At 72.5% G+C, this 57,161-nt stretch carries 48 protein-coding genes, 1 pseudogene and 1 CRISPR repeat array (1 of these 50 only partly in view); of the genes and pseudogenes, 38 read left to right on the plus strand and 11 right to left on the minus strand.

Annotated features, from left to right (window positions below; all coding sequences use genetic code 11):
* Positions 1-2: 2 nt before the first annotated feature.
* Positions 3-1,371: direct repeats of the CRISPR family, unit length 28 nt; unit sequence GAGCAACCCCCGCGGGTGCGGGGCCGAC.
* Positions 1,372-2,088: 717 nt separating this feature from the next.
* From LX83_RS38700 to LX83_RS17510, 6 genes are all read left to right on the plus strand, one after another.
* On the plus strand, positions 2,089-2,295 hold the full coding sequence (locus tag LX83_RS38700; RefSeq protein WP_407649598.1) for a type I-E CRISPR-associated endoribonuclease Cas2: 207 nt from the start codon (positions 2,089-2,091) through the stop codon (positions 2,293-2,295).
* 832 nt (positions 2,296-3,127) lie between these two features.
* The gene (locus LX83_RS17490; protein WP_253772608.1) at positions 3,128-4,474 is read left to right on the plus strand and encodes an RraA family protein; all 1,347 of its coding nucleotides are present in this window, start codon (positions 3,128-3,130) and stop codon (positions 4,472-4,474) included.
* A complete protein-coding gene (locus LX83_RS17495) occupies positions 4,474-5,895 on the plus strand; it encodes a TRAP transporter large permease subunit (RefSeq protein ID WP_253772610.1) in 1,422 nt (473 codons plus the stop codon). Before LX83_RS17490 ends, LX83_RS17495 begins: the two co-directional genes overlap by 1 nt.
* A gap of 35 nt (positions 5,896-5,930) precedes the next feature.
* Complete coding sequence (locus LX83_RS17500; protein ID WP_253772613.1) at positions 5,931-6,197, plus strand: hypothetical protein; 267 nt, start codon at positions 5,931-5,933, stop codon at positions 6,195-6,197.
* Complete coding sequence (locus LX83_RS17505) at positions 6,190-7,179, plus strand: cyclase family protein (RefSeq protein ID WP_253772616.1); 990 nt, start codon at positions 6,190-6,192, stop codon at positions 7,177-7,179. The genes LX83_RS17500 and LX83_RS17505 overlap by 8 nt, the downstream gene beginning before the upstream one ends.
* Positions 7,180-7,254: 75 nt before the next feature.
* Positions 7,255-8,013 (plus strand): IclR family transcriptional regulator, encoded by a 759-nt coding sequence (locus tag LX83_RS17510; protein ID WP_253772619.1) that lies wholly within the window; start codon positions 7,255-7,257, stop codon positions 8,011-8,013.
* Between the two features lie 45 nt (positions 8,014-8,058).
* Here the strand turns inward: LX83_RS17510 and LX83_RS17515 are convergent, their stop codons facing one another.
* Positions 8,059-12,432, minus strand: a complete 4,374-nt coding sequence (locus tag LX83_RS17515; RefSeq protein ID WP_407649599.1) for a GH92 family glycosyl hydrolase — start codon at positions 12,430-12,432, stop codon at positions 8,059-8,061.
* Between the two features lie 228 nt (positions 12,433-12,660).
* Here LX83_RS17515 and LX83_RS17520 point away from each other — a divergent pair, with 228 nt between their 5' ends.
* Complete coding sequence (locus tag LX83_RS17520; protein WP_308203997.1) at positions 12,661-13,641, plus strand: LLM class F420-dependent oxidoreductase; 981 nt, start codon at positions 12,661-12,663, stop codon at positions 13,639-13,641.
* A 187-nt stretch (positions 13,642-13,828) separates the two neighbouring features.
* Here the strand turns inward: LX83_RS17520 and LX83_RS17525 are convergent, their stop codons facing one another.
* Positions 13,829-14,101 (minus strand): GlsB/YeaQ/YmgE family stress response membrane protein, encoded by a 273-nt coding sequence (locus tag LX83_RS17525; protein WP_253772623.1) that lies wholly within the window; start codon positions 14,099-14,101, stop codon positions 13,829-13,831.
* Positions 14,102-14,324: 223 nt separating this feature from the next.
* Positions 14,325-14,960, minus strand: coding sequence for a YigZ family protein (locus LX83_RS17530; protein WP_253772626.1), 636 nt, complete (start codon positions 14,958-14,960; stop codon positions 14,325-14,327).
* 151 nt (positions 14,961-15,111) lie between these two features.
* Between LX83_RS17530 and LX83_RS17535 the strand changes: the two genes are divergently transcribed.
* Positions 15,112-16,200: an S-(hydroxymethyl)mycothiol dehydrogenase gene (locus LX83_RS17535; RefSeq protein WP_253772629.1), complete on the plus strand. Its 1,089-nt coding sequence runs from the start codon at positions 15,112-15,114 to the stop codon at positions 16,198-16,200.
* Between the two features lie 85 nt (positions 16,201-16,285).
* On the opposite strand, the gene LX83_RS17540 is transcribed toward LX83_RS17535, so the two are convergent.
* Entirely contained in the window at positions 16,286-17,113 is an 828-nt protein-coding gene (locus tag LX83_RS17540; protein ID WP_253772632.1) for an MBL fold metallo-hydrolase, read from the minus strand.
* A 116-nt stretch (positions 17,114-17,229) separates the two neighbouring features.
* Between LX83_RS17540 and LX83_RS17545 the strand changes: the two genes are divergently transcribed.
* From LX83_RS17545 to LX83_RS17580, 8 genes are all read left to right on the plus strand, one after another.
* The gene (locus LX83_RS17545; protein ID WP_253772634.1) at positions 17,230-17,745 is read left to right on the plus strand and encodes a GNAT family N-acetyltransferase; all 516 of its coding nucleotides are present in this window, start codon (positions 17,230-17,232) and stop codon (positions 17,743-17,745) included.
* 81 nt (positions 17,746-17,826) lie between these two features.
* Positions 17,827-19,854 (plus strand): threonine--tRNA ligase, encoded by a 2,028-nt coding sequence (thrS, locus tag LX83_RS17550; RefSeq protein WP_253772636.1) that lies wholly within the window; start codon positions 17,827-17,829, stop codon positions 19,852-19,854.
* 22 nt (positions 19,855-19,876) lie between these two features.
* On the plus strand, positions 19,877-20,431 hold the full coding sequence (locus LX83_RS17555; protein ID WP_253772638.1) for an HIT family protein: 555 nt from the start codon (positions 19,877-19,879) through the stop codon (positions 20,429-20,431).
* A 630-nt stretch (positions 20,432-21,061) separates the two neighbouring features.
* Positions 21,062-21,931 (plus strand): DUF5753 domain-containing protein, encoded by an 870-nt coding sequence (locus LX83_RS17560; RefSeq protein WP_253772640.1) that lies wholly within the window; start codon positions 21,062-21,064, stop codon positions 21,929-21,931.
* Between the two features lie 87 nt (positions 21,932-22,018).
* A complete protein-coding gene (pgsA, locus tag LX83_RS17565) occupies positions 22,019-22,630 on the plus strand; it encodes a phosphatidylinositol phosphate synthase (RefSeq protein WP_253772642.1) in 612 nt (203 codons plus the stop codon).
* On the plus strand, positions 22,627-23,697 hold the full coding sequence (locus tag LX83_RS17570) for a phosphatidylinositol mannoside acyltransferase (RefSeq protein ID WP_253772644.1): 1,071 nt from the start codon (positions 22,627-22,629) through the stop codon (positions 23,695-23,697). Before pgsA ends, LX83_RS17570 begins: the two co-directional genes overlap by 4 nt.
* Complete coding sequence (locus LX83_RS17575; RefSeq protein WP_253772646.1) at positions 23,694-24,836, plus strand: glycosyltransferase family 4 protein; 1,143 nt, start codon at positions 23,694-23,696, stop codon at positions 24,834-24,836. The genes LX83_RS17570 and LX83_RS17575 overlap by 4 nt, the downstream gene beginning before the upstream one ends.
* 37 nt (positions 24,837-24,873) lie before the next feature.
* On the plus strand, positions 24,874-25,872 hold the full coding sequence (locus LX83_RS17580) for an NUDIX hydrolase (protein ID WP_253772648.1): 999 nt from the start codon (positions 24,874-24,876) through the stop codon (positions 25,870-25,872).
* Positions 25,873-25,951: 79 nt separating this feature from the next.
* On the opposite strand, the gene LX83_RS17585 is transcribed toward LX83_RS17580, so the two are convergent.
* A complete protein-coding gene (locus tag LX83_RS17585; protein WP_253772650.1) occupies positions 25,952-28,078 on the minus strand; it encodes an elongation factor G-like protein EF-G2 in 2,127 nt (708 codons plus the stop codon).
* Positions 28,079-28,612: 534 nt separating this feature from the next.
* Between LX83_RS17585 and pdxS the strand changes: the two genes are divergently transcribed.
* Entirely contained in the window at positions 28,613-29,491 is an 879-nt protein-coding gene (pdxS, locus tag LX83_RS17590; RefSeq protein WP_308204000.1) for a pyridoxal 5'-phosphate synthase lyase subunit PdxS, read from the plus strand.
* Positions 29,492-29,565: 74 nt separating this feature from the next.
* Here pdxS and LX83_RS17595 read toward each other — a convergent pair whose 3' ends face one another.
* From LX83_RS17595 to LX83_RS17605, 3 genes are read right to left on the minus strand one after another with little or no spacing between them, the layout of a single operon-like run.
* A complete protein-coding gene (locus LX83_RS17595) occupies positions 29,566-29,970 on the minus strand; it encodes a type II toxin-antitoxin system VapC family toxin (protein ID WP_253772652.1) in 405 nt (134 codons plus the stop codon).
* A complete protein-coding gene (locus tag LX83_RS17600; RefSeq protein ID WP_253772654.1) occupies positions 29,967-30,215 on the minus strand; it encodes a FitA-like ribbon-helix-helix domain-containing protein in 249 nt (82 codons plus the stop codon). Before LX83_RS17600 ends, LX83_RS17595 begins: the two co-directional genes overlap by 4 nt.
* Positions 30,216-30,252: 37 nt before the next feature.
* Positions 30,253-30,849: a helix-turn-helix domain-containing protein gene (locus LX83_RS17605; RefSeq protein WP_253772656.1), complete on the minus strand. Its 597-nt coding sequence runs from the start codon at positions 30,847-30,849 to the stop codon at positions 30,253-30,255.
* Positions 30,850-30,980: 131 nt separating this feature from the next.
* Here LX83_RS17605 and LX83_RS17610 point away from each other — a divergent pair, with 131 nt between their 5' ends.
* The 16 genes and pseudogenes from LX83_RS17610 to LX83_RS17685 all read left to right on the plus strand — a co-directional run bounded on the left by LX83_RS17610 (position 30,981) and on the right by LX83_RS17685 (position 46,777).
* Positions 30,981-31,715, plus strand: coding sequence for an AzlC family ABC transporter permease (locus tag LX83_RS17610; protein ID WP_253772658.1), 735 nt, complete (start codon positions 30,981-30,983; stop codon positions 31,713-31,715).
* Positions 31,712-32,020 carry an AzlD domain-containing protein gene (locus LX83_RS17615; protein ID WP_253772660.1) on the plus strand — a complete coding sequence of 103 codons (309 nt, stop codon included), beginning with the start codon at positions 31,712-31,714 and terminating at the stop codon, positions 32,018-32,020. The genes LX83_RS17610 and LX83_RS17615 overlap by 4 nt, the downstream gene beginning before the upstream one ends.
* 412 nt (positions 32,021-32,432) lie before the next feature.
* Positions 32,433-33,782 (plus strand): amino acid permease, encoded by a 1,350-nt coding sequence (locus LX83_RS17620; protein WP_253772810.1) that lies wholly within the window; start codon positions 32,433-32,435, stop codon positions 33,780-33,782.
* 135 nt (positions 33,783-33,917) lie between these two features.
* Positions 33,918-34,538 carry a pyridoxal 5'-phosphate synthase glutaminase subunit PdxT gene (gene pdxT, locus LX83_RS17625; protein WP_407649600.1) on the plus strand — a complete coding sequence of 207 codons (621 nt, stop codon included), beginning with the start codon at positions 33,918-33,920 and terminating at the stop codon, positions 34,536-34,538.
* 59 nt (positions 34,539-34,597) lie between these two features.
* Positions 34,598-35,347, plus strand: a complete 750-nt coding sequence (locus tag LX83_RS17630; RefSeq protein ID WP_253772662.1) for a YebC/PmpR family DNA-binding transcriptional regulator — start codon at positions 34,598-34,600, stop codon at positions 35,345-35,347.
* Positions 35,348-35,448: 101 nt separating this feature from the next.
* Positions 35,449-35,961: a DUF4262 domain-containing protein gene (locus LX83_RS17635; protein WP_253772664.1), complete on the plus strand. Its 513-nt coding sequence runs from the start codon at positions 35,449-35,451 to the stop codon at positions 35,959-35,961.
* Entirely contained in the window at positions 35,958-36,509 is a 552-nt protein-coding gene (locus tag LX83_RS17640; protein WP_253772666.1) for a GNAT family N-acetyltransferase, read from the plus strand. Before LX83_RS17635 ends, LX83_RS17640 begins: the two co-directional genes overlap by 4 nt.
* Before the next feature lie 4 nt (positions 36,510-36,513).
* Positions 36,514-37,356 (plus strand): class I SAM-dependent methyltransferase, encoded by an 843-nt coding sequence (locus LX83_RS17645; RefSeq protein WP_253772668.1) that lies wholly within the window; start codon positions 36,514-36,516, stop codon positions 37,354-37,356.
* Between the two features lie 107 nt (positions 37,357-37,463).
* Positions 37,464-38,036 (plus strand): annotated as a pseudogene (gene ruvC, locus LX83_RS17650) (crossover junction endodeoxyribonuclease RuvC); the annotation flags it as partial.
* 194 nt (positions 38,037-38,230) lie between these two features.
* Positions 38,231-38,827, plus strand: a complete 597-nt coding sequence (gene ruvA, locus LX83_RS17655; protein WP_253772670.1) for a Holliday junction branch migration protein RuvA — start codon at positions 38,231-38,233, stop codon at positions 38,825-38,827.
* Between the two features lie 87 nt (positions 38,828-38,914).
* On the plus strand, positions 38,915-39,979 hold the full coding sequence (ruvB, locus tag LX83_RS17660; protein ID WP_407649605.1) for a Holliday junction branch migration DNA helicase RuvB: 1,065 nt from the start codon (positions 38,915-38,917) through the stop codon (positions 39,977-39,979).
* 135 nt (positions 39,980-40,114) lie between these two features.
* Positions 40,115-40,522 (plus strand): preprotein translocase subunit YajC, encoded by a 408-nt coding sequence (yajC, locus tag LX83_RS17665; protein ID WP_253772672.1) that lies wholly within the window; start codon positions 40,115-40,117, stop codon positions 40,520-40,522.
* A gap of 224 nt (positions 40,523-40,746) precedes the next feature.
* On the plus strand, positions 40,747-42,534 hold the full coding sequence (gene secD, locus LX83_RS17670) for a protein translocase subunit SecD (protein ID WP_253772674.1): 1,788 nt from the start codon (positions 40,747-40,749) through the stop codon (positions 42,532-42,534).
* Between the two features lies 1 nt (position 42,535).
* Positions 42,536-43,792 carry a protein translocase subunit SecF gene (gene secF, locus LX83_RS17675; protein WP_407649601.1) on the plus strand — a complete coding sequence of 419 codons (1,257 nt, stop codon included), beginning with the start codon at positions 42,536-42,538 and terminating at the stop codon, positions 43,790-43,792.
* Positions 43,789-44,343 (plus strand): adenine phosphoribosyltransferase, encoded by a 555-nt coding sequence (locus LX83_RS17680; RefSeq protein WP_253772676.1) that lies wholly within the window; start codon positions 43,789-43,791, stop codon positions 44,341-44,343. The genes secF and LX83_RS17680 overlap by 4 nt, the downstream gene beginning before the upstream one ends.
* Positions 44,344-44,476: 133 nt before the next feature.
* On the plus strand, positions 44,477-46,777 hold the full coding sequence (locus tag LX83_RS17685; protein ID WP_253772678.1) for a RelA/SpoT family protein: 2,301 nt from the start codon (positions 44,477-44,479) through the stop codon (positions 46,775-46,777).
* Between the two features lie 150 nt (positions 46,778-46,927).
* Here the strand turns inward: LX83_RS17685 and LX83_RS17690 are convergent, their stop codons facing one another.
* Positions 46,928-48,997 carry a prolyl oligopeptidase family serine peptidase gene (locus LX83_RS17690; protein WP_253772680.1) on the minus strand — a complete coding sequence of 690 codons (2,070 nt, stop codon included), beginning with the start codon at positions 48,995-48,997 and terminating at the stop codon, positions 46,928-46,930.
* A gap of 239 nt (positions 48,998-49,236) precedes the next feature.
* Here LX83_RS17690 and LX83_RS17695 point away from each other — a divergent pair, with 239 nt between their 5' ends.
* Positions 49,237-50,490: an MFS transporter gene (locus LX83_RS17695; protein ID WP_407649606.1), complete on the plus strand. Its 1,254-nt coding sequence runs from the start codon at positions 49,237-49,239 to the stop codon at positions 50,488-50,490.
* Positions 50,491-50,588: 98 nt separating this feature from the next.
* Here LX83_RS17695 and LX83_RS17700 read toward each other — a convergent pair whose 3' ends face one another.
* Positions 50,589-51,335, minus strand: a complete 747-nt coding sequence (locus LX83_RS17700) for a peptidylprolyl isomerase (protein ID WP_253772684.1) — start codon at positions 51,333-51,335, stop codon at positions 50,589-50,591.
* 289 nt (positions 51,336-51,624) lie between these two features.
* On the opposite strand from LX83_RS17700, the gene LX83_RS17705 reads away from it, so the two are divergent.
* The 3 genes from LX83_RS17705 to LX83_RS17715 are packed head-to-tail and all read left to right on the plus strand — an operon-like array spanning position 51,625 to position 54,318.
* Positions 51,625-52,350 carry an MBL fold metallo-hydrolase gene (locus tag LX83_RS17705; protein WP_253772818.1) on the plus strand — a complete coding sequence of 242 codons (726 nt, stop codon included), beginning with the start codon at positions 51,625-51,627 and terminating at the stop codon, positions 52,348-52,350.
* Between the two features lie 10 nt (positions 52,351-52,360).
* On the plus strand, positions 52,361-53,671 hold the full coding sequence (gene hisS, locus LX83_RS17710) for a histidine--tRNA ligase (protein WP_253772686.1): 1,311 nt from the start codon (positions 52,361-52,363) through the stop codon (positions 53,669-53,671).
* Positions 53,668-54,318 (plus strand): hypothetical protein, encoded by a 651-nt coding sequence (locus tag LX83_RS17715; RefSeq protein WP_253772688.1) that lies wholly within the window; start codon positions 53,668-53,670, stop codon positions 54,316-54,318. Before hisS ends, LX83_RS17715 begins: the two co-directional genes overlap by 4 nt.
* 98 nt (positions 54,319-54,416) lie before the next feature.
* On the opposite strand, the gene LX83_RS17720 is transcribed toward LX83_RS17715, so the two are convergent.
* Positions 54,417-56,369 carry a YibE/F family protein gene (locus tag LX83_RS17720; RefSeq protein WP_253772690.1) on the minus strand — a complete coding sequence of 651 codons (1,953 nt, stop codon included), beginning with the start codon at positions 56,367-56,369 and terminating at the stop codon, positions 54,417-54,419.
* Between the two features lie 168 nt (positions 56,370-56,537).
* Here LX83_RS17720 and LX83_RS17725 point away from each other — a divergent pair, with 168 nt between their 5' ends.
* Positions 56,538-57,161, plus strand: the 5' portion of a protein-coding gene (locus LX83_RS17725; protein WP_253772692.1) for an Rv2578c family radical SAM protein. The gene runs 432 nt beyond the window's last position; the window shows 624 of its 1,056 coding nt (coding positions 1-624); it begins with the start codon at positions 56,538-56,540; its stop codon lies beyond the right edge, outside the window.

Here is a 57,161-nt window from a genome sequence, read left to right on the forward strand (position 1 = left end):
GAGAGCAACCCCCGCGGGTGCGGGGCCGACGGGTGAAAGAGCCGAGCTGCATGGTGTTCTCCGGAGCAACCCCCGCGGGTGCGGGGCCGACGCCTCGCTGAAGATGGTGGCCAGCTCGGCCTGCGAGCAACCCCCGCGGGTGCGGGGCCGACATGTCATCGGGCCGGGTCAGCACCAGGATCATGAGCAACCCCCGCGGGTGCGGGGCCGACGTCGTTGTCGAACGGCGACGGGAACAGCCTGGCGAGCAACCCCCGCGGGTGCGGGGCCGACAGCCTCGCGGCAGCGAACCGCGATCCACGCCGGGAGCAACCCCCGCGGGTGCGGGGCCGACGTCGCCAGGCCGGCCGCCTCGGCGCGCAGCTCGGAGCAACCCCCGCGGGTGCGGGGCCGACTGCGACGAGTGCGCCAACGGCGCCTGTCGAGTCGAGCAACCCCCGCGGGTGCGGGGCCGACGACGTGCACTTGCTCGTCGGGATGCGCAACCAGGAGCAACCCCCGCGGGTGCGGGGCCGACCCATCCGCGCATTTCCGGCCTGGCGGTATGGCGGAGCAACCCCCGCGGGTGCGGGGCCGACTCTCGGTGGCATCCCCCGTGTTTCGCAGCTCAAGAGCAACCCCCGCGGGTGCAGGGCCGACGACGCGGCCACGCTGGGCGCGGTGCTCGCCGCGGAGCAACCCCCGCGGGTGCGGGGCCGACGAGGTCGGCGGGAGGCTCGGGGCGTACCGATGGGAGCAACCCCCGCGGGTGCGGGGCCGACGTCGACGGCAAGGAGGAGGGCGGCTCCTCCCCGGAGCAACCCCCGCGGGTGCGGGGCCGACGTCGCCCCAGTCACCGCCTGCAAGGTGTTCAGGGAGCAACCCCCGCGGGTGCGGGGCCGACAGGCCAGGCAGCGCCTTCCTCAGCCTCTTCAGGGAGCAACCCCCGCGGGTGCGGGGCCGACCTGCTGTACGGGGGCCGGCACTGCGCGCAGGCGGAGCAACCCCCGCGGGTGCGGGGCCGACCGCACCCTGGACGGAACCGTGATCGAACTCGAAGAGCAACCCCCGCGGGTGCGGGGCCGACGGGTCGGGGAGGCCGGAAGCTGGCCTGTAGCGCGAGCAACCCCCGCGGGTGCGGGGCCGACCGGCCTCACCGCCGAGGAGATCCAGGAGGTCCTGAGCAACCCCCGCGGGTGCGGGGCCGACGTCATCAGCACCGTGTCCGTGCTGATATGCCGCGAGCAACCCCCGCGGGTGCGGGGCCGACCGTACGGGTCGCCGCCACGGATCTTCTCGATGAGAGCAACCCCCGCGGGTGCGGGGCCGACAACAGGCGCCCTTCCCACTTCACGGCTGACGGCGAGCAACCCCCGCGGGTGCGGGGCCGACACTTCCTGACCTGGCGGTTTACCTGGCTTGGTGGCCTGTTTTGTCCATGTGTTTCGGAGGGCGGCAGCGGGAGTGGGGGTTCCTGCGCGGGGCTGAGGGGTAAGGGTCGGTCGGCACTGGGGCAGTCCCAGTAGAGCCGTTCACCCTGCGAGGGCTGCAGTCAGGTGGGGTTTCTGGGAGTGCGGACGTGGTCACGAAGGTCTTCCTGCTGTGTCTCGTCTGGCTGAGCTGTCGGTGCCTCTTTATATGCCGTCGGCACGGATCTAGTGGTCAAGGGGTAAGGGGATGTGTGCGGTTCGGTGAGGGTGAGGACGCACAGGTTACGCGGTGATTGGGTGTGTTGTGGGGGAAGTCGAAGGAGAAAGCTGGTGGTGTCACGAATCTGTTGATGGCGCACCTGGAGGGAAAGGTGATCGGGTGCGTTGTCAGGCTGCAGCGCCACGTGAGGGGTGTGCGGAATCGATGACTGCGGGAAGCCGACCGGGACCTCGACCAACTGTGGGACGGAGAGATCGGCGCGGTTGCGGGTGGGCTCAACTGGTCCAGCGAGTCCTTCGGCGATGCGGCTGTGCCACTGGTTGATCCGGGATGGGGAGTAGCACTTTGCGGTGGTTGGTTGAGGGTTCGAGGCTTAGGGGGAGAGTTGGGCAGTCGTGATCAGCGTGGTCGTGTTGACTGCTGAGTTGGAGGGTTTTGTGGGGGCTTGTGATCGGGTGGATGGTGGGGGCCAACGCTGGTGTGTTCTCGGGCAACCCGAGTCGACGCGTCCGTGATCGGTTGTGGGATCTGCTGGCCAGCCGGTATCCGGTTGCCTTCAAACAGGCTGGTACTTTCCGTGTGTTTTCCGCCGCGAAAGTCCAGCTCAACAGTCAGTCACGCACCTGCGGGGATAGTCCGGGGCTGACTCTCTCGGGGAGCCTGTGAGTGCTCCGGGCTGACGAGGGATGTCCAGAGTCGCCAGCCTGGGAGCAGGGTGGTGGGAGCAGATTGGGAGCGGCGCTTGGGTTTCAACTGCGCTGAACTGCATCCAGGAGCGTTCAATGGAATTGCCCTGACCTGCGGTTTCTTTGTTGTTGCAGGTCAGGGCAATTGGCGAAATTAGCTTGACACGGTAGAGGTCACTGGTTCAATCCCAGTATCGCCCACCAGTTATGCATACTGGTCAGACGGCCTGTTGACGATCATCGTCAGCAGGCCGTTGGTCATTTCTGGGGTGCCCGGATGGAGCGGTTGGTCGTGTGGCACCCCTGCTCGGCGGGCCGGGTTCTGCGAGCTGTTGTTCGTGGCGTTCGCCGCGGCTTGCTCATTCGCGTGGTGGCTCAGCCAACGATTCTCCGATCATGACGTGTGTCACAGGGGAATGGTTGTTGAGTAGTCGTCGGACTGGTGTTCCGGCCCCTCGGACTGCGTGGTGTCAGGAACGTGGTCTTCGAGCTGCCGCGTTTTTGTGAATGTGGTGTAGATCATGGAAATGCGAGCCCGACGGATTCCGTGTCCGGTCACGTCGGGCGTCTCTGGTCACCGGGGCATCTGTGCGTCGCCGGGTGGGTGCGGTCGCGATCCGGCTCGCGGCTGCCCGCAGTGCTAGTTGCTCGCGGGGCGGTGGACCGGTGCCAACGCGCTGGGTGAGGGTGGGCGCGCTCTGGGAACGTGGTGGTTCGGGCGAGTTCGCTATTGACTGGTGTCTCATCGCGTGACAATACTGCCCGTACTGCGGGAGTAGTTACCACTGTATGGAAATCTGCAAGGAGGCAGCATGCGGGCGTCGGTGTTGGGGCTCGGCGAGGCCGGGACGCTCTACGCGGCCGGGCTGGTCGGGCTGGGCTGGACCGTCACGGGCTACGACCCGGCCGACCGCGCCACCCCGCCCGGAGTGACCCGCGCGACCACACCGGAGGCCGCGGTCCGCGACGCCCAGGTCGTGCTGAGCCTGGTCGGCGGCAGGGCCGCCGAGGGCGCCGCCGCCTCGGTCGCCTCGTTCCTGGACCCGGGAGCGGTGTACGTCGACATGAACGCCGCCGCACCCGAGGTGAAGCCCAGGATCGCCGAGCTGGTCGGCGCGGACCGGTGCGCGGACGTCGCCGTGATCGGGTCGGTGCCGGCGCACGGCGCGGCCACCGCGGTGATCATCAGCGGGGGCGGCTCGGCCCGGGCCGCCGACGTCTTCCGGGAGTTGGCGGCGCCGGTCGAGGACATCGGCGGGGAACCCGGTGACGCGTCCAGGCGCAAGCTGCTGCGCAGCACGTTCATGAAGGGCCTCGGCGCGCTGATCGTCGAGTCGTCGACGGCCGGGCGCGCGGCCGGGGCCGAGCAGTGGGTGCGCGCCCAGATCGCCCGGGAACTCGCCGGCGGCGAGGCGGCGCTGGACCGGCTGCACAACGGCACGCTCAAGCACGCCGCACGGCGCGCCGACGAGGCCGCCGCGGCCGCGGCGCTGTTGGACTCGCTCGGGGTGTCCCCGGTGATGACCAGGGCGACCGCGGAAGCGCACCGTCGGCGCGCGGATGCCGCGCTGGCGCCGGCCGAGGACCTGCTGGCCGAGTTCGCGGGGTTGGCCGTGGCCAACCTCGGGGACGCGCGCGACCGGATGGGCATGCTCGACGGCGCGGTGCGCGCCCTGTGGCGGGGAGCGCGGGTGGCGGGGTGGGCCCGCACCGTCTGGGTGCGCAACGGCGACAACCTGGCCCTGCACCGGGCGATCGCCGCCGCCCGGCCGGGCGACGTGCTCGTCGTCAACGGCGGTGGTGACACCAGCCGGGCGCTGATGGGTGAGCTGATGGCCGAACGGGCCAAGCGCCGCGGCGTCCTCGGCATCGTGGTCGACGGGGCCGTGCGGGACGTGGCCGAACTGGAGCGGATGGGCTTTCCCGCCTGGGCGCGCGGGGTGTGCGCCGCCGGGCCCTACAAGAACGGCCCCGGCAAGGTGGACGTCCCGGTCGCGGTCGGCGGTGTCGTCGTCCAGCCCGGTGACCTCGTCGTCGGCGACGACGACGGCGTCATCGTGATCCCGGCGGCCGAGGCGGTCGCCAGCCTGCTCGGTGGCCGCGCCGTGGCGGCCGACGAGGCGCGCCGCCGCGCCGCGATCCTCGCCGGGACCGCGTGATGACCGGGGTGTGGGCGCTGCTCGCGTTCGTGGCGGTGATCATCGTCTGGAACGCGGTGTTCAAGCGCAACATCGGCGAGGCGATGATCCTCGGGTTCGTGGCGGTGTGCGCGTTCGCGGTGGTCGGCGGCACCGAGCACGGCGGATCGGCGTGGTCGGCCATTGGCGATGCCGTGGCCGACGCCCTGCAGGAGGAGGTCACCTTCGCCGGGCTGGCCTTCGTGTTCATGTCCTACCTGCTGTCCAGGACCCCGGTGCTGGACAGGCTGATCGACCTGCTCAACTCGGTGCTCGGACGGCTGCGGGGCGGCCCGGTCTACACGGCCACCGTCGCCGGCGGCATCTTCGGCGCGATCGCGCACGTGGGCGCGGCGGTCACCGCGGCGGTCGGCGCCGTGACGGTGCCGTGGATGAAGCGGTCCGGGGTCAGGCCGGAGCTGGCCGCCACCGTCGTCGCCGGCGGCGCCGGCATGGGCGTGAGCTTCCCGTTCTCCGCGACCATGTTCATCCTCGTCGGCGGGCTCGCCGCCCAGGGGATCATGCAGCCCGACGAGATCGTCGCACCGCTGGCGTTGGCCGGCCTGTGGTGCCTGGGCTACCGGATCGTGCTGGCCTGGTTCCTCGTCCGGCGCAACGGCATCGAACCCGTCGCCGAGCAGGACCGGCTGCCACTGCGGCGCAGCCTGCGGTCGGGCTGGACCTCGCTGCTGCTGTTCCTGCCGATCCTGGTTCCGCTGCTGCTCACGCGCGGTCCGCTCGCCGACGCCCTGGGCGGCTACGCCGGTGTCGGGGAGGAGCTGAAGAAGCCGGTCCGGCTGGCCGACGGCACCGCGCTCGCCGCGCAGCCCTACGCCATGTCGGACGTGATCAGCCTGATCACCTGGATTCCGGTGCTGATGATCGCGCTCGTGCTGTTCCTCGGCCGCCGGCACCTGCCGCGCACCGCGTCGGGCTGGTGGTCCACCCTCGGCAAGGCCGCGCCCTCCTTCGGGGTCATCGGCATCACCATCGTCGCCGCCTTCTCCGCCTCCAACGTCCTGGCCGACCTCGGCCTGGCCAGCCAGCTGGAGGCCGTGCTCGCCAGTCTCGAGGCGTCCAGCTGGATCATGGCCGTCGCGATCGGCGTCATCATCGTGGCGATCGCGATCCCGCTCACCGCCAGCGCGACCATGGCCGCGGTCGGGCCGGTCGCGGTCGCCGCCCTGGTCGGGGCCGGGATCCCGGCGCCCGTCGCCGCGGCGGCGGTGCTGATCTTCGCCTCCACCGAGGGGGCGTCGCCGCCCTCGGGCGCGCCGATCTACGTGGCCGCCGGCATCGCCCAGGTCGATCCGGTCAAGACGTTCCTGCCCCTGCTGAAGTACTACTGCCTGCCCATCCTCGCGCTCGGCGTGCTCATCGCCGTCGGCGTGCTCCCCGTCTGACCCCGGTACGCCTCCCGGTACGAGAGAAGCAGCACATGAGTTCAACGCTGAACCGCCCCACGCCCGCCCGGGCCAGGACCGCCCGGATCACCACCTTCCTGTTCGCCCTCACCGTGGTGTTCTTCCTGCTGGCCGGGCTGGTGATCGTCGTCGGACAGATCGCCGCCCTCGTGGCCGGTGACGCCACCGCCGCGCGGCACTGGGCCGGCACCGTCGCCCCGTTCGCGTTCGGCGGTGCCTCCGCCGCCGGCCTGCTGTCCTTCGTCCTCTCCTACCGCCGGCAGGAGCCCGACCATGACTGAGACCGACAACGCCGCCCGCCCGGACGTGCCCTCCTACGCGGCGCTGCTCGAGCACGTCCCGCCCGGCTCCAGCTGGGGGGTCTTCGACCGGGACGCCGAGCGCGGCACGGCCAACTTCGCCGGACCCGCCCAGGTGCTCGACGGCGTCGCCGCGGTCACCCGTGGCGCGGTGTTCAGCCTCGACCACGCCCTGGACGCGTTCGACCCACCGATGGCGCGGGCCCGCTCCGCACCGCGCCACGAACTCCTCGCCGCCCACGACCAGGTCCGCGACGACGTGCTGCACCACTTCTACCCGCAGGCCAGCTCGCAGCTCGACGGGTTGCGGCACCGCCGCGCCTCCGGGCACGGCTTCTACAACGGGGTGCCCGACGACCTCATCCGCGCCGGCCATCCCGCGCTGGGGGTGCAGCGCTGGGCCGAGCAGCCGATCGTCGGCCGCGGCCTGCTCATCGACGTCGAAGGGCTGCTCGCCGCGGCGGGCACCCCGCTGGACCACCGGCAGGGGCCGGCACTGGACGTCGACGTGCTGGACCGGGCCCTGCACGCGCAGGGCGAGCGGGTGCGGCCCGGTGACCTGGTGCTCGTGCACACCGGCTGGGCGCGCTGGTTCCTCGACGCCGATCCCGCGGTGCGCGGTGAGGTGCGCGACGCCCGGCGGGCCACGGGTTTCCGGCAGACCCGCGACCTGCCGGCCTGGCTGTGGGACCACCGGGTGGCGCTCTTCGCCACCGACACCTTCGCCGTGGAGGTGCTGCCCGTGGCCACCGACACCTTCCTGGCCAGCGCGCCCGAGGACGCCGGCATGATGCACCAGGAGCTGATCGCGAAACTCGGCGTGCCCCTCGGTGAGCTGTGGAACCTCACCGACCTCGTCGCGGACAGCCGAACCCACCACCGCTGGGACGCCCTCGTCGTCGTCAAACCCCTCCACCTGGTCGGCGGGGTCGGCTCACCACCCAACGCCACGGCGCTCCGCTGACACCTGGCGGACAACTTCACCACTGTGTGGAAAGATGGGTCGGTCCGTCACCCGCACAACAGGGAGCCGTGGCACATGGCGGAGTCGGCGAAGCCCGCGACCAGCATGCGCTCACTCGAACGAGCCATCGACATCCTCGAGGTCTTCGACGCCAGCCAGCACGCCCTGCGGCTGACCGAGATCGCCCGCCGCGCCGGCCTGCCGATCGCCACCACCCAACGCATCCTCGGTGTCCTCGAAGCCAGGGGCCGCGTCGAGCGCGACGCCAACGGCTACCGGCCGGGCGTCGGGCTGATCTTCGGCGCGCACGCCTACCTGGCCACCAGTCCGCTGCTCAACGCCGCCCGCCCGGTGCTGCAGGACCTCGCCGCCGCCACCGGCCTCACCGCCTCGCTGTTCAAGCGCATCGGCTGGTTCCGCGTCGTCCTCGCCCGCGTCGACGGCGCCACCCCGCTGCGCTACGAACTGCCCATCGGCGAACGCCTTCCGCTGCACCTCGGCGCCGGCAAGGCGCTCGCCGCCCAGATGACCGACGACGAACTCGCCGGGTTCCTCGACCAGCTCGACAGCCACACCCGGGCCGACGGCAGCACGGTCGACCGTGACCAGTTCCTCGCCGAACTCAGCACGATCCGGGAACTCGGCTACTCCCAGGCCCGGGGCGAACGCGAACCCGGCATGGCGTCCGTGGCCGCCCCGGTGCCGGACCCCGCCGGGGCGTCGGCCGCGGTGCAGGTCACCGGCACCTACACCGACGTTCCCGAAGACCGCGTGCCCCAGCTCGGGGTGGAACTCCAGCGCGCGGCCCTGGCCATCGCCCGCCGCACCCCGTGATCCGCGGGCGGTCGCGCGCCGCGGCACCGCTACCCGCGCGACCGGTCACAGGCCCTGGCACTGGCCGGTCACCGGTCCCCGGGTGGTGTTGGCCAGGCCGTTGTTGACCGGGGCCGGCTTGTTGTCCACACAGGACAGCGGGCCGGTGATGCCGGTGGCCGAGACCAGCGGGGCGCGGGTGGTGGCGTTGCCGGTCAGCTCCACCGGCCCGTGGATCTGGCTGTGCTCGATGCTCACCTCACCGGTGGTGCCGACCAGCCGGACCGGGCCGGTCACCCGGGCGCCGGTGAGCACCACGCGGTCCGCGCCGGCCGCGTTGACCGGGCCGGTGATCGAGCCGCCCCGCACGTACAGCGACGCGTCCCGCGCCACCGTGACCGGGCCGGTGATCGCGGCACCGTCCACACAGGTCACCCCGTCGGTCGCGGCCAGTCCGCCGGAGCGCGCGTCGGTGATGGTGGTGTCGCAGGCCGGCTCGGGACTGGCCAGCAACTCCACCTCCGCCAGGGTGGTGGTGGACTGGCCGGTGTTGCCGGTGATGTCCAACCGGTACCAGGAGTAGCGGCCGGGCTGGCTGATCCGGAACGCCCTGGTCTGCTGGCGCCAGCTGAACTTCTGGTCGGCGCGCTGGTCCAGCGTGGTCCAGGTGGTGCCGTCGTAGGAGCCGCGCAGCACCCAGCCGGTGGGGTCGCCGTCGGTCTTGCCGGAGGTGAGCGTGTAGAAGCTGACCGGGTCGGGGTTGGCCGCGTTCAGGTGGTAGCGCACCCACGGTGTCCGGCCGGCCAGGCTGACCTGGGTCTGCGAGGAGTTGTCGAACAGGCCGGCGACGTTGCCGCCGTCGCTGGCACCGGCCTCGCCCCGGCCGGGGCCGGTCAGGTCGGCCATCGGCCGGGCCACGGCGTCGCCGGTGGTGATCGACGGCGGCACGTCGTCCCGGCCGGTGCCCCACGCCGACGGGGTCGGGCCCATGTCGAAGTCGAGCACACCGCCCCGGGCCAGCAACTCGTGCGGCAGCGAGGTCTGCTGGTAGGGCTGGCCGTTGACCTTCAGCCCCCGCACGTAGACGTTGCGCTGGCTGTTGGCGGGCGCGTTGATCACCAGGTCGCGGCCGTTCTCCAGGTGCACGGTGGCCTTGGTGAACAGCGGCGAGCCGATCGCGTAGCTGGCGCTGCCCATGCGCAGCGGGTAGAAGCCCAGCGCGCTGAAGACGTACCACGCGGACAGCTCGCCGTTGTCCTCGTCGCCGCCGTAGCCCTGGCCGATCTCACTGCCCAGGTAGTGGCGGGACAGGATCTCGCGGACCTTCTCCTGCGCCTTCCACGGCTGGCCCGCGTGGTCGTACATGTAGATGATGTGGTGCGCCGGCTGGTTGCTGTGGCCGTACTGTCCCATCCGGACATCCCTGGCCTCGGTCATCTCGTGGATGATCCCGTTGTAGGAGCCGGGGAACCGGGCGGTCTCCGGGGTGCTGAAGAACTCGTCCAGTTTGGCGGCGAGCTTGTCCCGGCCGCCGTAGAGGTTGGCCAGCCCCTGCCCGTCCTGCGGCACGGTGAAGGCCATGTTCCACCCGTTGGTCTCGGTGTAGTCGTGGCCCCACACCCGGGGGTCGTAGTCCTGAGGGGACAGTCGCCAGCCGCCGTCCGGGTTGCGGCCCTGGAAGAAACCGACGTTGGGGTCGAACATGTGCACGTAGTTGAGCGCCCGGTTGCCGAAGTACTCGGCGTTGTCCAGGTACTCCTGGCGGCGCGGGTCGTCCGGCGCGCTGCGCTCGTACAGCGCCCTGGACATGGTGGCGATGCCGAAGTCGTTGATGTAGCCCTCCAGCGCCCACGACATGCCCTCGCCGGTGGCCGTCGAGGTGTAGCCGAGGAAGATCGAGGTGTCCAGGCCCTTGCGGCCCACGCCGATGCTGGGCGGGGTCACCGTGGCGTTCTTGACCGCCGCGTCGTAGGCGGCGCGCACGTCGAAGTTGGTGACCCCCTTGGCGTAGGCGTCGGCGAAGGACACGTCCGAACTGGTGCCGGTCATCAGGTTGGCGTAGCCGGGCGAGGACCACCGGGAGATCCAGCCGCCGTCCCGGTACTGCTGGACGAACCCGTCGATCAGCTCACCGGCCCTGCTCGGCGTCAGCAGCGTGTAGGCCGGCCAGGTGGTGCGGTAGGTGTCCCAGAACCCGTTGTTCACGTAGATCTTGCCGGGCACCACCTTGGCGCCGGTCTGGGTGGGGCTGTCCTTGCCCACCGGTGCTGACACCGGGCTGGCGTAGGAGTGGACCGGACTGGTGGCGGTGCCGGTGTTCTCGAAGCCGGAGTTGGGGTAGAGGAACAGCCGGTACAGGTTGGAGTACAGGGTGACCAGCTGGTCCTCGGTGGCGCCCTCGACCTCGATCACGCCCAGGGTCCGGTCCCACTGCTGGCGGGCCCGGTCGCGCACGCTGTCGAACGTGTCGGTCGGGCCGATCTCCAGTTCCAGGTTCTTCCTGGCCTGGGCCACGCTCAGCAGCGAGGTGGCGATGCGCATGGTGACGACCTTGTCCGCGCCCGGGGTGGCGAAGCTGAGGTAGCCGGCGACGTCGTCGCGCCCGCCGCCGGTGAGCCGGCCGCTGGCGGTCACCGGGCGGTCCACGGTGGCGTAGACGAACAGCCTGGTCGCGCCGGTCGACCCCGCGCTCTTCACGTCGGAGTAGCCGGTGACCACGCCGGCCGCCGGGTCCAGGGTGAGGCCGCCGTCGTTGGTGACGTTGTCGAAGACCACAGTGGACTGATCACCGGTGAAGGTGAACCGGAACACCGCGGCGTGGTCGGTCGGGGTGATCTCGGTGCGCATGCCGTTGTCGAACCGCACGCCGTAGTAGTGCGGCTGGGCGATCTCGTTGTCGTGGCTGAACGGCAGCGCCCGCGCGGCCCGGTCCAGCACGGGCGCGCCGGCCACCGGCATCACCTGGAAGGTCTGCCGGTCGCCCATCCACGGACTGGGCTCGTGACTGGCGGTGAACGCCTGCAGGGTCGGCCGGTTCGCCGCGTTGTTGGCCTTGTGGTACTCGTAGAGCCATCTGGTCGAGCCCGCGTCGGTCATCGGCGACCAGAAGTTGAACCCGTGCGGCACGGCCGTGGCCGGGAAGTTGTTGCCCCGGGAGAAGCTGCCGCTGGAGTGGGTGCCCCTGGTGGTGAGGGCGTACTCGGCGAAGCTGGCGCGGGTGGTCGTGGCCGGGGTGTCGGTGATGCTGATGTCGTCCACCCAGCCGTTGAAGCTGGTCGGTCCGGTGGGGTTGTCGTAGGCGAGCAGGACGCGGGTGATCCGCTTGCCCGCGGCGACCGTGCCGATGGCCGCGCTCAGGTGGTTCCACTGGTTGGTGTACAGCGCCTTGGACGCGCCCTGGCCCCTCGGGGACAACTCGAAGCCGTGCTGGTCGCGCACGCCCAGCTCGCTCAGGTAGCTGCCGTCGGCGAAGGCGAGGTCGACCGAGACGTGGGTGCTCGGGTAGTTCAGGTCGTCGCCGGCCGAGGTGCTGACGAAGTCCGGGAAGACCACATAGGACAGTTGGGTGCGCGGGGTGACCGTGATGTCGACGTCGAAGATCTTGTTGTACGAGTAGCCGCGGCCGGCCGCGGTGTGCGTGCCCTGGTAGCGCAGGGCGCGCAGCCCGGTGAACCCGGCGTGGGCCTTGGCGCTGTAGCCGCCGCCCGGCCCCCGGCTCGGGTGGGTGCGCATGTTGGGCGGGATGGGGTCGGGGTCGGCCTTGGCCAGCTGCACCTCGGCGAGCTGGGTGAGCGGGCCGCCGTTGTTGGCGGTGATCTCCAGCTGGTAGTGGCGGTAGGCCGTGGTGTTGGCGGTCTGGTAGGCCCGGGTCTGGAAGCGCTCGTCGAACCGCTGCCCGGACTGGCGGTCCAGGACCGTCCACTGTTGACCGTCGACCGAGCCGCTCAGCGTCCAGTCCCTGGGGTCGCGTTCGGCGGAGTCGTTGGCCGAGGACAGCGCGTAGCGGGCGACGGCGACCGGGTCGGTCAGGTCGAAGCGCACCCAGCCGGTGCTGGCCCGGACCAGCCACTTGGTGGTGACGCTGCCGTCGACCAGGTTCTCCTTGACCTCACCGGCCTCGGCGTTCTCGCCGTTGGCGGTCACCGTCGCCACGGTGTCGGTCACGTTGCCCGGCAGGCTGATCGAGTCCTCCCCGCTGACCCCGTGCGCGCGGGGCTGGCCGGTGGCGTCGGTGTCGACGGTGTCCAGCCAGTCCGGCTGGGGATCGCCGGCTTCGAAGGAGGAGGAGAAGGAGGTCGCCTCGGCCACGGCCGCTCCTGGTTCGGCGAGCACGGGGGTCCAGCCGGTCACCGCCAGTATGGCCGCCAGCGCACCCGCCAGCGGCAACCGAACCCGCCGGCCGCCCGGAAACCCCGGCCGCCGTCTCCGCAGTCGTGTCATCGTCCGCGCCCCCCACCACGTGTTGGGATACGAAGGGTCGCGGCGGTGTGACCGTGCGTGACCCGGGCTCAGCGAATCGGCACGGCCACCCGGGTGTCAAGACGCCGGCCGGATCCTGTCCCGAAACCTGTCCGCGCTCGGCCGTTTCGGGCACCGCGCCAGCGGTCGTCCCGCCGTGTCAACGGCGTCGCGCTGACCGAGCGGAGCCGGGCGGGCCGTGTCAGCGTAGTGACCATGGTGCGCTTTGGATACACGTTGATGACCGAGCAGGCGAGCCCCCGCGACCTCGTCCGCTACGCCGCCGGCGCCGAACGCAGCGGCTTCGACTTCGAGGTCATCAGCGACCACTACTCGCCGTGGCTGGACACCCAGGGCCACGCCCCCTACGCCTGGAGCGTGCTCGGCGCGGTGACCCAGGTGACCGAGCGGGTCGAGTTGATGACGTACGTGACGTGCCCGCTGATGCGGTACCACCCCGCCGTGGTCGCCCAGAAGGCGGCCACCGTGCAACTGCTCTGCGACGGCCGGTTCACCCTGGGCCTGGGCGCGGGGGAGAACCTCAACGAGCACGTGGTGGGGCGCGGCTGGCCCTCGGTCAACGTGCGGCACGAGATGTTCGTGGAGGCGCTGAAGATCATCTCGGCGCTGTTCGCCGGCGGCTACGTCAACTTCTCCGGCCAGCACTATCGGGTGGACTCGGCCAAGCTGTGGGACCTGCCCGACCAGCGCGTGCCCCTGGCCACCGCCGTGTCCGGCCACCAGGGCATCGAGCACTTCGCCGGCCTGGCCGACGGCATGATCGCCACCGAGCCCAGGGCCGAGCTGTGCCGGGCGTGGGACGACGCCGCCGGCAACGGCCGGTCCCGCAAGATCGGGCAGATCCCGATCTGCTGGGACCCGGACCGGGACGCGGCCGTGCGCCGGGCGCACGACCAGTTCCGCTGGTTCGCGGGCGGGTGGAAGGTGAACGCGGAGCTGCCCGGCCCCACCGGGTTCGCCGCGGCGACGCAGTTCGTCACCGAGTCGGACGTGGCCGAGCACATCCCGTGCGGCCCGGACGTGGACCGGATCGTCGCGGCGGTGGCCCCCTACTGGCAGGCCGGCTTCACCGACGTGGCCCTGGTGCAGGTGGGCGGCGACCACCAGGACGACTTCCTGGACTTCGCCAAGGGACAACTGCTGCCGGCGCTGCGCGAGGCCGCCGGATGAGCCCCGGGCGCGCACCGCTGTGGCGGCCGAGCCGCGGGTGTGCACCGCTGTGGCGGCCGAGCCGCGGGCGTGCACCGCTGCGGCGGCCGAGCCGCCTGGGCACAGCGGTGGGGCGGACGAGCCGGGGTCACTCGTCCGCCCCACCGGGCTTGCGGTTGTTGGGTTGTCGGTGTGCGAGCGTCCTCGGTCAGTGGAGCTGACGCCGGCCGTAGGTGCCCGACGCGATGCTCACGCCGATCGCCGCCAGGACGACCTGGAAGATCAGCTCGATCCAGTCGAACCCGCTCGTCTCGGCGACCCCGACAGCTCTGGCGATCAGCGTCCCGATCAGCGCGGCGATGATACCGATCACGATGGTGAGCCAGATCGGAATCCGCTGCTTGCCCGGGACGACCAGTCGGCCAAGCGCCCCGATGATCAGACCGACGATGATCGCGGTGATGAGGCCTGTGACGGTCATGATGTTCTCCCGTGTGAGTCGAGAACGTGTTCGAGTCTCATCTGCCCGTTCCAGCGCCGGCTGAAACACGATTTTGTCGATGAGTTGCCCAGGACACGTGCCCGCCCGGGCGGAATCCGACGGGTGCGCCCCAGGCGGAGAGCGGTTTCGCCGGCCGGTCAGCCGCGGTGCCGCCGCGTCACCCGACCTCGCCCGCACCCGGCCGCTGGCGTGGGGATCCGGGCTACTCGGCGGCGACCTCGACGAGCACGCGCGCGCCGGGCACGGCACGGCCGCGACCGCCGGTCCGCTCGGCCAGCCAGGTGGCGAAGCCCGCCTCGTCGGCCACCGGCACCAGCACGGTGAACCGGACCGCGGCGGCGTAGTCCACCTCGGCGATCCGGTGGCCGGCCTCGCGCAGCGCGTGCTCCAGCCGGCCGGCCCCGGCGTGGTCGGTGGTCACGGCCATCTCGGTGAACGCCCGCCGGCGCAGCGTGCCCACCCGGTCGATGGTCTCGCTGACCGCCCGGCCGTAGGCGCGCACCAGCCCGCCCGCGCCGAGCTTGACCCCGCCGAAGTAGCGGGTCACCACGACCACGGTGTCGGTCAGCCCGCGCCGGCGCAGCACCTCCAGCATGGGCACGCCCGCGGTGCCGGCCGGCTCGCCGTCGTCGCTGGACCGTTGCAGCTGGGCGTGCTCGCCGATGCGGAACGCGGTGCAGTTGTGCGTGGCGTTCCAGTGCTCGCGCCGCACCCCCGCGATGAACGCCTCGGCCTGCCGCTCGTCGGTCGCCCTGGCCACCGAGCACAGGAACCGGGACCGGTTGATCTCGATCTCGTGCGTCCCCGTGCCCCGGATCACCAGTTGACCCTCGTGCATGCCACTTCCCGTTCGCTGTGTGCCGATACCGCGGCTGCGGTGCCTTGCCCGCCCCCGCGCTGCCCGGCCCGGTGATCTTGATGGCCTGACGCCCGCCCGTGCTCCACGATAGGCGGCAGGCCCTGAACAGCGTGGGAGCGAGGAGAAGCACATGGCAGAGCAGCGGGTTCGCGGTGTCGTCGCCCGGGCCAAGGGCGCCCCCGTGGAGGTCACCACCGTGGTGGTGCCCGACCCCGGCCCTGGCGAGGCGGTGGTGCGGGTGCTGGCCTGCGGGGTCTGCCACACCGACCTGCACTACCGGGAGGGTGGCATCAACGACGAGTTCCCGTTCCTGCTCGGCCACGAGGCCGCCGGTGTTGTCGAGCAGGTCGGCGACGGGGTCGGCGAGGTCGAGCCGGGCGACTTCGTGGTGCTCAACTGGCGGGCGGTGTGCGGGGTGTGCCGGGCCTGCCGGCGCGGCCGGCCCTGGTACTGCTTTGACACGCACAACGCGGCCCAGCCCATGACGCTGACCGACGGCACCCCGCTGACCGCGGCGCTGGGCATCGGCGCGTTCGTGGAGAAGACCCTGGTCCACGCCGGCCAGTGCACCAAGGTGGACCCGGCGGCGCGGCCGGCCGCGGTGGGCCTGCTCGGCTGCGGGGTGATGGCCGGCCTGGGCGCGGCGCTGAACACCGGGAACGTCCGGCGGGGCGACTCGGTGGCGGTGATCGGCTGCGGCGGCGTTGGCAACGCCGCGGTGGCCGGCGCCCGGCTGGCCGGCGCGGCCACGATCATCGCGGTGGACATCGACGGCCGCAAGCTCGACTGGGCCCAGGGCTTCGGCGCCACCCACCTGGTCAACGCCAGCGAGGGCGACCCGGTGGCCGCGATCAAGAACCTGACCGGCGGGTTCGGCGCGGACGTGGTGATCGACGCGGTGGGCCGGCCGGAGACCTGGCAGCAGGCGTTCGAGGCGCGCGACCTGGCCGGCACCCTGGTGCTGGTCGGCGTGCCCACCCCGGAGATGCGGCTGGACGTGCCGCTGCTGCCGTTCTTCAGCCACGGCGGCGCGCTCAAGTCGAGCTGGTACGGCGACTGCCTGCCCAGCCGGGACTTCCCCATGCTGGTGGACCTCTACCTGCAGGGCCGGCTGGACCTGGACCGGTTCGTGTCCGAGGAGATCGCCCTGGACGAGGTGGAGAACGCGTTCGCCAAGATGCACGCGGGCGAGGTGCTGCGCTCGGTCGTGGTGTTCTGAGCGGTTCCCCGGCTCCCGGTGGTCGGTCCTGATCACCGGGAACCGGCGGGTGGAAAGCGCTTCCCGGTCGGGCCTGCCGGCCGGCTCACCCCAGGTGGTCGTTGGCGCCGCTGACCCAGGCGATGTAGCGCTCGGCGGACCGCCGCACCGCGTTCTTGGCATCCGTGACCACCGGACCGCCCACCAGGCTGTACAGGTGGTGGAACTGGTAGGGCTCCAGCCGGTCCACGATCCTGCGCACCAGCCCGGCGGAGAGCGGGATCGCGTTGGGGTAGCTGCGCATGAACGTCACCCACCCGTGGTCGGCCACCGGCATGATGGTGTCCCCGGTGAGCAGGGTGCCCCGGCCACCCGCCCCGGCGGCGACGTGGGCGACCGCGGCGCCGGGGAAGTGCCCGCCCGCCTCGACCAGGGTGACGCCGGGCAGGACCTGTTCGGTGCCGCGCCACTCCCGGATGACCGGGTCCTCCCGCCGCACCCACCGCCGGTCGGCGGCGTGCACCAGCACGGGAACCCGCCCGAACCGGTGGCTCCAGCTGACCTGCGAGCCGTACATGTGCGGGTGGCTGGCCACGACCACCGCGACGCCCCCGAGTTCGCCGATCGCGGCGACCAGCGACTCGTCGAGGTGGTTGGGCGGGTCCCACAGCAGGTTCCCCGCCTCGGTCCGCACCAGGTAGCTCCACTGGCCGATGGCGAACTCCGGCTCCTGGTGGAACCGGTGGATGCCCGGCTCGACCTCCTCGCGCACCAGCTCGCGGGTGGTCGCGGCGAGCTGGTCCAGGGTGGTCCACACCTGGCCGGTCCGCGGAACGTACTGCCGCTCGTCCGCGCAGACGCGGCAGTCCTCGGCGGGCGGCCGCGCGGTGTCCGGGTGCTCGACCCCGCAGGTGCCGCAGATCCAGATCGTCATGCGGTGAGTCTGGGACATCCACCGCGATCGAGGTCAAGGAGCCGACGGCACGGCGGGGCGCGCGGGGGTGTGCGGCGAACCACCCAGGGCGGGACCGGGGACGTAGAGTCCGGCGGATGGGCGTTGACTGGCCGAGGGCCGAGGTGACCACCACCGGGCGGCTGCGCCTGGAGCCGATCACCGCGGCGCACGCGCCGGCCATGTGCGCGGTGCTGGCCGATCCCGCGCTCTACACCGTCATCGGCGGCCAGCCACCGGACCTGGCCAGCCTCACCCGGCGGTACGCCGCGCTGGCCGGACAGCGCTCACCGGACGGGACGCAGGCGTGGCTGAACTGGGCGGTGCTGCTCCGGGCCGGTGGTGCGGCCGTGGGCACGGTGCAGGCCACGGTGGTGGCCGAGGGCGGCCGGCTGGTCGCCGAGCTGGCGTGGATCGTGGGCGTGCGCCACCAGGGCAACGGCTACGCGCGCGAGGCGGCCGGGGCGGTGCGGGGCTGGCTGGCCGCCCGAGGCGTCGACCGGTTCCGGGCGCACATCCACCCCGGGCACGCCGCCAGCGCGCGGGTGGCCGCCGCGATCGGGTTGGCCCCGAGCGAGCAGTGGCAGGACGGGGAACGCCGCTGGGTGGGCTGACCGGGGCAGTGGATAGCATCGGAGGTTGACATCAGCCCACCGCTTCACCGCGCGTGAAGTGAGCACCACCGAGGAGTCGTCGTGTCCGAGCCGCGTCCCCCAGCCGCCGAACCCGCGCCGCGCGTGGTGGTACCGGCTGGCACTACCGCGGGGACCGCGGTGCGCGAGGCCGGGTATCCCACCAAGGGGCCGCTGGCCGTGGTCGTCGTGCGCGACCTGCACGGCAGGCTGCGCGACCTGTCCTGGACGCCGGAGGCCGACACCGAGGTGGAGACGGTCGCCGCGGACACCGAGGACGGCCGCAGCGTGATCCGCCACTCCTGCGCGCACGTGCTCGCGCAGGCGGTGCAGCAGCTGTTCCCCGAGGCCAAGCTGGGCATCGGCCCGCCCATCCGGGACGGCTTCTACTACGACTTCGCCGTGGACCGGCCGTTCACCCCCGAGGACCTGCAGGCGCTGGAGAAGCGCATGAAGCAGATCATCAAGGGCTCGCAGCGGTTCTCCCGGCGGGTGGTCGAGTCGGTGGCGGCGGCCAAGGAGGAACTGGCCGGCGAGCCGTTCAAGCTGGAGCTGGTCGACCTCAAGAGCGAGGTGGACACCGCCGAGGTGATGGAGGTCGGCGGTGGCGAGCTGACCATCTACGACAACCTCGACCCGCGCACGGGCGAGCGGGTGTGGGGCGACCTGTGCCGAGGCCCGCACCTGCCGACCACCAAGCACATCCCGGCCTTCGCCCTGACCAGGGTGGCCGCCGCCTACTGGCGCGGCAACGAGCGCAACCCGCAGCTGCAGCGCGTCTACGGCACCGCGTGGGAGTCGCAGGAGGCGCTGGACAAGCACCTGGAGATGCTGGCCGAGGCCGAGCGGCGGGACCACCGCCGGCTCGGCGCCGAACTGGACCTGTTCAGCTTCCCCGAGGAACTCGGCTCCGGCCTGCCGGTGTTCCACCCCAAGGGCGGCATCATCCGGCGTGAGCTGGAGGCGTACTCGCGGCAGAAGCACGAGGAACACGGCTACGAGTTCGTCAACACCCCGCACCTCACCAAGGGCGCGCTGTTCGAGACCTCCGGGCACCTGCCGCACTACGCGGACAGCATGTTCCCGCCCATGCACTTCGAGGGCACCGACTACTACGTCAAGGCGATGAACTGCCCGATGCACAACCTGATCTTCAGGTCGCGCGGGCGGTCCTACCGGGAGCTGCCACTGCGGCTGTTCGAGTTCGGCAGCGTGTACCGGTACGAGAAGTCCGGTGTGGTGCACGGCCTGACCCGGGTGCGCGGCATGACCCAGGACGACTCGCACATCTACTGCACCAAGGAGCAGATGCAGGAGGAGCTGCGCTCGCTGCTCACCTTCGTGCTCGACCTGCTGCGCGACTACGGGCTCAACGACTTCTACCTCGAACTGTCCACCCGGGACGACTCGCCCAAGTTCATCGGCGAGCCCGAGGAGTGGGCGGAGGCCACCGAGGCGCTGCGGGTGGCCGCGGAGGCCTCCGGCCTGCAACTGGTGCCCGACCCGGGCGGGGCCGCCTACTACGGGCCGAAGATCTCGGTGCAGGCCAAGGACGCCATCGGTCGGACCTGGCAGATGTCCACCATCCAGGTCGACTTCCAGCAGCCCAAGCGGTTCGGGCTGGAGTACCAGGCGGCCGACGGCACGCGGCAGCAGCCGGTGATGATCCACCGCGCGCTGTTCGGGTCCATCGAGCGGTTCTTCGGCGTGCTCACCGAGCACTACGCGGGCGCGTTCCCGGCGTGGCTGGCTCCCGTGCAGGTGGTCGGCATCCCCATCGCCGACGAGCACGTGGCGCACCTGCGGAGCGTGGCCACGCTGCTGCGGCAGCGGGGCGTGCGGGTGGAGGTGGACACCTCGGACGACCGGATGCAGAAGAAGATCCGCACGCACACCACGCAGAAGGTGCCGTTCATGCTGCTGGCCGGCGCCAAGGACGTGGAGAACGACGCGGTGTCCTTCCGGTTCCGGGACGGCACCCAGGTCAACGGGGTCGCGGTGGACCGGGCGGTGGCGGTGCTGACCGACTGGATCCAGCGCCGGGAGAACGAGTCGCCGACCGCCCAGCACCTGCGCGCCGACCTGGCCTGACCCGGCGATGCGGAGGCGGTAGATGAGCGACCAGCCGGAACTGGTGGCACAGCAGGGCGTTGGCGTGCCCGACGCCCTGCAGCGGCTGTGGACACCCCATCGGATGGCCTACATCCAGGGCGAGAACAAGCCGACGGACAGCGCGCAGGACGGCTGCCCGTTCTGCCGGCTGTCCGGCCAACCCGACGCCGACGCGCTCATCCTGGCGCGCGGCGAGCTGGTGTACGCGGTGCTGAACCTGTACCCGTACAACCCGGGGCACCTGATGGTGGTGCCCTACCGGCACGTCGCCGACTACACCGACCTGAGCCCGGCGGAAACCGTGGAGCTGGCCCGGTTCACCCAGCGGGCCATGCGGGTGGTGCGGCACGCGTCCGCGCCGCACGGCTTCAACATCGGGCTGAACCAGGGCGCGGTGGCCGGCGCCGGCATCGCCGCGCACCTGCACCAGCACGTGGTGCCCAGGTGGGGCGGGGACGCCAACTTCATGCCGGTGATCGGGCACACCAAGGTGCTGCCGCAGTTGCTGGCCGAGACCAGGCAGCTGCTCGCCCAGGCGTGGCAGGCGGTCGACTGAGCCGGGTCGGGCAAACACCGAAAACAGCACGGGCGGGGTGTCGCGCGGTACGCCGCGGCACCCCGTCCGACTTCCCGGCACCCGGTTGTCGGCAATACCAAGAATGGCGTGCGCGAGCGCGCTGACCACTCCGGAATCGTTGCCATTTCGGCCTCCGGTGAGCGGGGTGGCCGGGGTGTGCGCGATGGCCGTTCCACGATCGGGGGACCTGCTGGTCCGGTTGCGTCGAGTTCCGCCCCGGTGCCGGTGAAATAGCACGTCGCGGCCGGTTCGAACAGGCTCGTCGCACTGCCGGAAAGGCACTGGAAAAAGGTTAGGCCTGCTCACGACTGCGCGTTATGTTTCCGAATGGCCGAGCGGATGTACCCATTGGACGGCCAGCAACCCCGCCGATGGCCGATCGTATTGACCCGCCATCATGGCTAGGGTTCGATTTATGATCGCCTACGTACTCCCCGAAGCGGAGGCGAAGTCGAATCCCGTCGACGTGCTCCCCGAAGCCGCGGCGAGGTCGGGTTCCAGCGAGGTGCCGCCTGACGTGGTAGCCCGGTCGAGATCGGCCGCCGTGCTCCCGGACCGCAGGGCGAGACCGGGCCCGGCCGCGCGGCCGACCACCGCGGAGTCCGCGTCATGACCGCCCCCGAACGGTTCCGGCTGGCTCGCGAGCGGCTGTCCAGGGAGCTGCGTCGATTACGGTCCGACGCCGAGCTGACCGGCACCGCGGCGGCCAGGGCCGCCGGCATGAGCCAGTCCAAGCTGTCCAAGATCGAGAACGGCATGCTGCTGCCGTCCGTGGCCGATGTGGAGCGCCTGGTCGTCGAGCTGGGCGCGGCCGAGGAGGTCAGGGCCGAGCTGGTGGCGCTGGCCAAGGCCCTGCACACCGAGACCGACAGCCGGCGGGTGGTGCTGCACCGCGGTGCGCACCGCCACCAGCAGGCGGTCGGCCGGATCGAGGCCAAGGCCACGGCCAGCCGCTTCTTCCTGCTCAACCTGGTCCCGGCGCTGCTGCGCAGCGAGGCCTACCAGCGTGCCGTGCTGGCGCTGGTGTCCGAGGACGAGCGGGAGGCGGCGGTCGCCGCGCTCGCGGCCCGGCGGTCCGTGCTGGACGATCCCGGCAAGCAGTTCGTGTTCCTGCTGGCCGAGGGCGCGCTGCGGTGGCGGCTGGGGTCGGCCCAGCTCATGCGCGAGCAGGTCGAGCACATCGCCGGCCACCTGGACCGGCCCAACGTGCGGATCGGGGTGGTGCCCTGGGCCGCCGGGGCCGACGCGGTGGTGCTGCACGGGTTCCACATCTACGACGAGCGGGTGGTGACGGTGAGCCTGCACACCGGCAGCGCCACCATCACCGACCCGGTCGACGTGCGGGAGTACCTGAACCTGTTCGAGAAGCTGGCGTGTCGCGCGGTCTACGGCGACCAGCTCCGGGAGCTGCTGGCCGGCATCGCCGCGGACTACGCCAGCCTGGTCCGGACAGACCTGGTGCCCCCGGGACCCGCCTAGTCCCGGTGTCGCCGCGCCACGGACTGAGCTGGGCGGTTAGGCTTCCGAGGCCATTGGTCCCCTGCGGTAGGTGCAGTCGACAGCCTCATGCTCAACATCTTCGCCCGTGCCTCGGTCTCACGCGTCACCGATCCCATCGGGACGTGGCTGGTTCGCCGTGGGCTCAGCCCGAACGCCATGACGGTGGTCGGCACCGTGGGCACGGTGCTGTCCGCCGTCTGGTTCTTCCCGCGCGACCAGCTGTTCGCGGGCTCGGTGGCGGTCACCGTGTTCGTGCTGTTCGACCTGCTCGACGGGGCCATGGCCAGGGCGCGGGGCAGCGGAACGCCGTTCGGCGCGGTGCTGGACGCCAGCTGTGACCGGATCGCCGACGGGGCGCTGTTCGCCGCGCTCACCTGGTGGGCGCTGGCCGTGGCGCAGGACCGGTCGCTGGCCGCGGCCAGCCTGGTCTGCCTGGTGGCCGCGCAGGTCATCTCCTACGTCAAGGCGCGGGCCGAGGCGTCCGGGCTGGCCGCGGACGGGGGACTGGTGGAGCGCGCCGAGCGGTTCATCATCGCGCTGGTGGGCACCGGGCTGGAGGGCCTGTCCGTGCCGCACGCCGCGACCGTGGCGCTGTGGCTGCTCGCGGCGCTGTCGGTGATCACCGTGGGCCAGCGGCTGGTGGCCGTGTGGCGGGCGGCGAAGGGGGCACAGGGATGACGACCGGGTCGCGGGCGTCGGTCAACGAGGCACTGGCGGCACTGGGCTACCTGGCCGGCTGGCGGCTGACCAGGGCGTTGCCCGAGGGCGTGGCCCACTGGCTGTTCGGCGCGGCCGCCGACCTGGCGGCCCGGCGCGGCGGACCGGGCGCCACCCAGCTGCGGCGCAACCTGGCCCGGGTGGTGCCCCGGGCCGGCGCGGACGAACTGGACGACCTGGTGCGCCAGGCCATGCGGTCCTATGCCCGCTACTGGTGCGAGGCGTTCCGGCTGCGCCCGGCCGACCGGGCCGGGGTGGTCCGCGACGGTGACCGGTTCGTCACCGGGCAGGAGTACCTGGACGCGGCACTGGCCCAGGGCAACGGCGCGGTGCTGGCGCTGCCCCACTCGGGCAACTGGGATCTGGCCGGGGTGTGGCTGGCCGGGCACTGCGGCAGCTTCACCACGGTGGCCGAGCGGCTGCGCCCGGAGGTGCTCTACCGCAGGTTCGTGGCCTACCGGGAGTCGCTGGGCTTCGAGGTGGTGCCGCTGACCGGCGGGGCGCGTCCGGCCGCGTCCGTGCTGGCCGAGCGGCTGCGGGCGAACCAGGTGGTGTGCCTGCTGGCCGACCGGGACCTGACCGACGCGGGCGTGCGCGTGCAGTTCTTCGGCGAGCCGGCCAGGATGCCGGCGGGCGCGGCCTACCTGGCGGCCCGGACCGGGGCCGCGCTGCTGCCGGCCGGGTGCTGGTACACCGAGGACGGCTGGGGCGTGCGCATCCACCCGCCGATCCGGATCGCCGGCATCCGCGGCGTGCCCGCGGCCACCCAGGCGCTGGCCGACGTGTTCGCCGCGGACATCGCCGCCCACCCGGCCGACTGGCACATGCTGCAGCGGGTGTGGGAGGCCGACCTGCCCGAGGCGCCCGGCGGGCGGCCCCGGCGGGCGGCCAGACCCGGCTGGGCCGGCCAGCCCCGCGACGCCGGCCAGCCCGGTGTTGGCCAGCCCGGTGTTGGCCAGCCCGGTGTTGGGCAGCCGCGCCAGGCCAGTGAGGTCGGCCAGCCGGCCGGCCACGGGGAGCCCTCGTGAGGGTCGGCATCGTCTGCCCCTACTCGCTGGAGGTGCCCGGCGGTGTGCAGGCGCACGTGGTCGACCTGGCCAGGGCGCTGCGCGGGCTCGGCCACGAGGTGGAGGTGCTGGCGCCGGCCGCCGAGGAGAGCGAGCTGCCCGAGTTCGTCACCCCGTCCGGCCGCGCGGTCGGCATCCCGTACAACGGCTCGGTGGCCCGGCTGGCCTTCGGGCCGCTGTCCTTCGCCCGGGTGCGCCGGTGGATCCGGGAGCACGAGTTCGACGTGCTGCACCTGCACGAGCCGGTGGCGCCCAGCCTGTCCATGCTCGCCCTGATGGTGGCCGACGGCCCGATCGTGGCGACCTTCCACACGGCCACGCCCCGCTCGCGCGCGCTGGCCGCGTTCCAGGCCGTGCTGCGGCCGTTCCTGGAGAAGATCACCGCGCGGATCGCGGTGTCCGCGCTGGCCCGCCGGGTGCAGGTGGAGCACCTGGGCGGCGACGCCGTGGAGATCCCCAACGGGGTGGACGTGGGGCTGTTCGCCGCCGCCGAGCCACTGCCCGACCACCCGCCGACCGGGTGCACGGTCGGGTTCGTCGGCCGCTACACCGAGCCGCGCAAGGGCATGCCGGTGCTGCTGGACGCGCTGCGCCCGCTGGTCGCGGACCTGCCGGAGCTGCGCCTGCTGGTGGTCGGCCGGGGGGACGAGGACGAGCTGCGCGCCCAGGCCGGGCCGGCGCTGGCCGACCGGCTGGTGCTGCTCGGCCAGGTCGACGACGCCACCAAGGCCAGCGCGCTGCGCAGCGTGGACGTGTACTGCGCGCCCAACACCGGCGGGGAGAGCTTCGGCATCATCCTGACCGAGGCGATGGCCGCGGGCGCGGCCGTGGTCGCCAGCGACCTGGACGCGTTCCGCCGGGTGCTCGACGACGGTCGCGCCGGGGTGCTGACCCCGGTCGGCGACGCCGCCGCGCTGGGCGGGGCGCTGCGCGGCCTGCTCACCGATCCGGCGCGGCGGGCCGAGTACGCCACGCTGGCCACGGCCAGGGTGGCCGCGTTCGACTGGTCGGTGGTCGCCGGCCAGGTGCTGCGGGTCTACGAGACCGCCATGGCGGCCAACCCGCGCAGTGTCCGGGAAGCCGGGGACGTCCCGTCGTGAGCGGGGCCGGGACCGGCCAGGTTGGTGAGGAGGCCGGGTGACGAGCACGACCGTGGTCGCCGCGCTCACCGTGCTGCTGGTGGTCGCGCTGCTGGTCGGACCGTGGCTGCTGGGTGTCGCCACCAGGCTGGACCGGCTGCACGTGCGCACCGACGCGGCCTGGGCCGCGCTGGACGCGATGCTGGCCAGGCGGGCCGTGGTGGTCCGGGCGCTGGCCGCGGCCGGCGTGCTGGACGCCGACCTCGCCGAGCGGCTGCACGAGTTGGCCGACCGCGCCGAGCGGGCTCCCCGCCCCCGGCGCGAGGAGGCCGAGAACGAGCTGACCAGGCTGCTCGGCCAGGTGGACCGGCAGGCCCTGCCCCCGGGGCTGGCCGCCGAGCTGTCCGACGCCGAGCAGCGGGTGATGCTGGCCAGGCGGGTGCACAACGACGCGGTGCGCGACACCACGGCGCTGCGCCGGCGCCGCCCGGTGCGCTGGTTCAAGCTGGCCGGCACCGCCGCCTGCCCGGAGTACTTCGAGATCGCCGAGCCGGCCGCCGAGACCGACCCCGTGGTGTTCACGCCCCGGCCGGCCGCCCGGGTGCTGCTGGTGGACGGCGCCGACCGGGTGCTGCTGTTCGAGGGGCACGACCCGGCCCAGCCCGGCGAGACGTTCTGGTTCACCGTGGGCGGCGGCATCGAACCCGGCGAGCAGCCGCGCGACGCGGCCGTGCGCGAGCTGGCCGAGGAGACCGGGCTGCGCGTGCCACCGGAGGACCTGGTCGGGCCGGTGTGGCGGCGCCGCGCGGTGTTCAGCTTCGACGGCCGGGCCTACGACGCCGAGGAGTGGCTGTTCTTCCTGCGGGTGCCGGGGGAGCTGGCCGTGGACACCTCGGGCTTCACCCAGGTGGAGATCGACACCGTGCGCGGCCACCGCTGGTGGAGCGTGCCCGAGCTGCGCGAGACCACCGACACCGTCTACCCGGCGCAGCTGGACGAGCTGCTGCCCGAGCTGCTGTCCGGCGCGTGGGACGGGCGGATCCGCATCGTGCAGTGAGGCCGGGCCGGGCAGGGCGCGCCGCGGCCGGCCGCCGTGTGGGTGTGCGCGGGCCGGGTGCGTCCCAGGCCGGGTGTGCTCAGGACACGGTGGCGGCCAGCGCCTGCGGCAGCGGCTCGTAGCGGGCGAAGCGCCGGGTGAACGTGGCCGAGCCCGACGTCAGCGAGCGCAGGTCGATGGCGTAGCGGAGCAGCTCGGTGGCGGGCACCTCGGCGCGCACCACGGTCCAGCCGGGCGCCTCGTCCGGGTCGGTGCCGAGCACCCGGCCGCGCCGGCCGGACAGGTCGCCGAGCACCGTGCCCAGGTGCTCGTCCGGCGCCCGCACGGCCACCTCGTCCAACGGTTCCAGCAGGCTGGTCTGGCCGGTGGCCGCGGCGTCCTTGAGCGCCAGCGCGCCGGCCGTCTGGAAGGCCGCGTCCGAGGAGTCCACGCTGTGCGCCTTGCCGTCCACCAGGGTGACCCGCACGTCCACCACCGGGCAGCCGGGCCGCAGGCCGCGCTCCAGCAGGGCGCGCACGCCCTTCTCCACGCTGGGGATGAACTGGTGCGGGACGGCCCCGCCCACGATCCGGTCGACGAACTCGAAGCCGGCGCCCCGGGGCAGTGGTTCGACCTCGATGTCGCACACGGCGTACTGGCCGTGCCCGCCGGACTGCTTGACGTGCCGGCCGTGCCCCTTGACCCGCGCGGTGAACGTCTCCCGCAGCGGCACCCGGATCGGCTCGGTGTCCACCTCGGCGCCGCCCGCGCGCAGCCGGCTGAGCACCACGTCGGCGTGGGCCTCACCCATGCACCACAGCACCAGCTGGTGGGTTTCCGGGTTGCGCTCCAGCCGCAGCGTGGGATCGCTGGCGACCAGCCGGCCGAGGTTGCGCGCCAGGGTGTCCTCGTCGCTGCGGCTGTGCGCCACCACGGCCACCGGCAGCAGCGGCTCCGGCATGGACCAGGGCCGCACCAGCAGCGGGTCGGCCGGGTCGGACACGGTGTCGCCGGTCTCGGCCGAGCCCAGCTTGGTCACCGCGCACACGTCGCCGGCCACGCAGCAGGGCACCTCGTGCAGGGCCGAGCCGCGCGGCGAGTAGATGTGCGCCACGCGTTCGTCCACGTCGTGGTCGTCGTGGCCGCGCTCGGCCAGACCGTGCCCGGAGACGTGCACCGGGCCCTCCGGGCGCAGCGTCCCGGAGAACACCCGGACCAGGTTCACCCGCCCGACGTAGGAGTCCACCGTGGTGCGCACCACCTCGGCCAGCAGTGGCCCGTCCGGGTCGGCGGCGCGCAGCCCGGTGCGCGGCGCGCCGGCCAGGTCGGTGACGGCCGGCAGCGGTCGCTCCACCGGGGCGGGCACGGCCCTGGCCAGGCCGTCCAACAGCTCGGCCAGGCCGAGGCCGGTGGCCGCGCAGACCGGGATGACCGGGTGGAACGAGCCCCGCGCCACCGCGGTCTCCAGGTCGGCGATGAGCGTGGCCTGGTCGATGTCCTCGCCACTGAGGTAGCGGTCCATCAGGGTCTCGTCCTCGCTCTCCGCGATGATCCCCTCGATCAGCTCGTCGCGGGCCTCGGCCAGCCGGTCCAGCTCGCCCTGGTCGGGGTCGCCCACGCGGGGCGGGTAACCGGCGGAGTAGTCGGCGAACCTGCCGGTGATCAGGCCCACCAGCCCGGTGCGGCCGGTACCGGCCGGCAGGTACAGCGGGAGCACGCCCAGGCCGAACGCCTGCCGGCAGGCGGTGACGGTGGCGGCCAGATCGGCCCGGTGGTGGTCCAGCCGGGTGATCACCACGGCCCTGGGCATGCCCACGGCCGCGCACTCCGCCCACAGCGCCACCGTGGCCGGCTCCACCCCGGCCGAGGCGCTGACCACGAACAGGGCCGCGTCGGCCGCGCGCAGCCCGGCGCGCAGTTCGCCGACGAAGTCCGCGTAACCGGGTGTGTCGATCAGGTTGATCTTCAGGTCGCCGTGCGGCAGCGGTGCCACGGCCATGCCGACCGACCGCTGCTGCCGCACGGCGGCGGGGTCGTGGTCGCAGACGGTGGTGCCCTCGGTGACCGAGCCCGGCTTGCCCAGCACGCCGGTGGCGGCGAGCAGGGCCTCGACCAGGGTGGTCTTGCCCGCGCCGGACGGGCCGACCAGGACCACGTTGCGGATCCTGGCCGGGTCGGTCACGGCGGCCACGTCCGGGTGGCCGTTGTCGGTGTGCTTGTTGCCCATGAGGTGCCTCCCGCACGCGACGGCGTTGTCCTGCGTTGCGGCTCGGTGTGGTCCAGGCTGCCGCCTGGCTCGGCCAGCCGATCCCCGCTCGCTGACGCCCACCTGGTGCAGGAGTGCGGCCCGCCGGTCGGTTCGCCTCGCCACCAGACAGGTCAGCGTGTTCGATGTGTTCGATCTCACACCTGTTGACCGGTGAGGACAAGGGCACCGTCCCACCAGTAACCCATGAGAAGGAAGCTAAGGCGGCGCGCCCGGTTCCGCTCGGTGGCGGCCCGCCGGGGGTGGTCGCGAGGTGGTCGCGGCCGGTGGCGCGAAGGGGCGGCCGCCGGGCTGGCCACCCGGAGAAGTGGCCTGGTGAGAACGCCCCGAATTGGCCTGCCTGACCGGTCCACACCAGACGTACGATGAGGTCGTGGACGTGCGCGAGCCGTCCACGTTCCCATGTCGAGCGTGTCGAAAGGCCCCACCGTGACCACCGCAGAGACCTCCACGGCCACTTCGGACCAGCGTCCCGAGGCACCTGGCGCCACCCCGGTGACCGGCACCGCCCGGGTCAAGCGCGGGATGGCGGAAATGCTCAAGGGCGGCGTGATCATGGACGTGGTCACCCCGGAGCAGGCCAAGATCGCCGAGGACGCCGGCGCGGTCGCGGTGATGGCGCTGGAGCGGGTGCCCGCCGACATCCGCGCGCAGGGCGGCGTGGCCCGGATGAGCGACCCCGACCTGATCGACGGCATCATCGAGGCCGTCTCCATCCCGGTCATGGCCAAGGCCCGGATCGGCCACTTCGTCGAGGCCCAGGTGCTGCAGGCGCTCGGCGTCGACTACATCGACGAGTCCGAGGTGCTCACCCCGGCCGACTACACCAACCACATCGACAAGTGGCAGTTCACCGTGCCGTTCGTGTGCGGGGCCACCAACCTGGGCGAGGCGCTGCGCCGGATCACCGAGGGCGCGGCCATGATCCGGTCCAAGGGCGAGGCCGGCACCGGTGACGTGTCCAACGCGACCACGCACATGCGCAAGATCCGCGCGGAGATCCGCCGGCTGCAGACCATGAGCCACGACGAGCTGTACGTGGCCGCCAAGGAGCTGCAGGCGCCCTACGAGCTGGTGGCCGAGGTCGCCGAGCTGGGCAAGCTGCCGGTGGTGCTGTTCACCGCCGGCGGGATCGCCACCCCGGCCGACGCGGCCATGATGATGCAGCTGGGCGCCGAGGGCGTGTTCGTCGGCTCGGGCATCTTCAAGTCCGGCGACCCGGCCAAGCGCGCCGAGGCCATCGTCAAGGCCACCACCTTCTACGACGACCCGGACGTGATCGCCAAGGTCTCCCGCGGCCTGGGCGAGGCCATGGTCGGCATCAACGTGGACGAGATCCCCGAGCCGCACCGCCTGGCCGAACGCGGCTGGTGACCCCGAGGTCGACAACGCTGCCGGCCCGCCCGGGGACCGCCCCGGCGGGCCAACAGCCTGGTCGGCACGGCTGTTCAGGACAGCGGGTAGAACTCGATCTTGGCGTTGTGCCCGTTGCTGCCCGCGAGTTTCGCGTCGCAGGTGACCAGGGGGAGTCGGAACTGCTCGGCCAGTGCCACGTACAGCGAGTCGAACGCGGCGATCGCGTGACGCAGCTGCCAGGCTGATGCCAGGAACAACTGGTGGTCGAAGCGGGTGACGGGGGCCTTGCGGACCAGGGTGAGCGCGGCGAGTGCCTGTGTGTCGGTCAGTTGGCCGCGGTGGGCCATGCGGCGGAGGACCTTGAGGGCTTCCGCGTCGATGACCGCCGGTGCGATGGCCTCGGACTCGGTGAACCGGTGCAGCAGGGCGTGGTCTGGTCGGCGCGACACGGCGATCTCGATCAGTGCCGAGGCATCGACGACGATGGTCGGACTCACGTCGTCTGGTCCTCGCCGCCCTCGTCTCGGATCTCCCGGAGAGTTCCCACAACGGTGTCCCGGCTGACTCCCCAGTCCCGATCGGTCGCCGCGCGGATCCACTCGGCCATGCTGGGCTTTTCCGCGAGCCGGGCCAGCTCGCGCCGGAGGTAGGCGTTGAGCGAGAGGTGTTCGGCCGAGGCCTTGGTGCGCAGTGCCGTGTACGTGGCGTCGTCCACGTCGCGGATCTGGATGACCTTGCCCATGGGTGCAAATTAGCGCTACTGCACCCATTGTGCATGCTCAGATGTGCTGCATCACCAGAACGGCTGACGTGGCGGGTTCCAGGCCCTGGCAGATGTGCGGCAGGTCGCCGGGGTAGGCCAGGTAGTCGCCGGGGCCCAGCTCGACCGGCTCGTCGGTGGGGCCGGCCAGCACCCGGCCGGTGCTCACGATCAGGTGCTCGACCGTGCCCGGCATGTGCGGGTCGGAGCGCCTCGGCTCGCCCGGCTCCAGGGTGAGCAGGTAGATGTCGCGCCGGGCGTTGGGCGGGCAGGACGCCAGCAGGGTGGCGACGTAGTTGGCCCGCTCCGAGGCGATGCCCAGCCCCTCACCGGCCCTGATCACCTGCACCCGTGGCGCGGGCGGTTCGACCAGCCAGCTGAACGGCACGCCGAGGGCCACGGCCACCGCCCACAGCGTCTCCACGCTCGGGTTGCCGCTGCCGGCCTCCAGTTGGGAGAGGGTGGACTTGGCCACCCCGGCCCGCTTGGCCAGCTCGCTCAGGGACAGGCCGACCCGCTCCCGTTCCCGGCGCAGCGCCGCCGAGATGGCCTGCAGCGGCGCCTGCGCCCTGGGTGGCTGAGCCGCCTGTTGCCGTGCGGCCTGTTCCGGTGCCACCACACTCTCTCCCCTCGTCGCCGCCGGTCGCGATGCCGTTCTCGCGGTCGGCCGGGCTCGCCGTCGTGTTCGGTATGCCGATCGTCATGTTCGGCTTGACGAACGGCCCCCCGGTGTTCACGATATCGGCCATGCGTTCGTTATGGCGAACACTGGATCGCGGTCTGCTGCGCGACGTCGCGCCGATCGCCCTGGCCAGTGGCCTGGTCGGGGCCTCGTTCGGGGCCATCGCCGTGGCCGACGGCAACCCGCTGTGGGTGCCGGTGGCCATGTCGCTGCTGGTGTTCGCGGGCGGCGCGCAGTTCATGGCGGTGGGCGTGGTCGCCGCCGGCGGCACGGCCGTGGCCGCGGTGCTGGCCGCCCTGCTGCTCAACGTGCGGCACCTGCCGTTCGGCCTGGCCGTCGGGCACGCGCTGGGCGGCAGTTGGCCAGCCCGCCTGGTCGGCAGCCACGTGATGACCGACGAGTCCGTGGCCTTCGCCATGGCGCAGACCGACCCCAGGCGGGCCAGGGCCGCGTTCTGGACCTGCGGCCTGGCCCTGTACGTCTGCTGGAACATCGGCGTGGTGCTGGGCGCGCTGGCCGGCTCGGCCGTGGGCGACACCGACGCGCTCGGCATCGACGCGGCCTTTCCCGCCGCGCTGCTCGCGCTGACCCTGCCCGCGCTGCGCGACGCGGTCACCCGGCGCTGCGCGCTGGTCGGCGCGCTGATCGCGGTGGTGGCCACCCCGCTGGTGCCGGCCGGCGTGCCGGTGCTGCTGTCGCTGGCCGGGGTGGCCGCCATGCTGCTGCCGGTGCCCCGGCGCGTCAGCGCCCCGGCGGACCGTCCCGCTGACGGCTCCTCGACCACGGAGGCCCGCTCATGACCCTGGCCGCTGTGCTGGTCCTCGCCCTGGGCACCTACGGCCTGCGGCTGGCCGGTCCGCTGCTGCGCGACCGGGTCCGGCTGTCCGAGCGGGTCACCCGCGTGCTGGCGGTGGCCGCGACCACGCTGCTCACCGCGCTGATCGCCACCGCGGCGCTCACCAGCGGCAGCGGCTACGCCGGCTGGTCGCTGCCGGCCGGCGTGCTGGTCGGTGGCCTGGCGGCGTGGCGCCGCCTGCCGTTCGTCGTGGTGGTGGTGCTCGCCGCGGCCACCACCGCGGTGCTGCGGCTGCTCGGCGCGCCCTGAGTCCGGTCGGCCGGAGCACCGCCGGCCGGGGCGTCAAGGGCTGTCACCACGGGTCATTAATATTTCTAATGGGACGGGCATAACATCGGGATTTGGACTGGAAATAGTTACATCCTGTGACGATCGACACATCAAGCCTTCCCCAAGCAGTGCCTCCGCCGCGGAAACCGCTGACTAGAGTTCCCGCACTCACGGAATGACTCAGGTCACGCTGTGTCACAGCGTCGGGGCGCGGGAGGTTCCGACGCGGCAGCGACTGACGTCACAGGGAAGGACCCATCGAGTGGATTCGCCAATGGGAACCGGGCGGGAGCACCCGCCAGCGGCCGGCACCGCCGACGCACCGCTGGGGGGCGGCAGCGACGTCGACGCCGAGGGCTACCGCAAGGCGCTGGGCAAGCGCCAGGTGCAGATGATCGCCATCGGTGGCGCGATCGGCGTCGGACTGTTCCTCGGCGCCGGCGGCAAACTGGCCGCGGCCGGCCCGTCACTGGTCTTCTCCTACGCGCTGTGCGGACTGGCCGCGTTCTTCGTCATGCGCGCCCTCGGCGAGCTGGTGCTGCACCGGCCCACCGCGGGCAGCTTCGTGTCCTACGCCAGGGAGTTCATCGGCCCCTGGGCCGGGTTCGCCTCCGGCTGGCTGTACTGGCTGAACTGGGCGATGACCGGCATCGCCGAGATCACCGCGGTGGCCATCTACGTGCACCGCTGGCTGCCGGACCTGCCGCAGTGGGTGACCGCGCTGATCGCCCTGGTGGCGCTGCTGGCCATCAACCTGCTCTCGGTGAAGCTGTTCGGCGAGCTGGAGTTCTGGTTCTCGGTCATCAAGGTGCTGGCCATCGTGGTGTTCCTGGTGACCGGCATCGGCCTGCTGATCGGCGGCGCCGACATCGGCGGCCAGCAGGCCGGCGTCGGCAACCTGACCGAGCACCAGGGCCTGTTCCCCGCCGGCCTCGGCGTGACCCTGATCAGCCTGCAGGCCGTGGTGTTCGCCTACTCGGCCATCGAGATGGTGGGCATCGCCGCGGGGGAGACGCAGAACCCGCGCCAGGTGCTGCCCAGGGCCATCAACGGGGTGATCTGGCGGATCGGCGTCTTCTACGTGGGCTCGGTGCTGCTGCTGGCCATGCTGCTGCCGTGGAACGCCTACAGCGGCGCGGAGAGCCCGTTCGTCACGGTGTTCTCCCGCCTGGGCGTGCCCGGCATCGGTGACCTGATGAACGCCGTGGTGCTCACCGCGGCGCTGTCCTCGGTCAACTCCGGGCTGTACTCCACCGGCCGGATCCTGCGCGCCCTGGCCGACAACGGCGAGGCACCCGCGTTCGCCGGCCGGATGAGCAGCCGGCACGTGCCCTACGGCGGCATCCTGTTCACCGCCGTGGCCTACCTGCTCGGCGTGGTGCTCAACTACCTGGTGCCCAAGGAGGCGTTCGACATCGCCACCGCCATCGCCTCGTTCGGGGTGGTGGCCACCTGGGCCACGTTCATCATCTGCCAGATGCGGCTGCGCACCGCCGCCAACCGGGGCGAGCTGACCAGGCCGAGCTACCGGATGCCCGGCGCGCCCTACACCAGCTGGGCCACCCTGGGCTTCCTCGCCCTGGTCGTGGTGCTGATGGGCTTCTCGGACGGGGCCGAGCACGTGGCGTTCATGTTCCTGCCGGTGATCGTGGCGCTGCTGGCGGTCGGCTGGTGGTGGGTGCGCAACCGGCGGCCCTCGGCCCGGACCACCCAGCCGGTGGCCGCGAACACCGGCGACTGACGCGCGCCACGCGCCAGGGCGGGCACGCCCGCGCGGGGACCGGGCCGCCGCGGTACCCGGTCCCCGCTGTTAGCCCGAACGGTGGCTACGCTGGAAAGGCAGGAGTTCACCTGCCAGACCAGGAGGTTGCCGCCCGTGTCCGCTGCCCAGCCCGTCATCGGGGTGCTCGCCCTGCAGGGTGATGTTCGGGAGCACCTGGTCGCGCTCGCCGAGTGCGACGTGCTCGCGCGGCCGGTGCGCCGGGCGGAGGAACTGGCCGAGGTCCACGGGCTGGTGCTGCCCGGCGGCGAGTCGACCACGATGAGCCGGCTGCTGGCGACCTTCGAACTGCTGGACCCGCTGCGGGCCAGGCTGGCCGAGGGAATGCCAGCCTACGGGTCGTGCGCCGGGATGATCCTGCTGGCGAACAAGGTCCTGGACGGCCGTCCCGACCAGCACCAACTGGGTGCCCTGAACGTGGTGGTGCGGCGCAACGCCTTCGGCCGCCAGGTCGACTCCTTCGAGGCGGACCTGGACTTCACCGGCATCGAGGGCGACCCGGTGCACGCCGTGTTCATCCGGGCACCGTGGGTCGAGTCGGCCGACACCGGGGTGGAGGTGCTCGCCACCGTGCCGGACACCCCGGCCGCCGGGGAAGCCGCCGGTAGGATCGTCGCGGTTCGGCAGGGGCCCGTGCTCGCCACCGCGTTCCACCCGGAGTTGACCGGTGACGGGCGGGTGCACCGCCTTTTCGTGCAGACGGTACGAGCGGCCTGACCGAACGCCGGAAGAACACCAGGCGTCGTCGGCTGTTCCGCAGAGTTCTCGGAGGATAGATGAGCGGCCACTCAAAGTGGGCCACCACCAAGCACAAGAAGGCCGCCCTCGACGCCAAGCGCGGCAAGCTGTTCGCCAAGCTGATCAAGAACATCGAGGTCGCGGCCAAGACCGGGGGCGGCGACCCCGAGGGCAACCCCACGCTCTACGACGCGATCCAGAAGGCCAGGAAGAGTTCCGTCCCGCTGGACAACATCGAGCGGGCGCGCAAGCGGGGCGCCGGCGAGGAGGCCGGCGGCGCCGACTGGCAGACGATCATGTACGAGGGCTACGGGCCCAACGGCGTGGCCGTGCTGGTGGAGTGCCTGACCGACAACCGCAACCGGGCCGCCTCCGAGGTGCGCACCGCCATGACCCGCAACGGCGGCTCCATGGCCGACCCGGGCTCGGTCGCCTACCTGTTCAACCGCAAGGGCGTGGTGATCCTGCCCAAGAACGGCCTGTCCGAGGACGACGTGCTGATGGCCGTGCTCGACGCCGGCGCCGAGGAGGTCAACGACCTCGGCGAGAGCTACGAGATCGTCTCCGAGGCCGGTGACCTGGTCGCGGTGCGCACCGCGCTGCAGGACGCCGGCTACGACTACGAGTCGGCCGAGGCCAGCTTCCTGCCCTCGGTGAGCGTCTCCCTGGACGAGGAGCCGGCGCGCAAGGTCTTCAAGCTGATCGACGCGCTGGAGGACTGCGACGACGTGCAGAACGTCTACGCGAACATCGACGTGTCCGACGAGGTCATGGCGGCGATCGGCTAGCCGGCACCGGACACCGCGAGTCACCGGGCGGGCGGCGGAGTTGATCCGCCGCCCGCCGTGTTGTGCGCGGCGGGGCTTGCCGCGGCAGGCAGAATGAGCGCGTGTCGACCCAAGGGATCACCGCCGAGGACGCGGAACTGCGCGCCTGGCTGCTGGACCAGGCCGAGGAGCACGGCCACGCCGTGGTGCAGGTGGCCGGCGACGACCAGGGCGCGCCGTACGCGTTCTCGGTCGGGGCGTGGCGTCGCTTCGGCGTGGCCGAGGCCGTGGTGGTCGGGCTGCCCCCGGTCATGGCCGAGGTGCTGCTCAAGGCGTACGTCACCCGGGCCAGGGAGGGCCGCCGGTTCGTGCCGGGCGAACTGCACCACGACTTCTTCGAGGGCATCCCGATCACCGTGGAGAAGGTGGCCAGGGGCTACTACCCGGAGTTCTTCGGCAGCGCGTTCCTGCTCTACCGCAAGGGCGACTTCCCGGCGGTGCAGATCCTGGTGCCCACCGCCCAGGGCGTCTGGCCGTGGCAGGACGAGGCGCCCGAGGGCTTCTGGGAGTGGCAGCCGGTGCTGACCGAGTCGGGCATGCCGGAGAGCTGGACGCCGGGGGTGACCGGGCCGTGAGCGCGGCGGCTGAGCCGGCCGCGGCGGCTGACCCGGCCGAGGTGGTGATCCGCCGGCTGCGCGCCGAGCACGCCGGCGAGGCGTTGACCGTGCAGCGCGCCGCCTTCGTCGACGAGGCGCGACGCTACCGGACCAGCGAGATCCCGCCGCTGCGCGAGACACTGGCCGAGCTGCGCGCCGACATCGACGACCCGGCGGTGATCCCGCTGGGCGCGTGGCTCGGGTCCCGGCTGGTCGGGTCGGTGCGGGGCCGCGTCAGCGCCGACCGGATGGAACTGGCCCGGCTCGCGGTCGCACCGGACACGCGGGGCCGGGGCATCGCCCGCCAACTGGTGACCGCGCTGCTGGCCGAGGTGCCGGCGCGGGTGCGGGTGGTGTGGCTGGTCGCGGGTGGGGACAGCGAGGCCAACCTGGCGTTCTACCGGCGGGTCGGCTTCCGGCCGGTCGGCGAGCGCTCGGACGTGGCCGGCGTGCGGCTGGTGGTGCTGGAGAAACCGGTGGAACCGGGAAAACCAGTCGACAGCACCCGGGTGGTCGCGGCTGGATAGCCGCATGGGAAACCCGGACCACGACGAGATCCAGCGCATGCTGCGCGCCAACGAGCGCAACTGGGACGCCCGCACGTCCGTGCACGTGGACAGTGAGTTCTACGACCTGGCCGGGGTGCGCGCCGGTGTCGCCGACCTGCCCGACTTCGAGTGGGCGGAACTGGGCGATCTGACCGGCAAGCAGGCCGTCCACCTGCAGTGCCACCTCGGCACGGACACGCTGAGCCTGGCCAGGGCCGGCGCCGAGGTGCTCGGACTGGACATCTCCGCCGAGTCGGTGCGCGCGGCCACCCGGCTCGCCGAGCAGGTCGGCGTGCCCGTGCGCTACGTGCACGCCAACGTCTACGACGCGGTGGTGGCGCTGGACGGGGCCCGCTTCGACCTGGTCTACACCGGCAAGGGCGCCCTGGTCTGGCTGCCCGACCTGGACCGGTGGGCCCGGGTGGTGGCCGACCTGCTGCGGCCCGGCGGCCAGCTCTACCTGGTCGAGTTCCACCCGCTGGTCACCTCGGCCGCCGACGACAGCGAGCCGGGCGCGCCACGGCTGGTCTACGACTTCTTCGGGGGCCGCACGCACCGCTGGGACCAGGAGTTCAGCTACACCGACGGCGCCGCCCTGCCGGCCGACGCCCGGACCACCTTCCAGTGGGAGCACGGCATCGGCGAGGTGGTCACCGCGCTGGCCAGGGCCGGGCTGCGGGTGAGTTCGGTGACCGAGCGGACCAGCACGCCCTGGAAGCGGTGGCCGTGGCTGGTCGAGTCCACCGTGCCGGGATGGTGGACGCTGCCGCCGGACGCGCCCATGCTGCCGCTGACCTACTCGCTGCGCGCCGTGCGCGAGGGCTGAGCGGGCCGGCCTGGGCCCCGAGTGCGTGTCGGTCGCACGGCCGGCCGGGGCGCGCCCGATAAGGTCTCGAACGGATGTTCGTAGGGGGCGAGCCACGAGGTGATGCCGTGCGCGTGCTGGGAGTCGACCCGGGGCTGACCCGGTGCGGGCTCGGGGTGGTTGACGGCGGCCCCGGCCGCACCGTGCGGTGCGTGGCCGTGGACGTGGTGCGCACCCCGGTCGACGCCGACCTGGCGATCCGGCTGCTGCAGGTGGCCGACGCCGTGGAGCAGTGGCTGGACCTGCACCGCCCCGAGGTGGTCGCGGTGGAGCGGGTGTTCAGCCAGTACAACGTGCGCACGGCCATGGGCACGGCACAGGCCGGCGGCGTGGTCGCGCTGTCCGCGGCCCGGCGCGGCATTCCGGTGGTCTTCCACACCCCCAGCGAGGTCAAGGCCGCGGTCACCGGGTCGGGCCGGGCGGACAAGGCCCAGGTCACCACCATGGTCACCCGGCTGCTGCGGCTGGCAGAGGCGCCGCGCCCGGCCGACGCCGCCGACGCCCTGGCACTGGCCATCTGCCACCTGTGGCGGGCGCCCATGCGCTCCCGCCTGGCCGACGCCCAGGCCAGGGCCGCCCAACTGGCCCGCACCCACCGCGCCCGGCTGGCCGCCGGCCAGGAGGCGGCCGGTGCGGCCCGCACCGCCACCCGGTCGGCCCAGCAGCCGGCCCCACCCACCCGGTCCGCCCGGTCCGCCCGCTCCGCTGGGGCGGCCGGCGGTGCGGTGCGGTCGGCGGGAGCGGCGGGGTCCGGCACGGCCGGCCCGGCCGGTGACCCACAATCTGGGGGCCCGGTGACCACACCGGCCCAACCCGGCACAGGAGGTGCTGACCGGTGATCTCATCGCTACGCGGACGCGTGCTGTCCGTCGGGCTCGACCACGCCGTGGTGGAGGTGGGCGGCGTCGGGTTCGCCGTGCAGGCCACCCCGTCCACCCTGGCCACCCTGCGCCGGGGCGAGGAGATCACGCTGGCCACGGCCATGGTGGTGCGCGAGGACTCGCTCACCCTGTTCGGCTTCCCCGACGCCGACGGGCGGGACCTGTTCAACCAGCTGCTGACCGTGTCCGGGATCGGGCCGAGGCTGGCGCTGGCCATGCTGGCCGTGCTGGAGCCGGACAAGCTGCGCACCGCGCTGGCTGGCGGCGAGATCAGCGTGCTCACCCAGGTGCCCGGCATCGGGCGCAAGGGGGCCGAGCGGCTGGTCATCGAGCTGCGCGACAAGGTCGGGCGGCCGGCGGTCACCGACGGCGGACCGGTCGGGCCGGACACCGAGCAGGTGCGCGCCCAGGTCGGCGAGGCCCTGCTCGGCCTGGGCTTCCCGGCCAAGCAGGCCGAGCAGGCGGTGGCCACGGTCCTGGCCGACAGCCCGGGCCTGGACACCTCGGCCGTGCTGCGCCGGGCCCTGGCCCTGCTCGGGCGCAAGCGCTAGGCCCGAGCGGCACAGCGGGCAGCACCGCGGTGACCAGCAGCACCAAGTCAAGCACCAACCCAGTGGACGGATGACCCGGTGACCGACATCCAGGACGAGCCCTACGACCCGGCCGAGTCGGGCGACACGCTGTCGCCGCTGGCCGTGCCCACCGAACGGGACGTCGAGTCCACCCTGCGGCCGCGCAACCTCGCGGAGTTCGTCGGCCAGCCGCGGGTGCGCGAACAGCTGGAGCTGGTGCTGCACGGCGCCATGCGCCGCGGCGACCCGCCCGACCACGTGCTGCTGTCCGGCCCGCCCGGACTGGGCAAGACCAGCCTGGCCATGATCATCGCCGCCGAACTGGGCAGCGCCATCCGGATCACCTCGGGCCCGGCCCTGGAACGGGCCGGTGACCTGGCGGCCATGCTGTCCAACCTGGTCGAGGGCGACGTGCTGTTCATCGACGAGATCCACCGGATCGCCCGCCCGGCCGAGGAGATGCTGTACCTGGCCATGGAGGACTTCCGGGTCGACGTGGTGGTGGGCAAGGGACCCGGCGCCACCAGCATCCCGCTGGAGATCGCGCCGTTCACCCTGGTCGGCGCCACCACCCGGTCGGGGTCGCTGACCGGGCCGCTGCGCGACCGGTTCGGGTTCACCGGGCACATGGAGTTCTACTCGGCCGAGGAGCTGGAGCTGGTGGTGCGCCGTTCGGCCACCATCCTCGGCATCGACCTGCACGGCGACGGCGCCGAGGAGATCGCCAGGCGGTCCCGGGGCACACCGCGGATCGCCAACCGCCTGCTGCGCCGGGTGCGCGACTACGCCGAGGTGCGGGCGGACGGCTCGGTCACCAGGGCGGTGGCCAGGGCCGCGCTGGAGGTCTACGACGTGGACGAGCTGGGCCTGGACCGGCTGGACCGGGCGGTGCTGTCCGCGCTGGTCCGGTCCTTCGGCGGCGGCCCGGTGGGCGTGTCCACGCTGGCGGTGGCCGTGGGCGAGGAACCGACTACGGTGGAAGAGGTATGTGAGCCATATCTTGTTCGGGCTGGCATGCTGGCACGTACGCCGCGTGGCCGGGTGGCGACCGCGGCGGCCTGGGTCCACCTGGGGCTGACCCCGCCGGACGAGGCCGTCGGGGAGGTACCGAGCGGGTCGCAGGACGGGTGAACAGCACCCGGTGCGACCACTGCCACGGCCTCCGGCTCGGGTCCTGACGGGTGGACCTGGCACACTCGAAGACAGGCATCCAGATAAATCGGGCGTTTCGCTGCATTGCCGGCGGCGTCCGCCGAACGGAGAACGATGCAACTCTCGTCCCTGATGTTCCCCCTGCTGCTGGTGTTGGTGGCGGTGCCGCTGTTCCTCAGCGCCCGCAAGCAGAAGCGCGCCATGCAGGACATGCAGCAGATGCAGAACTCGCTGGGCCCCGGCGACCGGGTCATGACCACCTCCGGCCTGTACGGCACCGTGGTGGAGACCGGTGAGGACACCATCGACCTGGAGATCGCCCCCGGCATGGTCACCACGTGGGTGCGCGCCGCGGTCCGGGAGAAGGTGAACCCCACGGTGGATGAGGACACCGAGGAGGAGACCCTCTCCGCCGAGGCCGACGACGACACCACGGCGCTCGACACCGACACCGACTCGGCCGGCACCCCGCAGAGCACCGCGCAGCTCGCCGAGCCGCTGGAGCACAGCAAGAAGAAGTAGGCCGTTCGAGCGGGGATGACGGGGGAGCATCCCGCCCAACGGGGCAGCGCCCGGAGCCGGCAGGACCAGTTGGCTCCGGGCGGTGACGCGTGCCTCACACCATGCGCGGTACGCTGCGCCCTCGCCGCACCGACACAGTGAGGTGAGGGCGTGTTGTCGTGACCCGGACCGGGTCGCGGTGGCGCGCTGACAACCAGACAGACGCTTGAGGAGACGGACGGACCGTGGCACCTCCGGCCGGGCAGATCCGCCCAGGACGTTATCTCGCGGTTTTTGCCCTCATCGTGGTCGTGCTGTACGCGCTGGTGTTCTTCACCGGCGGCGGCAAGGCCACCCCGAAGTTGGGCATCGACCTTCAGGGCGGTACGCGCGTCACGCTGACCGCGCGATCGCCGGACGGCGCCGACCCGTCCAGGGAGTCGCTGAACCAGGCCAGGCAGATCATCGAGACCCGGGTGAACGGGCTCGGGGTCAGTGGCGCCGAAGTGGTGCTCGACGGCAACAACATCGTCATCACCGTTCCCGGTGACCAGGGCGACCAGGCGAAGAGCCTCGGGCAGACCGCCAAGCTCGGGTTCCGCCAGGTGCTCAACGCCACCGCGGCCACGCCGCCGGCATCCGACCAGTCCGGGTCCACCGAGTCGTCGAGCCCGCCGGCCAGCTCCCAGCAGCCCTCGGGCGAGCAGCAGCCCAGCGGGCAGGCGCCCAGCGGGCAGTCACCGAGCACCCAGCCCTCGGACGGCACCTCGCCGCAGGGCGCGGGCGGCTCCGGCGGTGGCGCCCACCAGCAGGCCGACCCGGGTTCGTCCAGCCCGTCGACCCCGTCGTCGACCCCGTCGTCGACCCCGCAGACCTCCAGCGGCGCGCCCACGCCCAGCGCGGACCAGAACGACCAGGTGTCCCAGGAGATCCAGCAGGCCAAGGCGCTGCGGCAGAGCGAGGACCCGAACATCCAGCAGCAGGCGCTGGCCATGCTGACCTGCTCCACCGACCCGGAGCACCCGGACCCGCTGATCGGCAACGACGACCCGAACCTGCCGCTGGTCACCTGCAGCGAGGACGGCACCGCCAAGTACCTGCTGGACAAGGTGTTCCTGGAGGGCAGCGAGATCTCCAACGCCGCCGCCAGCACCAACCCCAACGGCCCGGGCTTCGTGGTCAACCTGACCTTCAAGAGCGCCGGCGCCACCACGTGGGCCGACTTCACCTCGGCCAACGTCGGCCAGCAGGTCGCCGTGGTGCTGGACACCAAGGTCGTGTCCGCACCCCAGATCAACCAGGCCATCCTCGGCGGCAACACCGAGATCAGCGGCAACTTCAACCAGGCCGAGGCGCAGCAGCTGGCCAACGTGCTCAAGTACGGGTCGCTGCCGCTGTCCTTCGCCTCCTCCGAGGCCGAGACGGTGTCGGCGACCCTGGGCCTGGCCTCGCTGGAGGCCGGCCTGATCGCCGGTGGCATCGGCCTGGCCCTGGTCATCGTGTACTGCCTGTTCTACTACCGGCTGCTCGGTGTGCTCACCGTGCTCTCGCTTGGCCTGTCCGGCGTGGTGGTCTACGCGGTGTTGGTGCTGCTCGGCCGGTGGATGGGCTTTACCCTCGACCTGGCGGGTGTCGCCGGTTTCATCATCGCGATCGGTATCACCGCCGACTCGTTCGTGGTGTTCTTCGAACGGATGAAGGACGAGGTCAGGGAGGGCCGGACGTTCCGGTCCGCCGTGCCGAGGGCGTGGGTGCGGGCCCGCCGCACCATCCTGTCCGCGGACATGGTGAGCTTCCTGGCCTCGGCCGTGCTCTACGTGCTCGCGGTCGGCCAGGTGAAGGGCTTCGCGTTCACCCTGGGTATGTCCACCGTGCTGGACCTGGTGGTGGTCTTCCTGGTCACCCACCCGCTGGTCGCGCTGACGGCCCGGTCCAAGACGTTGTCCAGCCCGAAGCTCTCTGGTCTTGGCGCGGTGCGCGCGGCCGGCAACCAGCGCGCGGCCAGCCGGTCGACCGCCGTGAAGGAGGCGTGACGTGTCGAACCCTGACGCACCCACAGCGGGTCAGCCGTCCGGCGACGCGGGCAAGCGGACCGGCCGCAAGGAGAGCGTGTTCCACCGGCTCTACGTGGGCACCGGCGCGTTCGACATCGTCGGCAAGCGCAGGCGCTGGTACATCTTCTTCATCGCGCTGGTGCTGGTCTGCGTCGGCTCGATGGTGTTCCGCGGGTTCAACCTCGGCATCGACTTCGAGGGCGGCACCAAGATCCAGATGCCGGCGGCGGGCGCGACCGGCACGGCCACCGTCGAGCAGGTGACCGACGTCTTCCAGCAGGCCGTGGGCCAGCCGCCGGCCGCGGTGCAGACCGTGGGCAGCGGCGGCTCGGCCAGCGTGCAGATCCGCGCCGAGACGCTGGAGACCAACCAGGTCGCCGACCTGAAGAAGGCGCTGTACGACAGGTTCCAGCCGCTGGGCAGCAACGGCCAGCCCAGCGAGCAGGCGATCAGCGACAGCAAGGTCAGCGCGTCCTGGGGCGGTGAGATCAGCCGGCAGGCGCTGATCGCGCTGATCGTGTTCCTGGTGCTGGTCACCGTCTTCCTCGCGGTCTACTTCGAACGCTGGATGGCGGTGTCGGCGCTGATCGCGCTGGTGCACGACGTGGTGGTCACCGCGGGCATCTACTCGCTGTCCGGGTTCGAGGTCACCCCGGCCACCATCGTCGGCCTGCTGACCATCCTCGGGTTCTCGCTGTACGACACCGTGGTGGTGTTCGACAAGGTCAAGGAGAACACCCGGGGTCTGCTCGGCCTGACCAGGCGCACCTACGGCGAGGCCGCCAACCTGGCGCTCAACCAGACCCTGATGCGGTCGATCAACACCTCGCTGATCGCGCTGCTGCCCGTGCTCGGCCTGCTCATCGTGGGCGTCGGCGTGCTCGGCGTCGGCACCCTGCAGGACCTGGCCCTGGTGCAGCTGACCGGCATGCTCGCCGGCGCGCTGTCCTCGATCTGCCTGGCCACCCCGCTGCTGGTCGACTTCAAGATGCGCGACCCGGCGTTCAAGGCGCAGGCGGCCCGGGTGGCCGCCCGCCGGGTCAACCTGGCCCGCAAGGCCGCGCAGGCGGCCGAGGGCGGTGCCGAGGGCGTGGAGTCCACCGACGACGAGTCGCTGGAGGAGGAGCTGCGCCGGGAGCGGGCCATGGCCGCGGCGGCCAGCGTGCCCGCCCGCACCCCGAGGGCGGCCCGGCCCAGCGGCAAGTCGGCCCGGACCGCCGGTAAGAGGCGGCGATGACGGGGGTGGTGGACCCGAGCGTGGCCGGGCGCGCGGACCTGGTCCGCGCGCTCGACCTGATCCGGGACATCCCCGACTTCCCGCAGCCGGGTGTGCTGTTCAAGGACATCAGCCCGCTGCTGGCCGACGGCGCCGCGGTGCGGGCCGTGGTCGACGCCATGGCCGCGCAGGCCGGTCCCGAGGTGGACCTGGTGGTCGCGCTGGAGGCCAGGGGCTTCCTGCTCGGCGCCGGCGTCGGCTACGCCAGGGGCCTCGGTGTGGTGCCGGTGCGCAAGCCGGGCAAGTTGCCGGCGGTCGCGCACCGCATCGACTTCCAACTGGAGTACGGCACCGCCACCTTCGAGCTGCCGGCCGACGTGCTGTCGCCCGGTGCCCGGGTGCTGGTGGTGGACGACGTGCTGGCCACCGGCGGCACCATGGAGGCCGCCTGTGAGCTGGTCGAACGGGCCGGCGGCACGGTGGTCGGGGTGTCGGTGGTGCTGGAGCTGGCGGCGCTGGGCGGTCGACGGCGTTTGGCTGGGCGGAACGTGCACACACTGCTCACCGTCTGATTGACCACGCTCGGCGCCGGTCCGGACGAGGCCAGGGGTTGGCGGAGTTATCCTCGGGTTCACGGGGAATTCCCCGTGAACCCCAGCCAGTCCGACACCGTCCGGACCGGCGCTGAGCAGGTCGGGAGCGTGGGTGAGCCAGGACACCGAAGCCGCCGCCGGACCACCGGGTCCAGTGGTTCGGCAGCCGTCGGCGACCCGGCGTGTCCGGGCCCGGTTGGCCAGGCGGATCACCGCGCAGCGCGCCGCCCCGGTCAAACAGGTGCTGGAGCCGCTGGCCGCCGTGCACCGCGAGCTGCACCCCAAGGCCGATCTGGCGCTGCTGCAGCGCGCCTACGACGTGGCTGAGGAGAAGCACCGGCTGCAGCGGCGCAAGTCGGGTGACCCCTACATCACCCACCCGCTGGCCGTGGCCACCATCCTGGCCGAGCTGGGCATGGACACCACCACCCTGGTCGCCGCCCTGCTGCACGACACCGTCGAGGACACCGACTACTCGCTGGAGCTGCTCAGCCAGGACTTCGGCGACGAGGTCGCGCACCTGGTCGACGGGGTCACCAAGCTGGACAAGGTCAAGCTGGGCGCCGCCGCCGAGGCCGAGACCATCCGCAAGATGGTCATCGCCATGGCCAAGGACCCCCGGGTGCTGGTCATCAAGCTGGCCGACCGGCTGCACAACATGCGCACCATGCGCTTCCTGCCGCCGGAGAAGCAGGCCCGCAAGGCCAGGGAGACCCTGGAGGTGCTGGCGCCGCTGGCCCACCGGCTGGGCATGGCCACGGTCAAGTGGGAGCTGGAGGACCTGGCCTTCGCCATCCTGCAGCCCAAGAAGTACGACGAGATCGTGCGGCTGGTGGCCAACCGGGCCCCGTCCAGGGACACCTACCTGCGCAAGGTCGTGGCCGAGCTGTCCACGCAGATGAGCGAGGCGCGCATCCAGGCGCAGGTCGCCGGCCGGCCCAAGCACTACTACTCGATCCACCAGAAGATGATCGTGCGGGGCCGCGACTTCGACGACATCCACGACCTGGTGGGCGTGCGCATCCTGGTGGACGAGGTGCGGGACTGCTACGCGGCCATGGGCGTGGTGCACGCGCTGTGGCAGCCCATGCCCGGCCGGTTCAAGGACTACATCGCCCAGCCCCGGTTCGGCGTGTACCAGTCGCTGCACACCACGGTGATCGGCCCCGACGGCAAGCCGTTGGAGGTGCAGATCCGCACGCACGAGATGCACCGCAGGGCCGAGTACGGCATCGCCGCGCACTGGCGCTACAAGGAGACCAAGGGCACGCACGCCGGCAAGGCCGTCGAGGTCGACGAGATGGCCTGGATGCGGCAGCTGCTGGACTGGCAGCGGGAGGCCGCCGACCCGGGCGAGTTCCTGGAGTCGCTGCGCTACGACCTGGCGACCAGGGAGATCTTCGTGTTCACGCCCAAGGGCGACGTGATCACGCTGCCGGCCGGGTCGACCCCGGTGGACTTCGCCTACGCCGTGCACACCGAGGTCGGCCACCGCTGCATCGGCGCGCGGGTGAACGGCCGGCTGGTCGCGCTGGAGCGCAAGCTGGAGAACGGCGAGGTCGTCGAGATCTTCACGTCCAAGGCCGAGGGCGCCGGCCCCAGCCGGGACTGGCTGACCTTCGCCGCCTCGCCCAGGGCGCGCACCAAGATCCGGCACTGGTTCGCCAAGGAGCGCCGCGAGGAGGCCATCGAGGCCGGCAAGGACAGCATCAGCAAGGAGGTCCGCCGGGTCGGGCTGCCGCTGCAGCGGCTGGTGTCCGCCGACTCCATGGCCGCGCTGTCCCGGGAGCTGCGCTACCCCGACGTCAGCTCGCTGTACGCGGCGGTCGGCGAGGGGCACACCTCGGCCAGGCACGTGGTGCAGCGGCTGGTGGCGCTGCTCGGCGGGGTCGAGCACGCCGAGGAGGAGCTGGCCGAGCGGTCCACGCCGTCCACGGTCACCCGCCGCCGCGCCTCGGGCGACGCCGGCGTGGTGGTCAAGGACGCCAGCGACGTGTGGGTGAAGCTGGCCCGCTGCTGCACGCCGGTGCCCGGCGACGACATCCTGGGCTTTGTCACCCGGGGCGGCGGGGTCAGCGTGCACCGCACCGACTGCACCAACGCCGACGCCCTGATGGCCGCGCCCGAGCGGCTGGTGGACGTGGAGTGGGCGCCGTCGGCCTCGTCGGTGTTCCTGGTGGCCATCCAGGTCGAGGCGCTGGACCGGCACCGGCTGCTCTCCGACGTGACCAAGGTGCTGGCCGACGAGAAGGTGAACATCCTGTCCGCGTCGGTGACCACGTCCCGGGACCGGGTCGCGGTCAGCCGCTTCTCCTTCGAGATGGGCGACCCCAAGCACCTGGGCCACGTGCTCAAGGCGGTGCGCAGCGTGGAGGGCGTCTACGACGTCTACCGCGTCACCTCAGCCTCCTGACCAGGCAGGCCGGCTGCCGGGTTCGCGCCGTTGGGGCGGCCACCACCCACCCCCGTGGGTGACCCACCCGCGAGTCGGGCGTTCCGCGCGCGCGAGTCGACATTTCGCGCACCGCCGTTCGGGTGATGGGCCACCCGAACGGGTGGCGGGCTAGGTCGGGTTTCCGGGGTAGCTCATGCCGAGTTCGCGCATGACGAACGCGAGCCACTCGGCCTGCTGGCGGGCGGAGACCTCCGGGTCGAGGCTGCCGTGCCCGACGTCGTCCCACACCCGCAGCAGCACCGGGTGGCCGCTGGTGGTGGCGTGCTGGAGCGCGGCGGTGAAGCGGCGCCCGTGGCGAACCGGGCAGCTGATGTCGGTGGCGCCGAAGATCTGGAACACGGCCGGGTAGGACACGCCGTCGCGCACGTTGTGGCACGGCGAGTACGCGTGGATCGCGGCGGCGTCCTCGGGGTTGTCGGGGGAGCCGTACTCCTGTTCGTAGAACGACCGGATGATCTCCGCGCCCGGGCCGTCGGTCACGGGTTCCAGCACGTCGAGCACTGGTACCTGGGCGACAACGGCACGCCAGAGGTCCGGCTGTTGGGTGATCGCCACCCCGGCGACCAGACCGCCGTTGGAGGCACCGTGGAAGGCCAGCCGGTCCGGCGTGGCGATGCCCCGGGCGATCAGGTCCTCGGCCACCGCGCGCAGGTCATCGAAGGTGTGCTGCTTGGCGCGGCCCCGGCCGGCCTCGTACCAGTCGCGACCGTACTCGCTGCCGCCGCGCAGGCTCGCCTGCACGAATACGCCACCGGCCTGCACGAACGGTGCGTTCTCGGCGAGGAACGCGGGAACCCACGGCAGGTTGAAGCCGCCGTAGGCGTTGACCAGGGTCGGCTGCGGCACGGTGCGGTCCAGATCCGCCCTGGCGACCACGAAGTAGGGCACGCGTGTGCCGTCGGCCGAGGTGGCGAAGGACTGCTCGACGACGATGCCGGGCAGGTCCGCGCCCGCCTCCACCACCTCCAGGGCGGCATTGTCCACGTCGAGTTCGCAGGTGGTGTAGGCCGTGGTGAACGTGCTGGCCGAGAACAGGAACGCGGCCGAGGGCGGGCGCAGCCGGCCAGGGCCCACCAGGCCCAGCGAGGCACTGGCCGGCGGCAGGGGGGCGCGGCCCACCAGGGTGCCGTCCGGCTGGTGGACGCGGATGTCCAGGCTCACGTCGCGCAGCGCGCTGACCACCAGCCGGCCCCGGACGACCTGGACGCCGCGCAGCACCAGGTCGCCGGTGGGAACCAGTTCCCGCCAGGTCGCCGGATCGGTCGAGGTGGCCACGGGAATGGCGACCAGCCGACCGCGTGGCGTGTCCGTGGCGATCGCCACGTAGGTGTCGTCGTCCAGCCAGTCGCCGTGCAGTTCGGCGTCGAACCCCTCCGGCGTGAAGGGCCGCCACCGCCCGGTTCGCTCGTCGCCGATCATGGTGGCGACGTGCTGGTGGGGTGAGGTGACGACGAGGACGTGCCGGCCGTCCGGGGACACCTGGGGGACCAGGCCGGTCACGGTCGCGGGCACGTCGGCGAGGGCGAAGCTGACCGGTGGGCGCTCCGGTGTGCCCGGCGCCACCGGGGCGAACAGCAGTTGGTGTCCGCCGTCGGCGGCGCGGCCGTGCAGGTAGAAGCCGCTGCCGTCGGGCAGCCAGGCCGGCAGCGCGGCGTTGCCCTGCAGCGTGGGCACGGACACGTCCAGCAGGTGGCCGCTGTCCACCTCGACCACCCGGTACACCCCGAACGGGGCGCCGCCCACGGACTCGCTGAAGGCCACCAGTCGGCCGTCCGGCGAGGGCTGGAGGTAGACCAGGGTGCTCGGCCGGCCGTCGCCGCGCTGGGCGGTCAGCCGGGCCGCGTCGATGACGACCCGGCCGGGGTCGTCCCGGTCGTCGGACACCCGGATCGCCTGCCCGGTTCCGGCATCGTCCTGTCCCAGCCAGAACCACCGGCCGCCGACCAGAACCCGCCCGCCGAGCGCGCCGGCGATGAAGTCCCGCAGCGCTGGCTTGATCGCCTCGGCCAGTTCGGCGACGGGGAGGTCCTCGAGCGCGGTGGTCGTGGCGGCGGTCTGCCGCTCCTGCCAGCGCAGCGACTCCTCGGTGTCCGACCGCAGCCAGTCGTAGGGGTCGGTGAAGGTGATGCCGCCAACGGCCCTGGTGACCGGCTGGCGTGGGGTGGGGGTGGGCGACATGGAGTCTCCTTGTCCGGCATTTCAGATGTTAATGTCATCTGAATGATGAGAGTATCTTGTTGATCGCGCGAGGGTGCTGTCAAGGTGGGGGGCGCGGGCGATGGCCGGAAGCTTGTGGATGTTGGCCGTCCGATCACTGGTCCGACCGAGGGGTGCTGGCCGACGCTGAGCCGGTGACTCGACCAACGGACGTGCGTGCCGCCCCGGTGCGGTCGCGTGGGATTCACCGCGCCTGGATCGTGGCCGCGGTGGCATTCGTGGCACTGGTGGGCGCGGCCGGCTTCCGGGCCACCCCCACGGTGTTCTTCGGCCCGCTGCACGCCGAGTTCGGCTGGCCGACCAGCCTGATCGCCTCGGCGGTGTCGATCAACCTGGCCCTGTACGGGCTGACCGCGCCGTTCGCCGCGGCGCTGATGGAGCGCTTCGGCATGCGCCGCGTGGTGGCCGGTGCCCTGGTGCTGGTCGCGGCGGGCAGTGGCCTGACCGTGTTCATGACGGCCAGCTGGCAGCTCGTGCTGTGCTGGGGCGTGCTCATCGGCCTGGCCACCGGCTCGATGGCGCTGGCCTTCGTGGCCACCGTGACCAACCGCTGGTTCGTGCACCGCCGGGGCGTGGTCACCGGTGTGCTGACCGCCGGCGGGTCCACCGGTCAGGTGATCTTCCTACCGCTGCTCGCCGCCCTGGTGGACACGTCCGGGTGGCGGGCGGCGGCACTGACGGTGGCCGGCGCCGCCCTGGTCGTGGTGCCCCTGGTGGTCTGGCTGCTCCGCGACCACCCCAGCGACGTCGGCCTGCGGCCCTACGGCGCCCCGGAGGAGCCGGCCGTGGCCGCGCCGCCCTCGGCACCGGCCAACAACGCCGCCCGCCGCGCGCTGACCGTGCTGGGCCAGGCCGCGCGCACCCGGGCGTTCTGGTTGCTCGCCGCCAGTTTCGCGATCTGCGGGATGAGCACGAACGGGCTGGTGCAGACCCACTTCATCCCGGCCGCCCACGACCACGGCATGCCCGAGACCACCGCGTCGGGTCTGCTCGCCCTGGTCGGCATCTTCGACATCGCGGGCACGGTGCTGTCCGGCTGGCTGACCGACCGGTTCAGCTCGCGCTGGCTGCTGGTCTGGTACTACACGCTGCGCGGCGGCTCACTGCTGTTGCTGCCGCACCTGTTCGCGCCCACCGCCGAGCCGGGCATCTGGGTGTTCATCATCTTCTACGGGCTGGACTGGGTGGCCACCGTGCCGCCCACGGTCGCGCTGTGCCGGCAGGCGTTCGGCGAGGCCGCCCCGATCGTGTTCGGCTGGGTCTTCGCCGCCCACCAGCTCGGCGCCGGCATCGCCGCGGTCGGGGCCGGGGTGATCCGGGACCACTTCGGCGAGTACACCCTGGCGTGGAGCGCGGCGGGCGCGCTGTGCGCGGTCGCGGCGGTGTGCTGTGCCGGGGTCCGGCCCCGCCGCCCGGCCCCGGTCCCGCCGGAGCCGGCGGTGGCCGGGGGCTGACCGGGCTGACCCGAGAACGGCGACGGGGCGGCCACCCGAGTGCTGGGTGGCCGCCCCGTCCGCTGGGTCGCAACCAGAGCTGCTGAGTTTTGCCCTGATCAGTTGAGCACGGTCGCCTGCTGGATGTGCACCGGTGTCTTGGGCGCGCCGTCGCCCTCGGACCGGCTGTTGTCCGACCCGGCCGCGGCCACCTTGTCCAGCACGCCGAGGCCGGCCTGGTCGACCGTGCCGAACACGGCGTAGTTCGGCGGCAGCGTGGAGTCGCCGTAGACCAGGAAGAACTGGCTGCCACCGGAGTTGGGCTGACCGGTGTTGGCCATCGCCACCACCCCGCGCGGGTAGGTCACGGCCTGGCCGGTGGCGTCCGGCTTCAGGTCGGTCGGGTTCTCGTCCGGGATGACGTACCCGGGGCCGCCGCTGCCCTGGCCGGTCGGGTCACCGCACTGCAGCACCTTCAGCACGTCCGAGGTGGTCAGCCGGTGGCACGTGGTGTTGTCGAAGTACTGCTTCTGCGCCAGGTGCACCATGCTCTGCACCGTGCACGGGGCCTTGGCCCGGTCCAGCACCAGTCCGATGTCGCCCTGGTCGGTCTTGAGGGTGACCTGGGTGGTGCCCGAGTTCGGCGTCGGGTCGGGGTCGTCGGGCAGCCCGGCTTCCTTGGCCGCCGGCTCCTGCGGGGTCTCCGCGTACTTGCACGGGCCCTCGGTGGTCTTGCCCGCCGGCGTGGAGCTGGGCGTGGGGCTCGTGGAGTTCGCCGCCGCCGCCGCGTCCTCGCCTCCGGTCCGCGTGACCAGGTAGTAGACGCCGCCAACGACCAACAGGGTCAGCACGATGGTGACGCTCACCCCGATTCGCCTGCGTCGCTTGGCTCGCTCAGCTCGGCGAGTGAGCTGACGCTCCAACTTGCGCTTGGCTGCCTGACGACGCTGTTCGTTGCTCGGCACCTGCTCCCTCCCGGGGGGATTCAGTCAAAGGGGTCGGGGGCGCAGTCTAGGGCCACACGCTGTGAGCAGGGTGTGGCGGTTGTGTGCACAACCTGAGAAAGCCCGGTCCCGCTACCCTTGACGGGCGGCTCACCGCGGTCCGCGTCACGGCTACGCTCGCCCTAACCGGCTGGTCATGGAGGTGTGCCTCGTGCTCGTCGTCGGGTTCCCGACCGGAGCCCTACAGGCCAATTGTTACCTGCTCGCCGCGGGCGAGGGGGAGGCGTGCGTCATCGTCGACCCCGGCCAGGACGCGGTCGACCCGGTGCTGGCGGCAGTGCGCGAACACCGGCTGTCCCCGGTGGCCGTGCTGCTCACCCACGGGCACTTCGACCACGCCTTCTCCGTGGCGCCGATCTGCGACGGCGACGACCTGCCGGCGTGGATCCACCCGGCCGACCGGCCGCTGCTCAGCGATCCGCTTGCCGGCCTCGGCGCGGCCGCGGCCAGCTTCTTCGGTGGCCGGATGAGCATGCGCGAGCCCAGGCAGGTGCGCGAACTGACCGACGGGGCCGTGCTGGACCTGGCCGGGCTGCGGCTGACCGTCGACCACACCCCGGGCCATACCAGCGGGTCGGTGACGTACCGCACCGGCACCGACGAGGGCGGGCAGCTGCTGCTGTCCGGCGACACCCTCTTCGCCGGCTCCATCGGACGCACCGACCTGCCGGGCGGCGACATGACGCAGATGGTGGCGTCGTTGGTCGGCAAGATCCTGCCGCTCGACGACGACACCGTGGTGCTGCCCGGCCACGGACCGACGACGACCATCGGCCGCGAGCGCGCCAGCAACCCGTACCTGCGCCAGGCACGCCAACTGGGCAGTTCTCGGATGAGCACCGGACCAGCCTCGTCAGGCCCGCAGCAAGGACTGTGAACCAACTCCCATGACGACTTTCAGCGCCCCCAAGGGCATTCCCGACTACTTCCCCCCGGCCTCCTCGGCGTTCCTGGCGGTCCGGGAGACCCTGGCCGCCTCGGCCCAACGTGCCGGCTACGGCTACGTGGAGCTGCCGATCTTCGAGGACACCGCGCTGTTCGCCCGAGGTGTCGGCGAGTCCACCGACGTGGTGAGCAAGGAGATGTACACCTTCGCCGACCGCGGCGGCCGCTCGGTGACGTTGCGGCCGGAGGGCACGGCCGGGGTGATGCGCGGGGTCATCGAACACGGCCTGGACCGGGGCCAGCTGCCGGTCAAGCTCTACTACGCCGGCCCGTTCTTCCGCTACGAACGCCCGCAGGCCGGCCGCTACCGGCAGTTGCAGCAGGTCGGCGTGGAGGCGATCGGCGTGGACGACCCGGCGCTGGACGCCGAGGTCATCGCCATCGGCGACGCCGCCTACCGGGCCCTGGGCCTGACCGGCTACCGGCTGGAGCTGACCTCGCTGGGCGATGCCGCCTGCCGGCCGGCCTACCGGGAGAAGCTGCAGTCCTTCCTGCGCGACCTGCCGCTGGACGAGGCGACCAGGCAGCGCGCCGAACTCAACCCGCTGCGGGTGCTCGACGACAAGCGGCCGGAGATGCGCGAGCTGCTCGCGGACGCCCCGCTGATGGTCGACCACCTGTGCCCCGCATGCCGGGAGCACTACGAGCAGGTCAAGGGCTACCTCAACGACCTCGGGGTGAAGTTCACCGAGAACCCGAGGATGGTGCGCGGGCTGGACTACTACACCAAGACCACCTTCGAGTTCGTCCACGACGGGCTGGGCGCGCAGTCCGGTATCGGCGGCGGCGGCCGCTACGACGGGCTCATGGCCGAGCTGGGCGGGCAGCCGCTGTCCGGGGTCGGCTACGGCCTTGGCGTGGACCGCATCCTGCTGGCCTGCCAGGCCGAGGGGCTCACCGTGGGCGACGCGGCGCGCTGCGAGGTGTACTGCGTGCCGCTGGGCGAGGCGGCCAAGGCCCGGCTGGTGGCGCTGGCCGGCCAGCTGCGCCAGGCCGGGGTGCGGGTCGACCTGGCCTACGGCGGCAAGGGCCTCAAGGGCGCGATGAAGGCCGCCGACCGGTCCGGGGCCCGGCTGGCCCTGGTGCTGGGTGAGCGGGACCTGGCCGAGGGCGCGCTGCAGCTCAAGGAACTGGGCAGCGGCGAGCAGCGGTCCGTGCCCCTGGTGGACGCGGTGACCACCGTGCGCGAGGCGGTGGACCTGCTGCGCGCGAACGGCGGCAACCCGAGCGGCGGCAAGGACAGCGCCCGGTGAGCAGCGAGCAGGCCGACGCCGGCAAGTCCGACCGGATCTCGCTCGACCTGCTGGACCTGGCCGCGGTGCGGCGGCGGGCGCGGTCGGTGGCGATCGGCGGCCTGATGGTGGCCGCGGCCTTCGGCGGCATCGCCGGGCTGATCGGCGGCCGGGTCGCCGGCCTGGTCACCGCCGTGGTGGTGGGGCTGCCCCTGGAACTGCTGGCCTGGAGCGAGTCGCGGCGGCGCACCTGGCTGCGCGGCACCCAGGTGTCGGCCAGGGCGTTCGGCACCAGAACCGTCGACCTGCACCGGCTGGACCAGCTCGACCTGCTCGTCAGCGACCTGCGGGGGCAGCGCACGGTCGGGCTGTTCGTCGCGGGCGGCGGCAAGGCCATCAACCTGCCGCTGGCCATCTACGCCGGCACCGGTGGCCGCGAGCTGGGTGTGTTCCCGCTGCGGCGGCTGGCCGACAGCCTGGCGGGCAGCGGTGACACCAGGGGACTGGTGTTCGCCGAGCTGCTGGTGGCCCAGTTGCGCGCCGAGGCGCGGGGCGCGGCCGTGGGCGAGCGCCCGCTGTACAAGCTGGGCTCGCTGGCCCCGGGCGGCCGGCTGGCCCAGAAACTGCGCCCCGACGCGGTGTCCCGGTTCGTGGCCACCCTGGACTGACGGGCCGCCCCGGGTCCTCCACAGTGGACTGAGCACAGTGGACTGAGTACGACTGAACACAGTGGACTGACCGAGACGGGTCAACCGCTGTGGACGCCTCAGCGGCGGTCGTCCCGGTCGGCGGGCGGGTCGTCGGCGAACCAGCCGGTGGCCGGTCGGGGCGGCTGGGGCCGGCGCGGCGGCCGGTTCGCCGGATCGGTGGGCCCGGGCCAGCCCGGTGCGGTGGGGCCGCCCGCCGGCCCCGGTCGGAGCTGCTGGCCGCTGTCCTGGTCGGGGAACCGCGCCGGCCGGTCCCGGTGCGGCGGCCGGTGCTGTCCGGTGCCCTCGGCGGCGCGGTGCCCGGCGGCCGGCGCGCGGCCGGGCGGGGTGCCGGGCTCCTGGCGGAGCCGCGGCCGGGGCTGGTCCGGGTGGTGCTGGCGGGCGGGGTCCTGCGGTGGGCGCCGCGGCTGGTCGGTCCGGGCCGGTGGGTCCGGCACCTGCTGGCGCGGCCGGCTCGGCACGGGCTCGCGGCGGGCCGGTCCCGCCTCGTCGGCACCGCGCTCGTCGGCACCGCGCTCGTTGGCACCGCGCTCGTTGACACCGCGCTCGTCGGTGTCGCGCTCGTCGTTCTCCCGGGTGGCCGGTCGCCGCCCGGACCGGGGCGTGCCGAGGGGCGTGGCCTCGGGTTGGCCGGGCAGCAGCGGCGCGGGCTCCTGGCTGGCCACGACGGCGGCCAGCGCGGTGGTCAGCGGCACGGCCGCGATCAGGCCGATGCTGCCGACCAGGGTGCGGACGATCTCCTGGGCCACGGCCTGCGCGGTGAGGATCTCGCCGAAGCCGCGCCCGGCCACCGCGAACGACAGCAGCACCGGCAGCGCCGCGCCCGCGTACGCCATGACCAGGGTGTTCACCGCCGAGGAGATGTGGTCCCTGCCGATGCGCAGTCCGGCCGCGTACAGCTGTCGCCAGCCCAGGCCCGGGTTGGCCCGGCGCAGCTCCCACACCGCGCTGGTCTGGGTGACGGTCACGTCGTCGAGCACCCCCAGGGCGCCGATCACCACGCCGGCCAGCAGCAGCCCCCGGCTGTCGATGCCGTGGCCGAGCAGGCCGACCAGGTTGGCGGTGTCCTCGTCCAACCCGGTCAGCTGGCTCAGCGCGGCGAAGAGCGCGCCGAGCGCCCCGATCAGCGCCAGGCTGACCAGCGTGCCGAGCACGGCGGTGGACGTGCGCGCGGACACCCCGTGGGTGAGGTACAGCACCAGGAACATGATCAGGCCGGCGCCCACCACGGCCACGGTGAGCGGGTTCGCGCCGGCCAGGATCGCCGGCAGCACGAACAGCAGCAGCACCACGAAGCTGAGCACCAGCGCGCCCAACGCGGCCAGGCCCTGCCAGCGCCCCAGGATCAGCACGGCCACCGCGAACAGCACCGCCAGCAGCAGCATGGGGGTGTCTCGCTGGAAGTCGACCAGCTGGTAGGAGCCCGGTTCGGTCGGATCGCTGCCGGAGTAGGCGAGCACCACCTGGTCGCCCGCGCTGAACCGGGGCGTGCTCGGCTCGACCGGCACGGTCAGCCCGACGGTCCGGCCGGCCGCGTCCCCGTCGCTCATCAGCACGCTGACCAGCACGCAGCTGCCGTCCGAACCGCTCTGGTCCGGCCCTCCGGCCTGATCGGCCTGGCCGGTCTGGCCGCTCTGCCCAGTTGGGTCGGCCTGGTCGCCACCGACGCCGGGGGACGGCTGGACGAGCTGGGGTTCGCCGCTGCAACTGGCCCTGGCCACCGCCGTGACCTCGCCCCGGACCGGCACCTGGTGCAGCCCGAGTTCCGGACCGGTCGGCTGGTCGTGGCCGAACGGGTAGAGCAGCAGCGCGCCCACGGCGGTGGCCAGCACGCACGGCAGCAGCAGCACCAGCAGCAGGGTGCGCACCCGCTTCGAGGCCGGCGCGGCCGGCCCGTGGCCGTGGCCGTGCCCGTGTCCGTGGCTGGAGCCGTGCGGGTGGGCGGGGGAGTCGCTGGGGGACGCCGCACGGCGCCGGGTGGTGGGGCGGCGGTCGTGGTCGCCATCGTGCACGGTGTCATCCCGGGGAACTGGAGGGGCGGGCGCGAGCGTGGCCGGGGGCCGGACTGGCTGCTCACCGTATCCACCGCGGGGTCACCCCCGTCCGGGGGCGTCGCCGCTGTGTGCGGTGCCACGGTCCAGCGGTTGACTGTTGTTCGAACTTCTGTTCGAATCGGGAATATGCGATGGGATGCTCAGCGGGTAGACCAGGAAGACCCCGCCCTGCTGCGACTGCCAGGGCTGGTGCGCACGGTTCGGGCACCCGAGTTCGCGGGTGTGGTGTTCCACGAGGTGCGCGCCCGGTCGGTGCTCAACCAGGTGCCGGGCGGGTCGCGCATGCCGTTCCGCTGGACGGTCAACCCCTACCGGGGCTGCTCGCACGCGTGCACGTACTGCTTCGCCAGGAACACGCACACCTACCTGGACTTCGACGCCGGCCAGGACTTCGACAGCCAGGTCGTGGTCAAGGTGAACGCGCCGGTGGTGCTGGCCGCCCAGGTGCGCTCCCGCCGGTGGCGGCGGGAGCACGTGGCCATGGGCACCAACACCGACCCGTACCAGCGGGCCGAGGGCCGCTACCAGCTGATGCCCGGCATCATTCGGGCGCTCGCCGACAGCGGCACCCCGTTCTCCATCCTCACCAAGGGCACCGTGCTCACCCGCGACCTGCCGCTGCTGGCCGCGGCCTCGGCCAACGTGCCGGTCGGCCTCGCCGTGTCCATCGCCCTGCTCGACCGCGACCTGCAGCGCAGCCTCGAACCGGGTACGCCCAGCCCGCAGGCCCGGCTGGAGCTGGTGCGCCGG

It is taken from the genome of Goodfellowiella coeruleoviolacea (assembly GCF_024171785.1).
In the GTDB taxonomy this organism is placed as follows: Bacteria; Actinomycetota; Actinomycetes; order Mycobacteriales; family Pseudonocardiaceae; genus Goodfellowiella; species Goodfellowiella coeruleoviolacea.

What these genes read in the sequence shown, in the direction of transcription:
- LX83_RS38700 (WP_407649598.1), top strand. Translation starts at nt 2,089, where the DNA reads ATGGTGGGGGCCAACGCTGGTGTGTTCTCGGGCAACCCGAGTCGACGC.
- LX83_RS17490 (WP_253772608.1), top strand. Translation starts at nt 3,128, where the DNA reads ATGCGGGCGTCGGTGTTGGGGCTCGGCGAGGCCGGGACGCTCTACGCG.
- LX83_RS17495 (WP_253772610.1), top strand. Translation starts at nt 4,474, where the DNA reads ATGACCGGGGTGTGGGCGCTGCTCGCGTTCGTGGCGGTGATCATCGTC.
- LX83_RS17500 (WP_253772613.1), top strand. Translation starts at nt 5,931, where the DNA reads ATGAGTTCAACGCTGAACCGCCCCACGCCCGCCCGGGCCAGGACCGCC.
- LX83_RS17505 (WP_253772616.1), top strand. Translation starts at nt 6,190, where the DNA reads ATGACTGAGACCGACAACGCCGCCCGCCCGGACGTGCCCTCCTACGCG.
- LX83_RS17510 (WP_253772619.1), top strand. Translation starts at nt 7,255, where the DNA reads ATGGCGGAGTCGGCGAAGCCCGCGACCAGCATGCGCTCACTCGAACGA.
- LX83_RS17515 (WP_407649599.1), bottom strand. Translation starts at nt 12,432, where the DNA reads ATGACACGACTGCGGAGACGGCGGCCGGGGTTTCCGGGCGGCCGGCGG.
- LX83_RS17525 (WP_253772623.1), bottom strand. Translation starts at nt 14,101, where the DNA reads ATGACCGTCACAGGCCTCATCACCGCGATCATCGTCGGTCTGATCATC.
- LX83_RS17530 (WP_253772626.1), bottom strand. Translation starts at nt 14,960, where the DNA reads ATGCACGAGGGTCAACTGGTGATCCGGGGCACGGGGACGCACGAGATC.
- LX83_RS17535 (WP_253772629.1), top strand. Translation starts at nt 15,112, where the DNA reads ATGGCAGAGCAGCGGGTTCGCGGTGTCGTCGCCCGGGCCAAGGGCGCC.
- LX83_RS17540 (WP_253772632.1), bottom strand. Translation starts at nt 17,113, where the DNA reads ATGACGATCTGGATCTGCGGCACCTGCGGGGTCGAGCACCCGGACACC.
- LX83_RS17545 (WP_253772634.1), top strand. Translation starts at nt 17,230, where the DNA reads ATGGGCGTTGACTGGCCGAGGGCCGAGGTGACCACCACCGGGCGGCTG.
- LX83_RS17555 (WP_253772638.1), top strand. Translation starts at nt 19,877, where the DNA reads ATGAGCGACCAGCCGGAACTGGTGGCACAGCAGGGCGTTGGCGTGCCC.
- LX83_RS17560 (WP_253772640.1), top strand. Translation starts at nt 21,062, where the DNA reads ATGACCGCCCCCGAACGGTTCCGGCTGGCTCGCGAGCGGCTGTCCAGG.
- pgsA (WP_253772642.1), top strand. Translation starts at nt 22,019, where the DNA reads ATGCTCAACATCTTCGCCCGTGCCTCGGTCTCACGCGTCACCGATCCC.
- LX83_RS17570 (WP_253772644.1), top strand. Translation starts at nt 22,627, where the DNA reads ATGACGACCGGGTCGCGGGCGTCGGTCAACGAGGCACTGGCGGCACTG.
- LX83_RS17585 (WP_253772650.1), bottom strand. Translation starts at nt 28,078, where the DNA reads ATGGGCAACAAGCACACCGACAACGGCCACCCGGACGTGGCCGCCGTG.
- LX83_RS17600 (WP_253772654.1), bottom strand. Translation starts at nt 30,215, where the DNA reads ATGGGCAAGGTCATCCAGATCCGCGACGTGGACGACGCCACGTACACG.
- LX83_RS17610 (WP_253772658.1), top strand. Translation starts at nt 30,981, where the DNA reads ATGCGTTCGTTATGGCGAACACTGGATCGCGGTCTGCTGCGCGACGTC.
- LX83_RS17615 (WP_253772660.1), top strand. Translation starts at nt 31,712, where the DNA reads ATGACCCTGGCCGCTGTGCTGGTCCTCGCCCTGGGCACCTACGGCCTG.
- LX83_RS17620 (WP_253772810.1), top strand. Translation starts at nt 32,433, where the DNA reads ATGATCGCCATCGGTGGCGCGATCGGCGTCGGACTGTTCCTCGGCGCC.
- LX83_RS17630 (WP_253772662.1), top strand. Translation starts at nt 34,598, where the DNA reads ATGAGCGGCCACTCAAAGTGGGCCACCACCAAGCACAAGAAGGCCGCC.
- LX83_RS17645 (WP_253772668.1), top strand. Translation starts at nt 36,514, where the DNA reads ATGGGAAACCCGGACCACGACGAGATCCAGCGCATGCTGCGCGCCAAC.
- yajC (WP_253772672.1), top strand. Translation starts at nt 40,115, where the DNA reads ATGCAACTCTCGTCCCTGATGTTCCCCCTGCTGCTGGTGTTGGTGGCG.
- LX83_RS17680 (WP_253772676.1), top strand. Translation starts at nt 43,789, where the DNA reads ATGACGGGGGTGGTGGACCCGAGCGTGGCCGGGCGCGCGGACCTGGTC.
- LX83_RS17690 (WP_253772680.1), bottom strand. Translation starts at nt 48,997, where the DNA reads ATGTCGCCCACCCCCACCCCACGCCAGCCGGTCACCAGGGCCGTTGGC.
- hisS (WP_253772686.1), top strand. Translation starts at nt 52,361, where the DNA reads ATGACGACTTTCAGCGCCCCCAAGGGCATTCCCGACTACTTCCCCCCG.